This window comes from Herpetosiphon sp. NSE202, from assembly GCF_042688385.1.
Taxonomy (GTDB): Bacteria; Chloroflexota; Chloroflexia; order Chloroflexales; family Herpetosiphonaceae; genus Herpetosiphon.
In genome coordinates, this window is record NZ_JBHUPY010000010.1 from 1 (window position 1) to 57,671 (window position 57,671).

General features: G+C 52.0%; 43 protein-coding genes and 2 tRNA genes (1 of these 45 running past the window's edge). 23 read left to right on the forward strand and 22 right to left on the reverse strand.

Annotation, left to right across the window (positions count from 1 at the left end; all coding sequences use genetic code 11):
- The 6 genes from ACFMKP_RS12215 to ACFMKP_RS12240 all read right to left on the reverse strand — a co-directional run.
- Positions 1–281: GTP-binding protein (locus ACFMKP_RS12215; RefSeq protein WP_382292178.1), on the reverse strand; the 281-nt coding region annotated here is incomplete at its 3' end.
- A gap of 95 nt (positions 282–376) precedes the next feature.
- A tRNA-Thr gene (locus ACFMKP_RS12220) sits at positions 377–452 on the reverse strand.
- 26 nt (positions 453–478) lie between these two features.
- Positions 479–563, reverse strand: a tRNA-Tyr gene (locus ACFMKP_RS12225).
- A gap of 64 nt (positions 564–627) precedes the next feature.
- On the reverse strand, positions 628–1,761 hold the full coding sequence (locus tag ACFMKP_RS12230) for a pyridoxal phosphate-dependent aminotransferase (RefSeq protein ID WP_382292180.1): 1,134 nt from the start codon (positions 1,759–1,761) through the stop codon (positions 628–630).
- A gap of 11 nt (positions 1,762–1,772) precedes the next feature.
- Complete coding sequence (locus ACFMKP_RS12235; RefSeq protein WP_382292182.1) at positions 1,773–2,846, reverse strand: STAS domain-containing protein; 1,074 nt, start codon at positions 2,844–2,846, stop codon at positions 1,773–1,775.
- Positions 2,843–3,049: a hypothetical protein gene (locus ACFMKP_RS12240; RefSeq protein ID WP_054536720.1), complete on the reverse strand. Its 207-nt coding sequence runs from the start codon at positions 3,047–3,049 to the stop codon at positions 2,843–2,845. The genes ACFMKP_RS12235 and ACFMKP_RS12240 overlap by 4 nt, the downstream gene beginning before the upstream one ends.
- 575 nt (positions 3,050–3,624) lie before the next feature.
- Here ACFMKP_RS12240 and ACFMKP_RS12245 point away from each other — a divergent pair.
- Positions 3,625–5,130 (forward strand): carboxypeptidase M32, encoded by a 1,506-nt coding sequence (locus ACFMKP_RS12245; protein ID WP_382292184.1) that lies wholly within the window; start codon positions 3,625–3,627, stop codon positions 5,128–5,130.
- Between the two features lie 83 nt (positions 5,131–5,213).
- Complete coding sequence (locus ACFMKP_RS12250; RefSeq protein WP_382292186.1) at positions 5,214–6,275, forward strand: TRM11 family SAM-dependent methyltransferase; 1,062 nt, start codon at positions 5,214–5,216, stop codon at positions 6,273–6,275.
- Positions 6,276–6,428: 153 nt separating this feature from the next.
- Here the strand turns inward: ACFMKP_RS12250 and ACFMKP_RS12255 are convergent, their stop codons facing one another.
- The gene (locus ACFMKP_RS12255) at positions 6,429–7,721 is read right to left on the reverse strand and encodes a metalloregulator ArsR/SmtB family transcription factor (protein WP_382292188.1); all 1,293 of its coding nucleotides are present in this window, start codon (positions 7,719–7,721) and stop codon (positions 6,429–6,431) included.
- Between the two features lie 346 nt (positions 7,722–8,067).
- Between ACFMKP_RS12255 and ACFMKP_RS12260 the strand changes: the two genes are divergently transcribed.
- The 3 genes from ACFMKP_RS12260 to ACFMKP_RS12270 are packed head-to-tail and all read left to right on the forward strand — an operon-like array spanning position 8,068 to position 9,547.
- Entirely contained in the window at positions 8,068–8,652 is a 585-nt protein-coding gene (locus ACFMKP_RS12260) for an SUKH-3 domain-containing protein (RefSeq protein ID WP_382292190.1), read from the forward strand.
- Positions 8,653–8,710: 58 nt separating this feature from the next.
- A complete protein-coding gene (locus ACFMKP_RS12265) occupies positions 8,711–9,070 on the forward strand; it encodes an ArsR/SmtB family transcription factor (protein WP_382292192.1) in 360 nt (119 codons plus the stop codon).
- A gap of 54 nt (positions 9,071–9,124) precedes the next feature.
- Complete coding sequence (locus ACFMKP_RS12270) at positions 9,125–9,547, forward strand: GNAT family N-acetyltransferase (protein WP_382292194.1); 423 nt, start codon at positions 9,125–9,127, stop codon at positions 9,545–9,547.
- 72 nt (positions 9,548–9,619) lie between these two features.
- Here ACFMKP_RS12270 and ACFMKP_RS12275 read toward each other — a convergent pair whose 3' ends face one another.
- The 5 genes from ACFMKP_RS12275 to coxB are packed head-to-tail and all read right to left on the reverse strand — an operon-like array spanning position 9,620 to position 14,417.
- Positions 9,620–10,432: a cytochrome c oxidase assembly protein gene (locus ACFMKP_RS12275; protein ID WP_382292196.1), complete on the reverse strand. Its 813-nt coding sequence runs from the start codon at positions 10,430–10,432 to the stop codon at positions 9,620–9,622.
- A gap of 4 nt (positions 10,433–10,436) precedes the next feature.
- Positions 10,437–10,769, reverse strand: a complete 333-nt coding sequence (locus ACFMKP_RS12280; RefSeq protein ID WP_382292198.1) for a cytochrome C oxidase subunit IV family protein — start codon at positions 10,767–10,769, stop codon at positions 10,437–10,439.
- Between the two features lie 25 nt (positions 10,770–10,794).
- The gene (locus tag ACFMKP_RS12285) at positions 10,795–11,421 is read right to left on the reverse strand and encodes a heme-copper oxidase subunit III (RefSeq protein WP_382292200.1); all 627 of its coding nucleotides are present in this window, start codon (positions 11,419–11,421) and stop codon (positions 10,795–10,797) included.
- Positions 11,422–11,480: 59 nt separating this feature from the next.
- Positions 11,481–13,328 carry a cytochrome c oxidase subunit I gene (gene ctaD / locus ACFMKP_RS12290; RefSeq protein WP_382292202.1) on the reverse strand — a complete coding sequence of 616 codons (1,848 nt, stop codon included), beginning with the start codon at positions 13,326–13,328 and terminating at the stop codon, positions 11,481–11,483.
- Positions 13,329–13,337: 9 nt separating this feature from the next.
- A complete protein-coding gene (coxB, locus tag ACFMKP_RS12295) occupies positions 13,338–14,417 on the reverse strand; it encodes a cytochrome c oxidase subunit II (RefSeq protein ID WP_110515792.1) in 1,080 nt (359 codons plus the stop codon).
- A 1,154-nt stretch (positions 14,418–15,571) separates the two neighbouring features.
- Here coxB and ACFMKP_RS12300 point away from each other — a divergent pair.
- The 7 genes from ACFMKP_RS12300 (at position 15,572) to gatB (ending at position 26,331) form a co-directional block, all read left to right on the forward strand.
- Positions 15,572–19,201: an NB-ARC domain-containing protein gene (locus ACFMKP_RS12300; RefSeq protein WP_382292205.1), complete on the forward strand. Its 3,630-nt coding sequence runs from the start codon at positions 15,572–15,574 to the stop codon at positions 19,199–19,201.
- A gap of 350 nt (positions 19,202–19,551) precedes the next feature.
- Positions 19,552–19,788 carry a hypothetical protein gene (locus ACFMKP_RS12305; protein ID WP_382292207.1) on the forward strand — a complete coding sequence of 79 codons (237 nt, stop codon included), beginning with the start codon at positions 19,552–19,554 and terminating at the stop codon, positions 19,786–19,788.
- A 170-nt stretch (positions 19,789–19,958) separates the two neighbouring features.
- Positions 19,959–20,504 carry a helix-hairpin-helix domain-containing protein gene (locus ACFMKP_RS12310; protein ID WP_382292209.1) on the forward strand — a complete coding sequence of 182 codons (546 nt, stop codon included), beginning with the start codon at positions 19,959–19,961 and terminating at the stop codon, positions 20,502–20,504.
- An 8-nt stretch (positions 20,505–20,512) separates the two neighbouring features.
- Positions 20,513–21,838 (forward strand): DEAD/DEAH box helicase, encoded by a 1,326-nt coding sequence (locus ACFMKP_RS12315; protein WP_204753712.1) that lies wholly within the window; start codon positions 20,513–20,515, stop codon positions 21,836–21,838.
- A gap of 319 nt (positions 21,839–22,157) precedes the next feature.
- Positions 22,158–23,660, forward strand: a complete 1,503-nt coding sequence (locus tag ACFMKP_RS12320) for a DUF790 family protein (protein WP_382292211.1) — start codon at positions 22,158–22,160, stop codon at positions 23,658–23,660.
- A gap of 180 nt (positions 23,661–23,840) precedes the next feature.
- The gene (locus tag ACFMKP_RS12325; protein ID WP_382292213.1) at positions 23,841–24,812 is read left to right on the forward strand and encodes a BtrH N-terminal domain-containing protein; all 972 of its coding nucleotides are present in this window, start codon (positions 23,841–23,843) and stop codon (positions 24,810–24,812) included.
- 67 nt (positions 24,813–24,879) lie between these two features.
- Entirely contained in the window at positions 24,880–26,331 is a 1,452-nt protein-coding gene (gatB, locus tag ACFMKP_RS12330) for an Asp-tRNA(Asn)/Glu-tRNA(Gln) amidotransferase subunit GatB (protein WP_382292215.1), read from the forward strand.
- 69 nt (positions 26,332–26,400) lie between these two features.
- On the opposite strand, the gene pulA is transcribed toward gatB, so the two are convergent.
- Both pulA and ACFMKP_RS12340 read right to left on the reverse strand, forming a co-directional pair.
- A complete protein-coding gene (gene pulA, locus ACFMKP_RS12335; RefSeq protein ID WP_382292217.1) occupies positions 26,401–29,076 on the reverse strand; it encodes a pullulanase-type alpha-1,6-glucosidase in 2,676 nt (891 codons plus the stop codon).
- A gap of 73 nt (positions 29,077–29,149) precedes the next feature.
- Positions 29,150–29,896 (reverse strand): response regulator, encoded by a 747-nt coding sequence (locus tag ACFMKP_RS12340; RefSeq protein ID WP_382292219.1) that lies wholly within the window; start codon positions 29,894–29,896, stop codon positions 29,150–29,152.
- Between the two features lie 245 nt (positions 29,897–30,141).
- Between ACFMKP_RS12340 and ACFMKP_RS12345 the strand changes: the two genes are divergently transcribed.
- Positions 30,142–31,170, forward strand: a complete 1,029-nt coding sequence (locus ACFMKP_RS12345; protein ID WP_382292221.1) for an N-acetylmuramoyl-L-alanine amidase — start codon at positions 30,142–30,144, stop codon at positions 31,168–31,170.
- Between the two features lie 153 nt (positions 31,171–31,323).
- Here the strand turns inward: ACFMKP_RS12345 and ACFMKP_RS12350 are convergent, their stop codons facing one another.
- From ACFMKP_RS12350 to ACFMKP_RS12365, 4 genes are all read right to left on the reverse strand, one after another.
- The gene (locus tag ACFMKP_RS12350) at positions 31,324–31,878 is read right to left on the reverse strand and encodes a hypothetical protein (protein ID WP_382292223.1); all 555 of its coding nucleotides are present in this window, start codon (positions 31,876–31,878) and stop codon (positions 31,324–31,326) included.
- Positions 31,879–31,934: 56 nt separating this feature from the next.
- Positions 31,935–32,576, reverse strand: coding sequence for a cyclase family protein (locus ACFMKP_RS12355; RefSeq protein WP_382292225.1), 642 nt, complete (start codon positions 32,574–32,576; stop codon positions 31,935–31,937).
- 132 nt (positions 32,577–32,708) lie between these two features.
- Complete coding sequence (gene carB, locus ACFMKP_RS12360) at positions 32,709–35,906, reverse strand: carbamoyl-phosphate synthase large subunit (protein ID WP_382292227.1); 3,198 nt, start codon at positions 35,904–35,906, stop codon at positions 32,709–32,711.
- Positions 35,907–36,223: 317 nt separating this feature from the next.
- On the reverse strand, positions 36,224–37,972 hold the full coding sequence (locus ACFMKP_RS12365) for a hypothetical protein (RefSeq protein WP_382292229.1): 1,749 nt from the start codon (positions 37,970–37,972) through the stop codon (positions 36,224–36,226).
- 257 nt (positions 37,973–38,229) lie between these two features.
- Between ACFMKP_RS12365 and ACFMKP_RS12370 the strand changes: the two genes are divergently transcribed.
- The 8 genes from ACFMKP_RS12370 to ACFMKP_RS12405 all read left to right on the forward strand — a co-directional run bounded on the left by ACFMKP_RS12370 (position 38,230) and on the right by ACFMKP_RS12405 (position 49,873).
- Positions 38,230–38,895 carry a VOC family protein gene (locus ACFMKP_RS12370; RefSeq protein ID WP_382292231.1) on the forward strand — a complete coding sequence of 222 codons (666 nt, stop codon included), beginning with the start codon at positions 38,230–38,232 and terminating at the stop codon, positions 38,893–38,895.
- A gap of 557 nt (positions 38,896–39,452) precedes the next feature.
- Positions 39,453–42,314 carry a DNA polymerase I gene (polA, locus tag ACFMKP_RS12375; protein ID WP_382292233.1) on the forward strand — a complete coding sequence of 954 codons (2,862 nt, stop codon included), beginning with the start codon at positions 39,453–39,455 and terminating at the stop codon, positions 42,312–42,314.
- Positions 42,315–42,331: 17 nt separating this feature from the next.
- Positions 42,332–44,440, forward strand: coding sequence for a response regulator (locus tag ACFMKP_RS12380; RefSeq protein ID WP_382292235.1), 2,109 nt, complete (start codon positions 42,332–42,334; stop codon positions 44,438–44,440).
- Between the two features lie 102 nt (positions 44,441–44,542).
- Entirely contained in the window at positions 44,543–45,457 is a 915-nt protein-coding gene (locus tag ACFMKP_RS12385; RefSeq protein WP_204753699.1) for a hypothetical protein, read from the forward strand.
- Positions 45,458–45,488: 31 nt separating this feature from the next.
- Complete coding sequence (locus tag ACFMKP_RS12390; RefSeq protein WP_382292237.1) at positions 45,489–46,382, forward strand: DUF4129 domain-containing protein; 894 nt, start codon at positions 45,489–45,491, stop codon at positions 46,380–46,382.
- Between the two features lies 1 nt (position 46,383).
- Positions 46,384–47,550: a DUF4350 domain-containing protein gene (locus tag ACFMKP_RS12395; RefSeq protein ID WP_382292239.1), complete on the forward strand. Its 1,167-nt coding sequence runs from the start codon at positions 46,384–46,386 to the stop codon at positions 47,548–47,550.
- 65 nt (positions 47,551–47,615) lie between these two features.
- Positions 47,616–48,563 carry an AAA family ATPase gene (locus ACFMKP_RS12400; RefSeq protein WP_382292241.1) on the forward strand — a complete coding sequence of 316 codons (948 nt, stop codon included), beginning with the start codon at positions 47,616–47,618 and terminating at the stop codon, positions 48,561–48,563.
- Positions 48,563–49,873: a DUF58 domain-containing protein gene (locus ACFMKP_RS12405; RefSeq protein WP_382292243.1), complete on the forward strand. Its 1,311-nt coding sequence runs from the start codon at positions 48,563–48,565 to the stop codon at positions 49,871–49,873. The genes ACFMKP_RS12400 and ACFMKP_RS12405 overlap by 1 nt, the downstream gene beginning before the upstream one ends.
- Before the next feature lie 251 nt (positions 49,874–50,124).
- Here the strand turns inward: ACFMKP_RS12405 and ACFMKP_RS12410 are convergent, their stop codons facing one another.
- From ACFMKP_RS12410 to ACFMKP_RS12425, 4 genes are all read right to left on the reverse strand, one after another.
- Complete coding sequence (locus ACFMKP_RS12410; protein WP_382292245.1) at positions 50,125–51,018, reverse strand: metallophosphoesterase; 894 nt, start codon at positions 51,016–51,018, stop codon at positions 50,125–50,127.
- 434 nt (positions 51,019–51,452) lie between these two features.
- Entirely contained in the window at positions 51,453–52,631 is a 1,179-nt protein-coding gene (locus ACFMKP_RS12415; protein ID WP_382292247.1) for an SAM-dependent methyltransferase, read from the reverse strand.
- A complete protein-coding gene (locus tag ACFMKP_RS12420) occupies positions 52,631–53,623 on the reverse strand; it encodes a YpdA family putative bacillithiol disulfide reductase (protein ID WP_382292249.1) in 993 nt (330 codons plus the stop codon). The genes ACFMKP_RS12415 and ACFMKP_RS12420 overlap by 1 nt, the downstream gene beginning before the upstream one ends.
- A 72-nt stretch (positions 53,624–53,695) precedes the next feature.
- Entirely contained in the window at positions 53,696–55,537 is a 1,842-nt protein-coding gene (locus tag ACFMKP_RS12425; protein WP_382292251.1) for a hypothetical protein, read from the reverse strand.
- Between the two features lie 245 nt (positions 55,538–55,782).
- Here ACFMKP_RS12425 and ACFMKP_RS12430 point away from each other — a divergent pair, with 245 nt between their 5' ends.
- Together ACFMKP_RS12430 and ACFMKP_RS12435 are read left to right on the forward strand one after the other, a co-directional pair.
- On the forward strand, positions 55,783–56,922 hold the full coding sequence (locus tag ACFMKP_RS12430) for a polysaccharide deacetylase family protein (protein WP_382292253.1): 1,140 nt from the start codon (positions 55,783–55,785) through the stop codon (positions 56,920–56,922).
- 309 nt (positions 56,923–57,231) lie between these two features.
- Positions 57,232–57,671, forward strand: partial view of a HEAT repeat domain-containing protein gene (locus ACFMKP_RS12435; RefSeq protein ID WP_382292255.1) — the beginning only. The gene runs 568 nt beyond the window's last position; only the first 440 of its 1,008 coding nucleotides appear in the window; the start codon lies at positions 57,232–57,234; its stop codon lies off the right edge, out of view.

A 57,671-nucleotide genomic window follows, 5' to 3' on the forward strand; every position in this document is an offset into this window, starting at 1 on the left:
GTAATCATGTTTTTGATATAGTCGGCGTGGCCTGGGCAGTCGACGTGGGCATAGTGGCGATTTTCGGTTTCGTACTCGACGTGCGAAATCGAAATCGTAATCCCACGTGCGCGTTCTTCTGGAGCGTTATCGATTTGATCGAAAGCGCGGAATTCAGCGCGACCACGAAGTGCCATGGTTTTGGTGATGGCAGCGGTCAAGGTGGTCTTGCCGTGGTCAACGTGGCCGATCGTCCCAATGTTGATGTGGGGCTTGTTCCGCTCGAACTTTTGCTTAGCCATTGAGTGTTTGTCCTCCTACAATCCCAAAAAGGGGTTTTGTAAGTTTCAATGAAAACGACCCGCACAAAGTGTCGGATCGTTTTCCAGCATAGGTATGGAGCCCTTGACGGAACTCGAATCCGTGACCTCACCCTTACCAAGGGTGTGCTCTACCAACTGAGCTACAAGGGCATTTGTCTTTGACATGGAAAACAAGTTGGTGGGCAGGGAGGGATTCGAACCCCCGTAGGCGAAGCCAGCGGATTTACAGTCCGCCCCATTTGACCGCTCTGGTACCTACCCACTTTTTTGTAAACCTGCCATTTTCTGGCAGCGCGGGTGATTATAGCTGAAGATTGATTACTTGTCAAATTGTAAGGTTCTGGGCAAGTTTTTGAATCCCAGCGCGCCATTGGCTTGGCTCAGTCAAGGCCGAAAGCATAATCCGACAATCATCATTCCAATCGAAAAAGAAGCCAGGATGCACCAACACACCTTGCTCGATTAAGCGCACAACCAAGGCTTCATCGTCATATTCATCGCGCACTTGGAGAAACAGATAGTAGCCGCCTGCTGGCTCGCTCCAGATCAAACGTGGGTGCTCCGCCAAGTGCGCTCGCGCATAATCAATATTGCTGCGCACACGCTCCAGCATCTGAGCAATAAACTCCGGCGCTGTCTGCAATAGATCGGGCAACATGCTCTGAATCAGCGTGCTACAACTCAGAAAGGTGTCGTTGATCAATTCTAAGCGTTCTGCATAAGGCTGCGCCGCGTGGTTCAGCGCAATCCAGCCCAACTTGAGGTCAGGCAAGGCTAAGAGCTTCGAAATCCCATTCAGGTGAAATACAGGCACTTCTGGGTGCAGCACGCCCAAGGGTGGTACGGCTGGCTTGGCAAGCGCAAATGGCGCAAATACTTCATCGCAGATCAACGCAATCCCAAGCTGTTGCAAGGCCGCAATTGGCTCGCTAATAATCGCGCCAGTTGGATTGTGCGGCGAGATCAGCAAAATTGCACGCGTGCGCTCATCTGCTGCCGCTAACAACGAAGCCTGATCAAGCGCCCAATCGTTGGCAGGATCAAGCTCGTAGGTGCGCAACTCAACGTGATGCAAATCGGCCAGATATTCAAACAACGGGTAGGTTACATTCGGGCCAAGAATATTATCGCCTGGCGCGGTCAGCAGCGAAAATAGCAAGCTATAGGCTTCGCTGGTGCTGGCAGTAATAAAAATATCATCAAGCGTCAGCGCCAAGGCTGGGGTGCGTTGCTGATAATAATTGATAATTGCTTGGCGCGCTGGCTCCAAACCTCGTGGATTTGGCTCGTAACGCCGTTGCCGCCAATAGTTGCTGGCTGCATGCTCAAGCACCTCAGGCGGAAAAAGCAAACCTTGCTGGGTTGGATTGCTACTGGTCAGATCAATAAAATGACCCGCCGCAGCGCGGCGAGCCATTTCAATCTGGTTGGGGGTTAAATCTGTATCGTCAAAAACCACAAGCTACATTCCTAAATTGCAATATTCTTTTCGGCGATAATTTTAGCAATGCCATCGCGCAACGAGCCAGCGGTGCGCAGGCCTTCCCACGTGATGCCAAGCGCGACTAAGGTGCTCGCAACATGAGCGCGAATCCCAGTAATCACACATTCAGCGCCAAGCAAACGAATTGCCCGCGCCAACTGAATCAGGTGTTGAGCAGTAGCAGTATCAACCACCGAAACGGCAGTAATATCGAGCAAGACTGTATGCGCTCGCTCTTGCGCTACCCGATTCAACAACAAATCGGTGAGATTTTCGAGGCGTTTGCTTTCGAGGTGGCCAACGATTGGCAGCACCAAAACCCCATCGAGCACAGGAATAACCGGCGTTTCGAGGTCGCGTACCAATTCCAGCAAGCGGGCTTGCTCGGCTGCTTGGCGCTCAACCTGAGCTAAGGTTTTAGCCTGGGCTGCTTGCGATTCCTCAGCAATCCGGCGACGCTCATTGGCCTCATTCAACGATTGACGCAAGGTATTGCTCAAACCAAGCAACAACAGCGCAATCATCACAATCCCGCCACCAATAAAGGCTGGCACCAGCACTTTGGAAATAACCAAATTCAGGTGCAAGTTATTGAGCCATTCTGGCGGAGTTTGTTGCACGCCATTCAAAATCGCAAAAATAATCGTAAAGACCACGCCAATGACTGCTGACCAGGTAATTAATTCGTGGCGATCAGCGGTAACTGCATAAATACTCACCACACTGGTGACCGAAATTGCAATCAAATAGCCATTTTGGAAGAAGAGCGCAATTTCAATTAAGGCAACCATCGAGCTAACCAAGGCAGCCCACAAACGCCATTGCACTGGCTTGTGATTGGTATACCACAAAATCCCGGTCGAACCAATCGATGAGATCGAGAGGATTAGCATTTGAATCCAAGCGTCGTTGCCACTAAAGAAATTGAACAGAAACAGGAAGAAGAGGCTCAGTGCGGTCGAACCATTAACAAAGATCCAAACCAAATGAATCCGATCAAGCAGGGATTTGCGCGCAGGCGATAACTCATTGTCGTCAATGGCGGCGGGAAGTAAACTCATTCTGAACGCCCTTTCTTTAGAATGGTATCTTCTATGTCGTGGGCGGTGAGGGATACCATTGCCACAATTGATAGCACGACAAAACTGAGCAAAGCTAATGGTGCAATGGTTAAGGCTCCTGCATACAGCAAGCCGATTCCTAAAATCAACGTTGCCAAGGCAGCCAAACCAAGCTGTTTCGCAGATGGTAATGATCGTTGCATAGTGAAAAACCCGTTGGGAAAAATGGTTATTCGTGAGTATGACATACTCAGTCAGTTCGTGCAACTAGAAATAACAGGACTATAGGACTTTATTTATGGGTTACCTAGGGATATATGCCACTCAAAGGGGTTGGATTTGCTCCCCCAGATAGTACCAGAGCTACTCATACATTTGGCCCATCAGCATGTTTGGCCTTGCTACCCAAACAAAGGCGGTTTGCTCGCGCACCAGTGCTTTTGCCACGTAGCTATTTGTAATGGTACATTGGATTGGCAATCATGTTCCCTCACCCCCCACCCCCCTCGCCCACTGAACGCGGGCGAGGGGGAGCCGTCGTTTTGTATCACGCATCGCAATAGAACCGCACGATTAAAGCCCCTCGCCCGCGCACGGGAGCGAGGTTGCGGTGAGGGGATCAAGCCGTGGTTAACCGCATGTACCAGTACAGCTATTGGCTAGCATTCTACACCATCAGAATACATATTCTGGCTCGCCGATTGGCCATGAATTGAATTATAATGACAAGGCGGGTGTGCATCGTTGCACAAGCGTGCCACATGTGTAGGAGAACCGAATGCAAGAACAATTAGCTGATTTGAAGGAAAAAATTGGGGTTGCGCAAGATTTATCGTATGCTGGCGCTGTCTTAAATTGGGATCAAAGCACCTATATGCCCAATGGGGGAGCCGAAGCTCGCGGTCGCCAAATGGCAACGCTGAGCCGCTTGGCCCACGAACACGCCACCTCAGCCGAGGTTGGGCGCTTGCTCGATAAGCTCGTGCCTTGGGCCGAGCAGCAAGATCCCGAGTCGGATGATGCAGCTTTAGTGCTCGTCACCAAGCGCGATTACGACCAAGCGGTGCGTGTGCCAAGCGAGTTTATCGCCGAATTGTATTCGCACATCGCCAAAACCTATACCGCTTGGACCCAAGCTCGCCCCAACAACGACTTCGCAGCAGTTGCACCGTTGCTCGAAAAAACCTTGGATCTCAGCCGCCGCTATGCCGAGTTCTTCGGCCCAAGCGAGCACATCGCCGATCCATTAATCGATTTGGCCGACCAAGGCATGACGGTCGCCAAGATTCGGGAGATTTTTGGCCCTTTGCGCGAACAACTCGTGCCCTTGGTCAAAACCATCACCGAGCAACCAGCCGCCGACGATAGCTGCTTGTTGCAACACTATCCAGAAGCCGAGCAATTGGCCTTTGGCGAGAGCTTGATCCGCGAAATTGGCTACGATTTCGAACGCGGTCGCCAAGATAAAACCCATCACCCATTTATGACCAAGTTCTCGATTGGCGACGTGCGGATTACCACCCGTTTCCGTGACAACGACCTGAGCGATGGCTTGTTCAGCACGATTCACGAAACTGGCCACGCGGTCTATGAGTTGGGCGTAAACCCAGCCTATGAAAACACGCCATTAGCCAGCGGCGCATCGGCGGGCACGCACGAATCGCAATCGCGCTTGTGGGAAAATGTGGTTGGTCGCAGCCGCGCCTTCTGGCAATACGCCTATCCCAAGGCCCAAGCTGCCTTCCCAAGCCAACTTGGCAACGTCGATCTCGAAACTTTCTATCGCGCAATCAACAAAGTGCAACGCTCGTTGGTGCGCACCGATTCCGATGAAGTGACCTATAACTTGCACGTCATGATTCGCTTCGATTTGGAATTGGCCTTGCTCGAAGGCAAATTAGCAATTCGCGATTTGCCCGAAGCCTGGCACGAACGCTATCGCAGCGATTTGGGCATTACTGCGCCAGATGATCGTGATGGCGTGCTGCAAGATGTACACTGGTATGGTGGGATTATTGGTGGCTCGTTCCAAGGCTACACCTTGGGCAACATTCTCAGTGCGCAAATTTTCGATGCCGCTGTAAAGGCCAACCCCAGTATTCCAACCGAAATTAGCCAAGGCCAATTTGCCAATCTACACAACTGGTTGAAAGCCAACATGTATGTGTATGGCCGCAAATACAGCGTTCCAACCTTGATCCGCAAAGTAACTGGCCAAGACCTCAGCATCGAGCCATACATCCGCTATCTGCGCACCAAATACGGCGAGCTTTATTCGTTGTAAAATAGCTTTCCACACAGGAAACCGTTGTCGGGGTTGGTTTGTAGAAGACCAACCCCGTTTGTGAATTGTTCATGGGTGATTGCATGGATCGGTTGCTTTGGTTTCGCAAACCGCGTTTGCTCAATCTTTTGGCTGGTTGGCGTGATCTCACAGCCCTCGTCGCACTCCGCGCTAGTATTCTTGCCACCACGACCCACCTTGCTGATTATGCTGATGGTGTTGCTGATCAGGCCGAAAGTGTGGCCTATGAGTATGATTATTTGCTGGGTGAATTGCAGCAAATTAGCGATGCCCAGACGCTCGAACGCGCCCATTACTACATCGATCGCTTGAGCCGCAGCATTGCCACAGTTCGCACCACCGCCATCAACGATATTAATCTCAATCGGTGGAAGGAATACGACGATATTAACACCGATAGCTTGTGGATGATCGATCGCCGCGATGGCTCAGGCGTGCATTCGGCAGGCTATTGGGGCAATTTTGTGCCGCAAATTCCCAATCAGTTGATGCGGCGTTATACCAAACAAGGCGATTGGGTGCTTGATACCTTTGCTGGCTCGGGCACGACGCTGATCGAAGGCCAGCGACTTGGGCGCAATGTGCTTGGGGTCGAATTGCAAGAACATATGGTTGAATACGCCAACCAAGCAGTTGATCGCGAGCCAAATCCAGCGGCAATTATTGCGCGTTCGGTGCATGGCGATTGCACCACAATCAATTGGCAAGCACTTTTAGCTGATTATGGTCAGCGCCATGTGCAGCTGGCAATTATGCACCCGCCCTATTTCGATATTATTAATTTCAGCGATGACGAGCGCGATTTATCCAACGCGCCCTCGGTCGATGATTTTCTGGCCCAAATGGCGGCGGCGGTTGCGCGAGTCGTGCCTGTGTTGCAACGGGGTCGGCATCTGGCGGTGATTATCGGCGATAAATATATGCATGGCGAGTGGGTTGCGCTCGGTTTTCGCACCATGGAAGTAGTGCAGCAACAAGGCTTTCAACTCAAAAGCATCATCGTCAAAAACTTTGAAGAAACGACCGGCAAGCGCCACCAGAAAGAGCTGTGGCGCTACCGAGCCTTGGTTGGCGGCTTCTACATCTTCAAGCACGAGTATATTTTTCTGTTTCGTAAAAAGTAAGCGCAGGATCAAAAGAGCATAGAGCATAGAACATAGAGCATAAAGCACAAGGATCAAATCCAAATTATTGTTAACCACGAAGAACACGAAGAGCACGAAGGATATAGATATTGACATTGCTTAGCGTTCTTCGCGCTCTTCGCGGTTAAAATTCTACTCCTCACCTTTGCGCCAATAGCGGGAGCCAGTACCATCGCGCTCAAACAGTTTCACATCGATCAAATAACGGCGTAGGTTGGCCACATCGCTGCCAGTGTGCTGCTTGAGCAGTTCGTTAACTTCACGCTCACTATATTCACGCCCAAGCTCAAATTGCCCAGCCAAATACTCCAACACGGGAATCCGATCGCTATGTTTGCTTGGCCAAGTAACCATACGCCCCTCGCGATTGAAAAAGCGTTGAATGCTGCTGGGCACAGCTGATTCTGCTTGATCTGGGCTGGTTTGGGCTTGGCTGGACTGAGCGAGTGCTTGCTCAAACGCCGCAAAAGTGGCCCCAAGTTGGCTCGTAACCAAGCGATAGCTTTTGGTTGCGCCACCTGATCGCCGTTCGTGCACAAAGCCAGCGTTACGCAGAATGTTCAAATGGCGCGAAACGCTCGATTGGGGCAATTGAGTTTGGCTAATAATCGCTTGAGCTGGCAATTCGCCCTGCGCCAATAGCTCCATAATTTGAATCCGGGCTGCATCGGCCAAGGCTTGTAGCCGAAACAAAAGCTCGTTGCGGCTCACCACCCGAGGCTGAAGCTCGTTGCTGCTGCCAAAACCAATGCCAACCCACAAACAATTTGAATCAACCAAAAAGGTCGTGAGGCTAGCATTTTGGGTTGCAGCAAACAGCCGAATTTGGCGTTGCCCTTGTAATTGCTGCCAAGCTTGATTGACTGCATAGCCCAAGTTTTGGCGAAACCCATTGAGCGCAGCTTGGTCGGGAATTTGGCTTTGAAGCTGATGTTTGAGCTGGCTGATTGCAGTTTGGGCTTGTTGCCATTCGCTTTGCAGCCAAGTTTGCCACATATGCGCAAGATGCTGAAAAACCCGCGCCAACAATTCGGCGGGCTGTTGCATCGCCGCTAACAAGGCTTGTTGGGTTGCCAACTCGCTATAAATACCAGCATTGCGCAAGCCCTGCCACAGCCGTTCGCTGCTGAGCGAGCCTTGATTGCCAGCAAGTTCGAGAATCTGGTGTTGCAGCTGCGCAACCCATGCAGCAGGCTCGGCGTTGTGTAATTCGCTCAAATAAGCATCCATCGTTTGGCTCGGATCTGCGGGCAATAAGCCAAAACTGAGGCTGGCGACCAACTGATTATCGGCCAATTCTTGGGCGCTGAGGGCTTGGGCTGTGCGTTGAACCCACGCCGTCGCACCGCGCAAACTGCTTGTTTGATTAAGCAATTGCAGCGTGTTAAGGCTATCGGCAACTGCCGATATTTGAAATTGCATCATATTCTCACTTATTTATTCAATAATTGGATAATTGAATAATAAAATAATCCAGCGAGCAGCAAATCAGCCTTCGGAGGGATGTTGTTGCACAGCCAAGCGTGCTACTACTTGTACTGGTACATCAGGTTAACCACCGCCTGATCCCCTCACCCCAACCCCTCTCCCACGGAGCGGGAGAGGGGCTTTAAACTCGTGGTTCTCCCGCACTGCGTGGTGAAAAGGGATGCTCCCCCTCGCCCGCGTTTTCGTGGGAGAGGGAGCTGGGGGGTGAGGGGACACGGTTGCTAATTCCAATGAACCAGTACAACTACTTGATAGCAAAGATTCAGCATGCGAGGTAGTTACAATGGGACTAGACCCTATCATTCAATCATTTCTGCGTGATCCACGGGTTTATCAAGCGTTTCTCGACGCAGGTTGGTATCCTGAACGCGAGTTTGATCTTACCCAGTGGCAACAGCAATACCTTGAATATGGCTATGTTTGGCATCCAATTGTTGAAACTGTGCTACGTTCATTCGGTGGTTTAACCGTTCATCCACCAACCATAACACCTCGCGTTTATGCGCCTTCAGCGATTCTGTTTGACCCTGGTTTTGTTGATTTTGACATTAGCCACGAACACTTGCAGCCCTATGAGGACTTGCTTCAGAAGGCGCTTTGGATCATTGGCGACGTAGGCGAAATGAGCGCACTATGTATTGATGAGGATGCTGGAATCTACACGCTGAATGCAATACATTTTCTTTACGAAGGTTCCATGTACACCGATGCTGCTGACGCATTAATCTTGGCAATTCGTTATCCAAAACTGTTGCGTGGACGGGTATGGTGGCAGCCAAATGGCGTTGATGGCGCAATGGCACCTGGAGCGATTGAACAAGCAGCAATCGTAGCTGCTCATAATGGTACACAAAACTCAACTCACTAATAAACTATGATATTGAATCAATTCGATAGGCGTGCTATAGTGCTCGTGGAGGCCAATTATGACTGGAATAATTGAATTAATTGCCCAAACTACTGGCTGTTGCACGCCTGCCAGCGCTGGAATAAACGAAAGTGAAGCAGAGGCTATCAGTGCCGATTTTCAGGTGTTTGCGCATCCGGTGCGGGTACAATTGCTGACCTTGCTCACCAGATCAAGTGAGGATGTCTGTGTTTGCGATCTTGAGGCAGCGGTTGCGGTCAAGCAGCCAACTGTCTCGTATCATCTCAAGTTGTTGCGTGAAGCTGGCTTGGTGAGCTATGAACGGCGTGGCCCGTGGGCCTATTATCGAGTTGAACGCGAACACCTCGCTAGCCTCAAAGCCCGCATCAACAGCCACTTGGATGGCTGGAATCGCTAGCTGCGGCTAGCTTTTTTATATCTTTTGGATTGAAATTTTTCAATAGGATACGGTATGCAGCTTGTAGCGATCAGCAACGAGGATTATCCAACGCTGGAAGCGTTATTACGCGCAGTTGATTTAGGCAACGAAGGCTTGGCCATGGCTCAAGCGTATGGTTGCTGGCAAAATGGCAATTTGCTGGCTTGTGGAGCATTAGAGGTCTATGGCGAAGTTGGCTTGTTGCGCTCAGTCGCAGTTACGCCAGATCACCAAAACCAAGGCTTAGGTGCGGTATTGCTCGTAGCCTTGGAGCAACAGGCCCAACAGCAAGGCTTGCAAACCCTCTATCTGCTTACAACTAGCGCTGCCAAGTTTTTTGCCGCCCACGGCTACCAGCCAATCGAACGCAGCGAGGCTGATGAGCGCTTGCATGCTTCAGTCCAGTGGGGCGCGATCTGTAGCAGTGCCAGCTTGATGGTCAAGCAGTTCGTGTAGCAGCTTCATGGAGAGCACTTGGGGAATTGGAACGGAATAAGGCGCATTGGCAAACAACGCGCCTTGATTGATTTACTGGCGGGCTGCCGCTTTTTGGTCGGCAATGCTTGGCAGGCTTTGTTCTTCGTCCTCGCGGTTCATCCACTTGAAAAAGGCGATGGTAATCGCAAGAATAAAGATTGAGCCGCCTGGAATCCACATAATTAAGGCCCCAATTTGCTGATCAGCGATGGCGCTGATGCCCCAAATCCGTGGCGCTAGCTCGTAGGTTGGGTACAATACACTATCTGCAAAGGTGATCAACGCGCCCAAAATCGTTGGGATAATTGAATTCACAAAGTAGTAGAGCATTTGCACCGGATACGATGAGCGTAATTCTGGCAAGGGAATCAGCGATGGTGCCCAGAGCAAAATTGCGCTGCCCATCATCATTTGGTGTTCGAGAATGTGGACTAACTCGTTGCGCAGAGCCAAATCGTAAAATTGGGGAAAGTGCCAGCCATTGAAGGAAATGTTGAAAGCGCTAAATGCGACGATTGGATTCACCGCAAAGCGCACAATGCTATAAACCCATGGCAACTGCACCAAAGGCCGTAGCAACCACTCAGGAATGCCAATTAACAGCATGGGAGCGCAAAACATGGTCAAAATCATATGTTGAACCATGTGCATCGTAAACAGATAGCGATCTGCCCACAGCCCAATTGGCGACATAATCGATAAACCTAAGGCCAACAAGCCGCTTAAGAAGGCAACAGCCTTCCCAACTGGGAAAGCTGCTGGCCCACCGAGGCGCTTGCGACCTGGGCCAACGGCCCAGAGATAGCCAACCGTTGCGGCGATTAAGCCCAAAAGCAGCGGCCAATCAAGCGTCCATTCGTTCATTTGTTTACCATAACTCTGGCTGGAACAGGGCAAAGAAGCCAAGCATCATCAACAACACACACACAATTGGGAAGACAAATAGCGTCCCAAACATGCGGCGATCGCCTTTAAGGTGCATATAGAACATCATCACAATTGCACCCTTGATCGTCATCAAACCAAGCAATAGCGCGACTTCGACTTGCTTAACCACAATTTCAGCTTTATTGATGATTGGAATCGCAATTTCAATCCCAGTCATTACCAACAAGACAAAGAAGATAATCACATACAACTTAGCGTGGCTGTGATGCGCTTCGTGTTCGATTGAGGCGTGTTCATCATGACCGTGGGCCATTATGTACTCCTTGGATAAATAATGGTTAGATCAGATAGATTACGGTAAAGATCAAGACCCACACCAAGTCGACAAAGTGCCAATACAAACCGCCAAGCTCGACGGCCATATAATTGCCAGCATTGTAGCGCTCAGGGTGGCGAATTGCTGAGACCAGTAATGATACTAGCCAAACAACCCCAACCGCAACGTGGGTTCCGTGGAAGCCCGTTACAAAGAAGAAGGTCGAGCCAAACATCATATTTTTGATCGTCACACCTTCGTGGACAATGTGATAGAACTCGTACACCTGACCACCCAAGAAGATCACACCACATGCGATGGTGGCCCCCAACCAGAAGCGGAAACGCTTTTGATTGTTGGTTTTAACTCCATCAAGTGCTAACACCATGGTCAAGCTACTGGTCAACAAAATGAAGGCCAGAATCGAGGTCAGGACATTATCGCCAAACAAAGCCCGAACGCCAGTAACATCAAGGTTGGCTTTGCTTGATGATGGTGCAACGACCCCACGCATTGAGAGGTGGGTTACGACCAAGGCTCCGAAGAAAAATACTTCCGAGCCAAGGAACGTCCACATGCCAAGCTTGCGTAAATCGAGGCCGCGCCCAGGATCATTTTTATCAATATCGCGCACGACTGCCTGTGCCATAGGTTCTCCCAGATAACTAAGCCCTGCGCCAATGGAACATCGGCGCAGGGCAATTTAGCTTACAGCACCGGATCTTGGGCAATTTCGCCGACCCAGCGATTCATGCCGACAAAGGCAATTGCCAAGGCCACCAAGATAATTGGAATCCCAATCAATGGGGCAGAGGCGAGATTGAGCATGCCATAGGCGAGCACAAACAAGCCAAACGAGAAGATGATTGGGGCATATGACGGTGGTGGCAAGTGGGGATGAAAATCGTAATTGATCGTCATGCCACGGCCTTCGCCGCTATATTTGTTGTCCCACAAGGGGCGACGGCTATGCACAATGTATTCCACATCGAAGTTGTGGGCTGGAGGTGGCGAGGTCGTCGCCCATTCCAGAGTTGCTGCATCCCATGGGTCGTTGCCCGCAGGAGCGCCCTTGCGCAAGCTGATGATAAAGTTGACGATAAAGACCAAGGTTGCAAGGGCAATACAAAATGACCCAATCGTTGAGAGCAAGTTGTAGAAATCCCAACCTTGGTTTTGTTGATACGTCCAGACCCGGCGCGGCATACCTTGCAACCCAAGCATATGCTGTGGGAAGAAGGTCAAGTTAAAGCCGAGCAGCAGAATCCAGAAGTGCCATTTGCCAATCCGTTCACTCATCATCTTGCCTGTGATTTTGGGGAACCAATAATAAGCAGCCCCAAACAAGGCAAAGACAGCGCCACCGAACAGCACATAGTGGAAGTGTGCAACCACAAAGTAGCTATCGGTCACTTGCAAGTCGAATGGAGCGGCTGCCAACGAAACCCCGGAAATCCCGCCGATCACAAACATGGCGATAAAGCCAAGACTGAACAGCATCGGAGTTTTGAAGCGCAACTCACCGCGCCACAAGGTTGCCAGCCAGTTGAAGATTTTGACCCCGGTCGGAACCGAAATCAGCATCGACGCGGCGGCAAAGAAGGTGTCGGCAATTACGCCCAAGTTGGTGGCAAACATGTGGTGTGCCCACACAGTAAAGCCCAAGACACCGATTGCAACGCCTGAGTAGGCCACAAACTCGTAGCCGAAAATTGGCTTACGTGAGAAGACTGGCAACATTTCTGAAACCACGCCGAAGGCGGGCAGAATCATAATGTACACTTCAGGGTGACCGAAGAACCAGAACAAGTGTTGCCACAAGAGTGGGTCGCCACCAGCAGCAGGCAAGAAGAAGTTGGTGCCAAAGTTGCGATCGAAGAACAGCAACGTGATCCCAACCGTGATGCTAGGCAGGGCGAAAATCAATAAGAATGAAGTAACGAAGCTCATCCAGACGAACAATGGCATCCGATTAAAGCGCATGCCTGGTGCTCGTAGCCTGATGATTGTTACGATGATATTGACCGAGCCAGCTAGCGAGGAAACCCCCAACAGCTGCAAGCCCAAGACCCAATAATCCATCCCTCGGGTGACCGAGTAGGTGGTTGAGGTCAATGGAGCATAGGCAAACCAGCCAGCATCGGGAGCGCCGCCACCGAAGACAAAGCTGGAATACATGACGATCCCGCCGAACAGCAAGAGCCAATAGCTCATGGCGTTCATGCGCGGGTAGGCCATATCGCCTGCGCCAATCATCAGCGGCACGAAGTAGTTCATAAACCCAGCGTTAACTGGCATAATCGCCATAAACACCATGGTTGTGCCGTGCATCGTAAAGACTTGGTTATAGGCTTCTGGAGTCAGAATCGCATTTTGCGATGAACCAAGTTGCAAACGAATGAGCAATGCCTCAAGCCCGCCGATTACAAAGAACAAAAAGGCAGTCACTGCATACATGATGCCAATTTTTTTGTGGTCGACGGTGGTGATCCATTCCAACCAACCCCGCCGTTGTTTGGCTGGGGCGTGGTGGAGGGTACTTACGTCAGTAGCCATGCGGCCCTCCTACTGCTGACCTTTAACACTGGTGCCTGGATTGAGGCTTTCCAGATAATCGACCAACTCATTAATTTCGGCTTCGGTCAGGGTATCGGCCTTGATGGCGGTGGTCATAATGTTGCCACGCTTGACTGCATCAGGGTCGTCTAACCATGCATAAAGATGTTCGCGGGTATTATCGACGGTGCCAGCGGCAATCGTCATCCGGCCACCAAAGTGGGTTAAATCGGGGCCGGTAATCCCAGCGGAGTTGGTGCCACGTACCACGTGACAACCAATACAATTTTTGGTAAACGATTCAGGCAAGGTGGTGTTAACCGCCACTTGGCTTTGCTCGGTTGACCATTTTTGGAAGTCGGCAGGGCTGGCCACAACGACCCGCATTTTCATGTAGGCATGTTGGCCGCCACAGTATTCGGCGCATTGGCCCCAGAATACGCCAGGCGCACCATCGGCCACATCATCGGCCTTGAACCACAAGCCGCTTTCGCGATTGGGCATCACGTCGCGCTTACCTGCAAGCCCAGGAATCCAGAAGTCGTGGATTACGTCAACTGAGGTCATTTTAACGTCGATATAGCTTCCTGAAGGAATCCATAACTCGTTAGCAGTAACCAACGGCTTACCGCTCGCATCCTTAATATCAGGATACTGGAATTCCCACCACCACTGATGGCCAATAACCTTGACATTCAAGGTATTACCGGCAGCTTCGTCTGGCATAAACTCGATTTTGCGAATCGTGTCGAAGGTAAAGACGAAAATAACAATCGCGATAATTGCTGGCACGATTGTCCAAGCAATTTCAACCTTCGTATTGCCATGAATCTGTGTGGGAACCTGCGAACTATCCTTTTGTCGATACTTGATGATCGAAACGATCAACCAGGTTTGTACGATCAAAAAGACCACAACGCCCAACCAAAACAACAATTCCGAGAGATTGTAAATTGCGCGGGTGCTCTCGCTTGCTGGGTTCAGGGTCGTTTGAGGGGTCTTTTGACCGCACGCTGCCAGTACAACGCTTCCAAGCAACAGGGTTGCCGTAGGGCGCAGCAGAGCCTTGGCAGGCGAACGATTGGGCATCCATGCCTCCTTGCTAAGACCGTGTTCTCCAAATCGTGGTTGGCACCGCGAACATCCGCCACCAAGCCGAACGATTGGCCTTTCCACTACTACTAAATCAGAGTCAACTCCACTCAAACCGCCCACGCGCAATCTCGTGGTGGCATGAACTTGGAGTTGGGGGAGTTACTGGTTCGCTATCACCCCAATTGTACACTGTTATCAAAAAGTCTCAAGTTGACATATGGATAGGTACAGGGCTGCGATTTGGTCGCTAACTGGGATAGTATCAAATCTTGCTAGCGCTGTCTAAATATTTTGCGCGCAATTTTTGGCCCAATTGTGGCCACTAGCACCCATAACCACGAGATGTGGCTATAGGCTATGGGCTTTTGGCTATTGATTTTTGCTCTTTCATCCCTCATCTCTCATCCTTCATCCTTTTCGTTGGCCACAGATTCACACAGATTTTTAGGATTATGTTCGTGCCAGCCCAAAACCAATAGCCCATAACCCTCCTTTTCTCTGCGCCTCTGCGTTAAAAATGTCATCCACGAAGCATACAAAGCACAATGTTTCGCCACGAATTCCACGAATTCCATGAATTAAGTTCCGATAGCCCATAGCCTTATAATTTTTGATTTTTGATTTTTGATTTTTGCCTTTTGCCTTTTGGCTTCATCCTTCATCCTTCATCCTTCGGTTCCTCTGCGCCTCTGCGTTAAAAATGCCATCCTCATCCCTATTTTGACTTTTGATTTTTGCCTTCTGCCTTTTGTCTTTTGCCTTCTGCCTTTTGTCTTTTGCCTTCTGACTTTTGCCTTTCTCCTCCCTTCCGTCCCTCCGCTGGAGGGAAACGCCGGGGGTTTTCATCCCCCAGCACCCCCTAATATTTATCTGCTGGATTGTGAGTATGGTTCTATTCCCCCTTCGCGATCTTCGTGCCCTTCGCGGTTCCGTCCCCAACCCTTGTTCTACAAATACCGATTGGTTAGCCACTGGTGTTTTTGACTTTTGACTTTTGACTTCTGCCTTAACCCGTTAAACTACGGTTAAAAATAGTACCTTGGCACTAGCTTACTAGCTCTTGAAGTTCTACGAGCTTGCATCTATCATTCAGGCATAATTCGTTACTACCGAGCTTGATATTTTTCCAGCGCAGAATGAGGTTTGTCATGACAAACGCTGTTTTATCGTTGCCTGTTTTTCATGCAACCGAAGGGCTTGGCGCATTTCTGGGCGATTTGCGTTCATGGGTTTTTCGCTCAAAAAATCGGGCTGCCCGCCATTTTGGGCTGGCGCATACCACGATCATGCGCTATGAAAATGATCAAATTTTGTGCCCACTGGGCTATATCGCCGCTCTCGCGCAACTGGTGATCGATCAGTTGGATTTACCGCCCTACCAGCGTGGCTTGGCTGAACAGCAGTTGTTGGCAACGATTCAGTTTGCCCTCAACGAATATGCAATTGATTTCACACCGCTGGCAACGTGGCAGGCTTTACAACAGCTGGCCAACGCCTATCTGGCCGAGGTGCAGCAGCAAAAGCAGGAGCAAGCCAAAACTGGGCCGTTAATGGGGGTTTTGCACGATTGGGGCGATGCGCCCGATGTGCAGAATTTTGTTGGGCGCGAGGATGAAACTGCAACCTTGGTGAAGTGGCTGCAACTTGATCGCTGCCGCTTGGTGGCAATTATTGGGCTGGGCGGCATGGGCAAAACCAGCCTTGCAACCAAGGTTGCCCAACAAGCCCAAGATGATTTTAAAGTGATTGTTTGGCGTTCGCTGCAGCAAGGCCAACAGGCGAATGATTTTCTGTTGGAATGCTTACATCGGATTATTCCTAGCCCCAATTCGGCCTATCCGGTGCAATTTGAGCAGCGATTAAGTGTCTTGATTGATTATTTGCGCACCACTCGCTGCCTGTTGATTCTCGATAATATTGAGGCAATTTTGCAGCCCAATTATCCTGCTGGGCGCTATCGCGAGGGCTACGAGCAATATGCCCAACTGTTTCAAGCAATCAGCGAGCGCGCTCACGAAAGCTGTTTGATTGTGACCAGCCGCGAAAAACCCTATGAGTTCAATCGGCTCGAAGGTGTACACACCCGCTCAATGGTGCTCACTGGCTTGATCCGCGATGATGCCCAAATGTTGCTCGACAATCAGGATTTGTATGGCACGCCGCAACTTTGGCAAGAACTAATCAAGCATTACACGGGCAATCCGCTGGCCTTAAAATTGGTTGCCCAAGTGATCAAAACCATGTTTTTTGGCCAAATTGCCGAGTTTTTGCAGCACGAAGAGCTGATTTTTGGCGATGTGCGCACAATCTTAGCCCAGCAGTTCGAGCGTTTATCCGACCAAGAACAGGAATTATTGTATTGGCTAGCAATCGAACGCCACACCGTCAAATTGGCTGAACTCAAGCACGATTTGGTGCGCTCGAAATATCAACATATGCTGCTCGAAACCCTTGAATCGTTGCTGCGCCGCTCGCTGGTGGAGCGCCACCAAGATGGCTTTATGCTACACAATGTGGTGCTCGAATACACCACCGACCGCTTGATCGACCAGATTGCCCAAGAATTGCTTGATGGAACCCAAGGTTTGCTCTATCGCCACGCGCTGATTAAAGCCAATAGCCTCGATAGCATTCGCGAGCATCAAAGTCGGGCCATTTTGCGGCCCTTGCTGCACCGAATTTTTGTTGAGCTTGGCCAAGAACGCTTGTTGACAACGCTGCGCCAATTGCTGCAAACCATGCAAGCCTTGAGTGCCTTGGAAATGGGCTACGCGCCAGGCAATATTTTTAATTTATTGGTTGAACTCAAGGCCGATCTTAGCCAATTTGATTTTCGGCATAAACCGCTGTGGCACGCCAATCTGCGCGGCCTCACTCCCAAACAGCTCGATTTGAGCTATAGCGACCTTTCGCGCACGGTGTTTAGCGAGCAATTTGGCCCATTGATCGCCCTCGCCCGCGATCCTGCTGATCGGTTTTTGGCCGTTGCTACCGCCGATGATGAGTTAATCGTTTGGCACAGCTTGGATCTGCGCAAGCTTTGGCACCTACCAAGCAACCACGATGGCGTGCGCACGCTGAGTTTTAGCAGCGATAGCCGCTTTCTCATTAGCGCTGGCAACGATGGCATAATTCGCTTGTGGGAAGCGAGCCAAGGCCACAATCCACGCATGTTCGTTGGCCACACCCAGCCAGTGATTGGCGTGGTGGTTGCGCCGCGATCGCAACGGCTGATGAGCGCCAGCAGCGATGGTGAGTTGCGGGTGTGGGATCGGCTGAGTGGCAAATGTTTGCAAACGATCAATGCGCATAGTGGCGGCATCAGCAGCATTCAATTGAGCGCCGATGACCAACTTTTGGCAACCGCAGGGCTTGATCGCCAAATCAAGCTTTGGCATGGCCAGCATTTGCGCTATCAAAGCACGTTAACGACTCATCACGAGCCAATTCAGCTGTTGGCCTTCAGCCCTGATACTACAATTTTAGCGGGCACTGGGCTTGATGGCGATGTGTATCTGTGGGATCTGCAGGATAATCAGTTAATCACCAGCCTCGCCAACGAAGATCGCGTCTTCGATTTGCAATTTAGCCCTGATGGAGCCAATTTGGCCACTGCTGGCATCGATCAATGTATTCGAGTTTGGCAAGTCCAAACCGCCCATTTGACCCATATGTTGTATGGGCATCAGCATTGGGTACGGGCGTTGCGCTACAGTCGCGATGGTTCGCGGCTCTATTCGGTGAGCAGCGATCAAAGCCTGCGCATTTGGGAGCAAGCTAGCGGACGCTTAATTCATACGCTACAAGGCTATCGCGGCGGTGTTCGTAGCCTCGCATTAAGCCCAAATAACGATTTATTGTTTAGTTCCAGCGAAGCGCAAGCTGTCGCATTATGGCAACTAGCGGAGCCATATTATCGGCTCAATTTACCACCAGAAACCATTAATGGGCGTGAATTAGCCTATCATCAAGCCAGCCACAGCCTAGCGCTGAGCAAAGAGCAGCTGATTCAAATTTGGGATTGTCAACGTCTGCAATTGACCACAATCTTAACTGGCCATCACGGTTTAATTCGGGCGCTTAGTTTTCGGCCTGACGGCAGTATGCTCGCCAGTTGTAGCGAAGATCATACGGTGCATATTTGGTCACTACCCCATGGCCACATTAGCCATGTTTTTGATTGCCACGATGATTTGGTAACAACCCTTGAGTGGAGCCACAATGGCAATTTGTTGGCGACCGGCAGCGCCGACCATACCATTCGCATTTGGGGCGTTAACGAACATAGTTGTGTTGGCTTGTTGGCAGGCCATAGCGCCAGCATCATCAGCCTGAGCTTTAGCCCCGACCAACGCCAGCTTGTCAGTGCGGCAGCAGACCAACAGGTACGAATTTGGGATCTCAGCACAGAACAGTATGGGATTCTGGCCTTGCATAAACTAGGTATGATCAAGAAAGTACAGTGGTCGGCAGATGGACGCTGGATTGTGATTACAGCTGGTTCGTTGGCCTTGATTTGGGATTGGCAGAAGCGCCAAATAGTCCAGCGTTTTGAGCATCTGGCAGCCTTGGATAGTGCGTATCTGAGCGCCGATAGTCACCTGTTAATCACTGGCGATCAGCAAGGCACAATTACCATTTGGGATTTGGCCACCGGCAAGTTGCGCAAACGGCTGCATGGCGATCATCCGTATCAAGGCCTCAGCATCAAGCAAGCAACTGGCCTCAATCCAGCAGAGCAAGCGAGTTTGCTCAATTTAGGCGCGGCGATTAAGTAGTTGTCCCCTCACCCCCCAGCCCCCTCTCCCACTGGACGCGGGAGAGGGGGAGTACCCGTTTTTACCAAGGAATTGCCGCAGAACCACAGGATTATAGCCCCTCGCCCGCCGCGTGGGCGAGGGGTTGGGGTGAGGGGTTCTTACAACCTACCCTTGTACGCTCTCCCACTGGACGCGGGAGAGGGGGAGCACCCGTTTTTACCGCAGAGTGAAGCATAACCACGGCATGAAAGCCCCTCGCCCGCCGCGTGGGAGAGGGGTTGGGGTGAGGGGTTCTTACAACCAGGGCATGTTCTGGTACAATCGGCGACGTTGCAAAAAATGAATCTGATTCATGAAAGGAACGGTCAATGCCGAATTATCTCTATGATCTCGAAGCCCAAGAGCTAGCCAACGGCGATTGGGCTTTGCTGATTCATTGCGAGGCGGCGTATGCCCAGCTTGTGAACATTGCGACCCCAAACTTCACTATCGAACGGCGCTTTGATGCGACTGGCTATGCGTCGGTGACGATTCCGCGCCAGCTTTTTCATGGCATCAAGGCTTGCGATTTAGAGATTCAGATTCAGCCGAAAAGCCAGTTGTGACGGTTTTTGTCACATGCTCAGGCTATACTTGGCTTACGTTAACGACCTCTATGAATCGATCAGATCAACATAATAACGCTTGCGATTAAGCTTAAATGTAGTATAATTAGCACAGATGTTTCATCACAGACACAGTACGTTTGAACGAGTAGAAAGCTTTGGTGATAGCCATGAATAATCGCGCAATTGCCCAAATTCTGTTTAATATTGCCACGCTGCTGAAGCGCCAAAACGCCAATCCCTATCGAGTGCGGCGCTATGGCGAAGTTGCGCGGGCAATTCTCCGCCTGCGGCATTCACTCTCCGAACGCGCCTTAGCAGGCAAGCCGTTAGGTCTCAACAAACTTGGGGCCAGCCTCACCCGCAAGATCACCGTGCTTGCAGCCCAAGGCCAACTAGATTTCTACGAAGATCTGTGTGCCTTGCTGCCACCCAGCCAACAACGCTTGCTCAAAATTGCTGGCATTGGGCCAATTTTGGCCGAACGCATCAGCCAAGAACTGGGCGAGATTGAGCTTTCGGCCTTGTTGCGCGAAGCAGCCTACCAACGTCTAACGGCAATTTGGGGCGTAGGCCCGCAACGCGCCGACCTGATTGTTTCGAACATGTTTCCCGACGATCCACCACCACCAGCCAATGCAGCTCACAGCGCTCGCAGCAGCAACATCATCTATACCCAACCAACCTTATGGGAGTATGGGCAAAAAGCCGCCTAGGAGGATGCATGACCCGAACTGCCACCCAAGCCGAACAGCCAGCCCAAGAAGAATGGCTGCTCGACGAGGCAAGTTTGCTTGATGCAAGCCTGCTTGACGAACCAGATGAGGATTTGCCCGAAGTTGATGCCAGTTTGCAGGGCGGGTTCAAAGCTAAATTGCAATTCGCCCCGCGACCCTATCAAACCGAGGCTGTCGCTGCTTGGACGGCTAACGAAGGGCGTGGGGTGATTGTGCTACCAACTGGCGCAGGCAAGACAATCACCGCGATGTTGGCAATTGCCAAGTTAGGCCTACGCACCCTGATTGTCGTACCAACAATTGAATTGCTCTATCAATGGCGCGACACCGTGATCCAAACCTTGGCGCTCGATCCCAAATTTGTGGGTGTAGTTGGCGATGGCCAGCGCGAATGGCGGCCAATCACCGTCATCACCTATGCTTCGGCGGCCATGCCCGATGCGCCGCTTGAGAATTTGGGCTTGCTGATTTGTGATGAAGTGCATCATTTGCCTTCACCTGCCTATAGCACGATTGCCTTGCGCAGCCGCACACCCTATCGCTTGGGCTTAACTGCCACGCCCGAACGCAGCGATGGCTCACATTCAGCACTCGACCGCTTGGTCGGCAAGGTCGTCTATCGGCGTGCACCAAACGACTTGGCCGAAGAAGGCCATATTGCCAAGTTCCGCGAAAAACGCATTTTGGTCGATCTGACTGCCGATGAATTGGTGCGCTACGAAACATTGATGACCACATGGCGCTGGTTTTTAGCCAAACATCGGCATAAATTGGCCAGCGGCGGCGATTTCTTTGGCGAATTGATTCGGCGCTCTGGTAGCGATCCGCAAGCGCGGAATGCACTGCAAGCGCAGCATCAAGCGCGTATGATTGCGCTCAACGCCGAGAAAAAGCTTGAGCATGTTGGCCAATTGCTCAGCCAGCATCCCAACGATAAAGTCATTATCTTTTCTGAATACAACGCCTTGGTCAACACCATCAGCCGTCAGTTTGCCATCCCCAGCATTACCTATCGCACGGCAGCCGACGAACGTAAGGCAATTTTGGATGGCTTTCGCTCAGGCCGATACTCCAAATTGGTCACTGGACGCGTGCTCAACGAGGGCGTTGATGTACCCGATGCTAACGTGGCGATTGTGGTCAGCGGCTCAGCCACTGCCCGCGAATATATTCAGCGTTTGGGGCGGGTATTGCGCAAAAAGCCCGATGAAGCCTTGCTCTACGAGTTGGTTACCCGCAACACCAGCGAAGTTCAAACCGCGCGCCGCCGCAAAAAAGCCGTGGCCGCGCATAATCAGCAGAGCAATAGTTAAGGATGAAGGATGAATTATGAGGGATGAAGGCTCACGATAAGGGATTAGGATTTAACGCAGAGGCGCAGAGTAGCGAAGGATGAGGGATGAGGGATGAAGCGTAAGGCTTTGGAAAGAGAAACCTTCGCGATCTTCGCGTCCTTCGCGGTTATAGCCCTTCGTGTTCTTTGTGTCCTTCGTGGATTAAATGTTTAGTGCAGAGAGACGATTGGCGTTTGGCTAGCACAAGATTTTTGGTATTGGTAAGGATAGTTGGGATAGCACGATTCACCAATCCCCAACCCCCGACAACCGATCCCAATCTAGTTTGGTAATACATATGTCATTTACACCAGCCGATTTCAAATATACCAGTCGCAATGGCGAGCTTGGCCGCCAACTCTACCCGCACCAATTGCGTGATGATCGCTATTTGGCGGCGATTGAGTATGCGATTGGCTACTACGAGCAGATGCTTGGGCGGGCACGGCGCGAATTTGAAGCCGCCACCTTGCTGGAGTTTTTCGGCGATCCCAAGTTGGCGCGCGGCTTGGTGGCATGTTTAAGTCAAACTTACCGTTGGCATCAGCCCCAAATCGCCGAAGTGCTCGATCAAGCCACTTCCCAACAATTAGCTGAACGCGGCTTGCGTAATCCTGCTGATTTTCGGGCCTTGCTGTATGCGCACGCCAATCAAAGCACTGGCTTCATTCTCCCCAGCGAGCGTTGGCCTGCGATAAACCAACTGGCCAGCGAGGTTGGGCTAACCACCAGCCAATTTGAGCGCGTGCTCTACCTTGATGATGAGCAAGAAGCCTTGTTGGTACGCAGCGCCGAACGCCCCGAGCCAAGCGCGATTGTGGCGTTATATAATTTTCATTCGCTCGAAACGGGCTTGCGCAATTGCCGCTCGCTGCAATTACGGCTTGATGGCGATATTAATGCCTTGGCAGTTTCGGCACATAATTTGGCTCAGCGCTATAATCTGCGCTATGAATTAAGCGAGCCAGAAGATTGCATGGCCACCTTTGTGATGCTCACCTTGCATGGAGCCAAAGATGCGCTTGGCAATTGGACGCGCACTGGGCGGCGGATTGCGCGCTGCGCGTTGCGCTTGCTGGCAGCCCATCCCAACACCGCCAGCGAAGGCTTGATTCAGGTGCATATGCAGGGCAAAAATAGCCTAGTTAAGCTTGCGAAGCGCGAGTTGACCGTGCTTGGTGGCACAGCTCGCTATCAAGCTGATAGCAATGGCGATAGCTGGGAAACCACGCTCGAACAACAATTTAGCCAAGCCTGGAGCCGCTTCGTGAGCAAAGGCCAGAATGCAGGCTGGCGGATTCGCCGTGATCCAGTGCCATTTAGCTTGGCTCATCGTTTGTTAGTGCCCGATTTTATTGCCCAACGTGGCAGCGAGCGGATTCCGATCTTTGTGCCTGCCACCGAAGCCATGGCGGCGAGTTTGGCACAACGTTTGGTCGGCCAGCCCAAAGTTTTGGTTGTGGTGGCGAAAAGCTATCAAAGCCTGTTGCGCAATTGCCAAGTTGCCAAAGTGGTCTATCAAACTACGCCCGATATGCAGGCAGTTTTGGCGCAACTCGAACAGCTTGCCCCAGCCCAGCAGCCAGCCGATCGCTGGAGCCGTTTGGCAGTACGCTTCGATCAAGCGGGCTTTGTGGCCGAAGCCGAGCTTTTGGCAATTTTGGAGTGTCGCAATGCAGTAGAAATTGGCTTGGCGCTGCGTGGTTGGCGCGAAGGCACAGCCCAGTATGTGCCAAATCTTGGCCTATTTACACCACAAAAATTACGTGAATTGGGCAGTATGCTGGGCAAAGCCGCCTAAACAGTTCCCTCACCCCCCAAGCGCCCTCTCTCACTGGATGCGGGCGAGGGGGAGCAGTCATTGTTCACCGCAGAATTTGCGCAAGAACCACGATTATAAAGCCCCTCGCCCGCTCCGTGGGAGAGGGGTTGGGGTGAGGGGCTTTATAATCAATAAATCCCAATCTGTGATGAGGATTGTATGCTGGCGATTAAACCGTTTATCGGCCAACACTGTGAGACAACCACCAATGGCACGTTGCTGTATCAGCAAGGGATTGAGCTTTCAGAGCCGCTGCTATTTGGGCTTGGCGAAGGGCTTGGTTTTATTTTTTGGCATATGAAATCGATGCCAATGCCCTTCATCGGCGGGCGAGTCAAGCCCGATCAACTGACCGATAACCTCGTTAAACATCTCAACCTAAGCATTGAGCGCCAAGAAACCAGCTCGCCAAGCAAAGCATGGGCAATCGTCCAAGGCTGGCTTGATCAAGGCCAAGCGGTTGGCTTGAAGCTCGATTGTTTTTACCTCGAATATTTCAGCAATCCAATTCATTTTGCTGGCCACTACGCCGCAATCTATGGCTACGATCAGCACAACGCCTACTTGGTCGATACCCAACAACAAGGCAGTGAAGTTCAAACATCATTGGCAAGTTTGGCTCAAGCCCGCAATGCCAAAGGCTCGATGGCCTCGAAAAATCTGGCCTATACGCTCAAGCGCGGCGCTGAGTATGATTTGGCCCAAGCAGTGAGCCAAGCAATTCGCAATAATGCCCAAGCCTATCTCAACCCGCCAATTACCAATGTAAACTACAAAGGGATTCGCAAGGCCAGCGCTGCTTTGCAGTCGTGGTTTGAATCGTCGACTGATGTTGAGTACGATTTTTGTACTACAGCAATGCTGATGGAACGGGCTGGCACTGGCGGCTCGCTGTTTCGCAAACTCTACCGCGATTTTCTGGCCGAGGCGGCAATGATGATCGACTCCGATCAATTACGTCAAGCTGAATCCAGCTTCGGCACAATTGCCGCAAACTGGACGGAAGTAGCTCAATTACTTGATCAAGCAGGCAAACAGCACGAGCTAAAGCCAATTCAAGCGGCAAGCACGCTGATGAACCAAATTGCCGAGCAGGAATATCAAGCAATGCAGCAACTGGCTAGCCTCTAACAGCTTGCATAATCAGCCATGATCGGGCACAATCAGCGGGAGATTGTGCTGTTGCCTCGGAGTTGCTATGAAATATACTGCCACGATTGGGCTGGAAGTTCATGCCCAAATTCTTACCAAATCGAAAATGTTCAGCGGTTGTAACGCGGCCTATGCCAGCGCTCCCGCCAATAGCTGTATCGATGAAGTCAGCATTGGCCTACCTGGCACCTTGCCAGTCGTCAATCAGGAAGCGATTCGCAAAGCAGCCTTGCTTGGTTTAGCGCTCAATTGCGAAATTCCTGAGTATTGCGAGTTTTCGCGCAAATCGTATACCTACCCCGATTTGCCCAAAGCATGGCAAATTACGATGTACGATAAGCCAATTTGTATCAATGGTGAGCTAGAAATTACCCTTGGCAATGGCGAAACCAAACGTGTCGGCATCACCCGTGCCCACCTCGAAGAAGATACGGGGATGTTGCAACACGGCGATGAAACTCACTCGCTGGTTGATTACAATCGCTCTGGCGTGCCTTTGCTCGAAATTGTCAGCGAGCCAGATATGACCACGCCCGAAGAAGCCCGTTTGTACGCGATCAAATTGCGCCAAATTTTGGTCTTTTTGGGGGTCAACAGCGGCAACCTCGAAGAAGGAGCCTTGCGGGTCGATGCCAATGTTTCAATTCGCCCAGAAGGCCAAAAAGAATTGGGTACCAAGGTCGAGATCAAAAACATGAACTCGTTCCGCAACCTTGAGCGCGCCTTGGTCTATGAATTGGAACGTCAAGAGAAAATCGCCCGCGAAGGTGGCACGATTGTGCAAGAAACCCGTGGTTGGGACGATGCAGCAGGCATCACGCTTAGCCAACGCTCCAAAGAGCACGCCCACGACTATCGCTACTTCCCAGAGCCAGATTTGCCGCCGCTGGAGTTGAGCCGCGAGTGGGTTGCTGAGCGCCGCGCCGAGTTGCCCGAATTGCCCGATGCCAAATTTGCCCGCTACATCAGAGAGTTTGGCTTGTCGAAGCAAGATGCAGCCTTGTTGAGCGGCGAACGCGAAACCGCCGATTATTTCGAAACCATCGTGGCCACTGCTGGCGCAAGCAATGCCAAGCCCGTCGCCAACTGGATTACCGGCGAGTTGTTCCGTTTGATCAAAGATGGCGCAGAAACCCTCGCCGAAGTTGCCAAACGGGTCACGCCAGCCAACCTCACCAGCTTGATTCAGGTTGTAGCCAAGGGTGAAATTGGCAGCACGGTTGCCAAACAAGTTTTCGAGGAAATGTACCGCTCTGGCGAGTCTCCAGTCGAAATCATCAACGCCAAAGGCTTGCGCCAAATTAGCGATAGCAGCGTGTTGAGCCAAGCTGCCCGCGATGCGATTGCCGCCAATCCCAAGGTCGTTGCCGATTACAAGAGCGGCAAATTGCCAGCGATTAAGTTCTTGGTCGGCCAAGTGATGCGCGCAACCAAAGGCCAAGCCAATCCCCAAGTGGTCGAGGAAGCGCTCAAAACTGAGCTTGATGCACTAAACTAAGTTTGGTTAAATAATCAAGGGCGGCGTACATGATCAAATCTCATGTACGCCGCCCTTGTGTTTTTTCAATTAGCGTTGTTCAACCCAAACCACACAGCTAAATCCAGGCACGCTGATGCTGCCATGGCTGCGATCAAAGCTCGCTTGCTCCAACACGGGATCATAGCCATTGACCAACAGCGGGTGTAACTGCAAATCGTAATGGCCAAAACTGGCATCGCTGTAGCTCAACGGCTGGTGCGAGCCATTAAAGGCCACCACAATTCGGCAGAATGGCGAATCGCTTGGCTTGCCAACCTCATCATCAAGCACCATTACCACCAAGCCAACCACTTGCTCCGGCCCAGTGTTGAGAAACCAGAGTTTTTGTTTGATTAGCTCAGCACTGCTTAGGCGAAATAGCTCCGAGCTACGCCGAATTTGCAGCATAGTTTGAAAATGCGCATAACTAAACGCCATATCCTCTGGTGTTGGTTTAAGCGCAGGGTCGGCCAACAACGGAGCGACGGTTGACCAATGTTCGTGGTTATCCGCCGAGGGCGGCAAGCCCGAACCCCAAGTATTTTGCTGGCCTGTCCAATCGATCCGGTTAAACCAATCGCTAGAATTGTAGCTATTGCGATCCATCGATTTCGAGCGTAACAGCTCGTCGCCAGCGTGGAAAAATGGAATGCCTTGGGCCAAAGCAACCAAGCTCAAAGCCAAATTGTGCATGCGCACGCGCTCGGCCATTGGCGTTTCGATTGGTGCTTTAACTTGCACACCATCAAACAGGGTTTCGTTATCGTGCGCCGAAACATAGGCAATATGATCATCTGGGCGCAACCCATAGGCTGCTGGCTTGCCATTAACATACAAATGGCCGCCAAGGGTTTGTTGGCCTTCGCAACTGAGAATTGGATAATCGGCTAAGTTGCCAGCCAAACTCAAGCGCACTACATCGCTGATGACTGCAACCTGATAATTGCGCTCGACCAAGGCCCGCTGTTCAAAGTGATTGGGCCGATCAAGCAAGCCCGTTGCAAAGCCTTGCACTTGGAAGCCAACAAATGGCCCGCCACCGCGCGCCGCGTCGCGCAAACGGTCGCTAAACGTACCAATACCCGTGCCAGCCAGCGCATGTTGGGTCGCGTTCTCGCCACGCGCACCATCGGCAACCTCGCCAAAATTCCAGCCCTCGCCATACAAATAGATCGCTTTACCATCAACGCCATGCTCAGCGAGGGTCAAGCCATCAAGCATTTCGCGAATCGCCAACATATTCCGTTTGAGATGATGGCCCATCAAATCGAAGCGAAAGCCATCAATTTTATACTCAACCGCCCACGTACGCAGCGAATCGAGCATCAATTTTTCCATCATATGATGTTCGCTGGCGGTGTTGGCGCAGCAGGTGCTGTTGCAGACATTGCCATCAGCATCCAAACGATGGTAATAGCCTGGCACAACCCGATCGAGCACGGCGCAACTGGCTTGGCCGCTCGAATGGGTGTGATTGTAGACCACATCCATCACCACCCGCAGCCCAAGTTGATTCAGCGCCTGCACCATCTCGCGAAACTCAAGAATTCTGGTTGATCCATCAGGATCGGTGCTATACGAACCTTCGGGCGTGGTGTAGTGGCGCGGGTCATAGCCCCAGTTGAAGCCATCACGGTCGCGAATTGGAAAAAGATAGGCTTGCTGCTCAGGCGAATCGGCGGGCAAACTAGCCAAATATTCAAAATCGATTCGCTTGCGATCTGGCCGATGCTCCTCAATTGTGGCAATATCGAACACTGGCAACAAATGTACATGGCTCAGCCCAGCCTTGGCTAGCCGCTGAAGATGCTGCATGCCGTTCGATTCCAATTGAGTGAAGGCTTTGTAGGTGCCACGTAATTCTGCTGGCACGCTGTGGTCGGTAATCGAAAAATCGCGCACATGCAACTCGTAGAGCACAATATCGGTTGGCTTGGCTAAGCTAGGCTTGGCTATTTTGCTCCAGCCTTTGGGCTTCAAGCGCTGGCTTTGCAAATCGACAATCTGCGAGTGTTGGCTGTTGGTCGATAAGCTCAGCGAATAAGGATCGGTCACGCTATTGCGCTCGAATTGGCCAGTGCTAGGCACAAAAACATCAATCTCATAACGATAAAATAGATCTTCCCAACTTGGTTCGCCAACGATGCTCCAAACCCCAGAGCGTTCATCGAACTGCATTGGCTGGCGCTGCGGTTCAGTGGTTTTGGTCGAATCTGCATATAGCAACAGTTCGACATTGCGCGCGGTTGGTGCCCACAAGCGCAAAATTGGCTGTTTCTGCGCATCAAAGCTCACGCCAAGCTCGCCAGTGTAATGATACAAATCATCAAGCACCCCGGGAATTTGCAAGGCCGTTGCATCGATCAAGCTCTGATCGTCGCTGTGATAGGCTTGGACTGCGACTTGGCCGCGCAGGATTTTCGTAACCAAGCCATGGTGCTCAGCGGCCAGCCGAAAAACCGGCAAGCCCTGCAAATGCGGAAACGCCGCCACCAAATCGGCATCGAGGCCTTGCAAATGGCGTTCGAGCGGCAAAACCTGACCATGCTGAATGCCTTTGGCGGTAAGTTCCAACGAACCATCAAGCGAATAATGCAACTCATAGCGAGCATTGGGGAGCGCATGAATATTCCATACAATCGTATCGCGACGCACCCAATACGCCCGCAGCCGATCAAGCTGCCCGACGCTGGGCTGCTCTTCAACAACAGATTGATCTAACATCTTAAACTATCCCCCATAAACTGGGAAAACTCGTATGTATAGCACATTATATGCAACAAATTGCTAAATCGGCCTAATCGTTCCAACGAGTTTGCCACTGGCCATCGGGCATGAATACCCGCCCACGGCCTTCTTCATCCCAAACGATCAACTGACGCTCGTGAAAAATAATTGTTGCGCGGGTGCGGGCCACTTTTTCATCGGTGGTATTTTCGTTCAAGCCCCAAGCGGTATAAATTTGGCCGTTGATGCGGCTAACCGCTCGCGCATCGCGAAAACCCAAGCGATGGGCAATTTGATCGTTGGTGAAGCCATGGGCCACCAAGGTCATTACCTCGCGCTCGGCAGGCTCCAGCAAATCGAGCGCTGATTGTTCATCAAGGTGGCGAACTTCTTGCACACGGCTAGCAATATCGGGGTCAATAAAGGCGCGGCCTTGAAAAGCATCGCGCAGCAGCGGAGAAACCATCGCTGGTAGGAGATAGTTGCTTTTGCGCACATAGGCATAGTGGCTTAAAATTCCCGAACGCTGGAAATCGCGATAATACGCATCATCATCTTGGATCGAATAGAACACAACTGGAATCCGCGGGTGTTCGCGGCGAATAATGACTGCTGCTTGAATGCCATTTAATTCGCCAGCCAAGGCCACATCCATCAAAATTGCTTGCGGAATATGCTGAGCACACCATTCAATTGCGTCTTCGCCGCTACCAGCCTCGCCAATCACGCTAATTTCTTTGGTAGCATGTAAACCAGCGACCATCGCCGCCCGCAAGGTCGGGTGATCTTCAACCACAAGGGTTTGGATTGTCTGCATCGGATAATCCTTAGCCAATTATCATCAAATATATGTCCAACCTTAATCTTTGTGTCAAGCAATTAAGTGCAAAAGCATGTTAATGTTTTAATTATTGGGGCAAGGGGCCAGGGTTTAGGATTCAGAGGCCAGAAGATAATCGCGTTAAGAATCATGTTAGTTACTCATAAATCTTCTTGCTAATTCCAGACCCCTTGCCCCTAGTCCCTGATCCCTCGCCACCATCCCATACAAGGAACCACCCGATGAAACGCTGGTCTTTGATTATTGGCACCTTGTTCGTCGTTGGCTGTAGCGATGCTGCTATACTTGTTGAAGCGCCCAAACCTGCTGCGGTGCAGCAAATTGCGATTGCTACCACGGCTCCCACCCAGGTTGTGCCAACGGCTACGCCAGCGCCCAGCGCTACGCCAGCCCCGCCAACCCAAACCCCAGTGCCAGAACCGCCACGGGTCGGGATTCAAGTGGGCCATTGGCAAACCGAAGATCTCCCCGAAGATCTGGCCAAATTCCGCACATCAACTGGAGCGTTTGTTAATGGCATCTCCGAGGTTGAGGTCAATTTGCCCGTTGCCGAGCAAGTCAAAGCCTTACTCGAAGCCGAGGGGATTACGGTTGATCTGCTGCCTGCAACCGTGCCAGTTGCCTACAAAGCCGATGCCTTTATCACGATTCATGCCGATGGCTCAACCAGCAGCAACAGTCGTGGGTTTAAGATGGCAACGCCATGGCGGGCCTCAGAAGCCAGTTTATTGTTGCTCGATAGCTTGATCGCTGAATATGCAGCGGGCACAGATATGCCCCAAGATTCAGCAATCACGGCCAATATGCGCGGCTACTATGCCTTCAGTTGGCGACGACACCGCAACGCGATTGCCCCAACCACCCCAGCAGTCATCGTCGAGATGGGCTTTTTGACCAACCCAACCGATCGGGCGTTTATGCTCAACCAATCAGATGTGGTGGCTCAGAGCATTGCCAATGGCGTGTTGCGCTATCTCGCAGCCCACGACCGCAACGATCTTGAAGCCTTAAAAGTGATTGAGTATGCGATTCAGCGCCCAAAAACTGATGCTGTGCAGGTGCATTCAGCGCCTGATAGTGGAGCACGGGTGTTGTATACGATGGAAGCTGATCAGCGCTTTATGCCATTTCGCCAGCGCGATGGTTGGTACGAGGGTTTTGTACGCGGCAGTTCAAATGTTGTAGGTTGGGTGCCGGTCAGCGATATGCAAGGCACAAGCGACCAACTGCCACCACCAACCGATCGCTAGCAACAATCCCTCACCCCCCAACCCCCTCTCCCACGAAAACGCGGGCGAGGGGGAGCCGACCATTTTTCGCCAAGGAATTGCGCTAGAACCACCATAATTAAAAGCCCCTCTCCCGCTGGGCGGGAGAGGGGTTGGGGTGAGGGATTTCTCCATTTAGCTTGCTTGATTGGTATCGGTCAAACAAAGCAACGTCCAGCGGCGCTGGCCATGATTGAAGGTGGCAAAGCTGCGATCCCATGGGTTGGCATTGAACCACGGTGCCCATGCGCCTTCAATCCGACAAACCGTGGTTGTGGTAATTTCGCCGCCAAGCATGGCCTCAACACAAACTTTGCTCATCGTCCGGGCATCGCCATCGCTAAATGGCGAGCTGGTGAAGGCTCCGCCGCTGACCAAGGCGTGGGTCAAGGCACCCTCATATTCATAGCCACTATAAAAGGTTAGCGGCAGCGCGCTAGGAACATCGGTGGGCAATCCCAATTCGGGCAATTCGCGATTCAGCGTGGGATGGCTGAGAAACCGATAGATCTGGAGGCTGACATCGCTGGGGTTGCTGGCAAATACTGCATCATAGGCTGAAGCATCGCTTGGCCGCACACTGCGAAAAATCACACCCCCATTCAGATACATACCACGCAAGGCTTGCAAAACAAGCGTAATCCGTGGATCGGTTACTGGTTCAACCACAAGATCAATGGTATGCAACATGGCAAAACTCCCGATATTGCCACAAACTGGCTGTAGCAAGCTTGATTTGTCAACGATTAGCGTGGTTGAAGCACTGCCCGCGCCGGAGCGCCATCGCTACCCAAAATTTTCAAGGGCAAACAAATCAGATTGTATGGGCCTGGCTCGACATCATTGAGGTTGATGCCCTCTAAGATGCCAACCCGCCCGCCAAGCAAAATGCAGTGGGTTGGATTACCAGATTCAGCTTCGAATGGCTCGATTGAAAGATAATCAATCGCAATCAAGCACAAATCGCGTTCAATCACCCAGCGCGCAGCACTGCTATCGAGCGCCCGAAATTCGCGGTGAAAGCGCAATGGCTCTTCTTGCCAGAAGGCCGAATTGCTGGTTTTGAGTAACAAGCGGCTGCAATCGCTGGGCACATTGGCGGCGGCTAATTCCTCGCCAGTAATTGGGCCAGTGCCGGTTAATTCCACCACATAACAATCACCAATAAAGCGATCAAGCTCCAAGCTTTCAACTGCCAAATCGTTGTTGATAAAGTGTAGCGGAGCATCAACGTGGGTTCCGATATGAACCCCAGTGTTGAGCCGTGTTACATTACAAATATCGCCTTTGTTCATATCGGCGGCGCGTTTTTGTTCAATTGGCGGGTCGCCTTCCCACACTGGCAAGGCTGGTGAAATTGGCACGCTAATATCGATCAAATTTGCCATGATTGGCTCCTTTAACAGCGAGGTATTCGCCATACCTCTACGCTAACTAGTGTCTATTGTCTCACAAAATGCGACTAAAACAGCAGGCAGCCAGCAGGTTTTGACCCACTGGCTGCAAGCAACATGCGAAACTTAATCTTGCAAGGCCCGCACGCCTAAGCCACCTTCGCGTAAGGCTTGAATCGCATCGGCGACCGCCGCCGCACTGGCCACGGTAGTGATCGAAATCACACCTTGGCGCAAGGCAGTTTGGCGAATCGCTTGTTCATCAAACAGTGAAGCGCGGCCTAGCGGCGTATTCACAATAATATCAACTTGGCCGTTGATAATATAGTCGGCAGCGTTGGGTCGGCCTTCGTTAACTTTATAAATGCTTTCAACTTTGAGGCCCTGTTCACGCAGATATTGGGCCGTGCCAGCGGTTGCAATCACGTTGAAGCCAAGCTCGCTATATTGCTTGGCAACCGGAACTAACGCTGGTTTATCGTGGTCGTTGACGCTGACAAAAATCGCGCCGCTAGTTGGCAAGCTACGGCCACAGCCCGCTTGGGCCTTGGCAAACGCGGCCCCAAAACTATCGCCACTGCCCATGGCCTCGCCAGTTGAGCGCATTTCTGGGCCTAAAGCAATTGTTGCGCCAGGGAAGCGCCGCCAAGGCAACACAACTTCTTTGACGTGGAAGCCGCGCAACTCAGGCGCACTGCTGATGCCTTGTTGCTTGAGCGTCACGCCAGCCATCACTTTGGCAGCCAACGCGGCCCAGGCCACACCACTGGCTTTGGCAACATAGGGAATTGAGCGCGAAGCTCGTGGATTGACTTCGAGCACGTAAATCTCGTCATTTTTGACCGCAAATTGCACGTTCATCAAGCCAACCACGCCCAAGGCACGAGCCAGTTTATCGGTTGCAAGTTTGAGTTGCTCAACAACTTCGGGCTTGATGCCGACGGTTGGCATTACACAGGCCGAATCGCCGGAGTGGATGCCAGCGCGTTCGATTTGCTCCATCATACCTGCAATCACCACCGTTTCGCCATCGGCAACTGCATCAACATCAAGCTCGGTCGCATCTTCAAGAAAGCGGTCGAGCAACACAGGGTGCTCTGGCGAGGCCTCGGTGATATGGCGCAGGTAATCGTCAAGCCCAGCTTGATCGTGGATAATCGCCATGCCTTGGCCGCCAAGCACATACGATGGCCGTACCATAGTTGGGTAGCCGATGCGCTCAGCGATGGCTCGCGCTTCATCCCACGAGGTTGCCGAGCCATAGGGCGTTGCTCGCAAGCCACATTCAGCCAGCACTGCGCCAAATTGGCCGCGATCTTCGGCGCGATCGATTGCTGCTGGCGAGGTTCCCCACAATGGCACGCCTGCCGCTTCCAAGCCTTTGGCTAATTTGAGTGGGGTTTGGCCACCAAACTGCAACAGCACGCCCGCTGGCTGCTCGACATCGACAATATTCAGCACATCTTCTAAGGTCAATGGCTCGAAATACAGCCGATCAGCGGTGTCATAGTCGGTTGAAACAGTTTCAGGGTTGCAGTTGACCATGATCGTTTCATAGCCAAGCTCGCGCAGCGCAAACACTGCGTGGCAACAGCAATAATCAAATTCTAGCCCTTGGCCGATGCGATTTGGCCCGCCACCCAAGATCATCACTTTGCGCCGATCGCTGGGATTGGCTTCGCTCTCGGTTTCATACGATGAATAAAGGTATGGCGTTTGCGCTGGAAATTCCGCCGCGCAGGTATCAACATGATGATAGGTTGGCGTGATGCCATGGCCAAGCCGTTGTTGGCGCACCTCGGCGGCGTTGGCATTCAGCAAATAGGCCAATTGCGGGTCGCTGTAGCCGTTGCGTTTGGCTTGCAGCAATAATTCGGCAGGAATCGTGGCCAAATCATATTGGCGCAGCTCTTTTTCGAGCGCAATCAAACTAGCCAATTGATCAAGGAACCAATAATCGATTTTGGTCAATTCGTGAATCTGATCAACCGTCCAGCCAAGGTCAAAGGCGGTACGCATGGCGAAAATTCGTTGCGGCGTTGGCGTAATCAAAAGCTCGCGCAAACGCTCTTGGGGAACAGGTTGGCTGCCATCAGAGCCCCAACCCATGCGGCCATTTTCCAGCGAGCGTAGGGCTTTTTGCAAGGCTTCGGTAAAAGTACGGCCCATCGCCATGGCTTCGCCAACTGATTTCATAGCTGTGCCAAGCACTGGCTGCGAGCCAGGAAATTTCTCGAAGTTCCAGCGCGGAATTTTGACCACCACATAATCGAGGGCAGGCTCGAATGAGGCTGGAGTTGATTTGGTGATGTCGTTGGGCAATTCGGGCAGCGTATAGCCAACCGCCAATTTAGCGGCAATTTTGGCAATCGGGAAGCCCGTGGCTTTGGATGCCAGCGCCGATGAACGCGAAACCCGTGGATTCATCTCAATCACGATCACCCGCCCATCGTGGGGATTGATTGCGAATTGGACATTCGATCCGCCAGTTGCCACGCCCACAACGTCCATCACCGCCAAGCCCATATCGCGCAAGCGTTGATATTCGCGGTCGGAGAGCGTCATGGCAGGCGCAACGGTAATTGAATCGCCAGTGTGCACACCCATCGGGTCGAAGTTTTCAATCGAACAAACGACAACCCCATTGCCAGCGCTGTCGCGCATCAACTCAAGCTCATATTCCTTCCAGCCCAGCAAACTTTCTTCGATCAGCAATTCGCCGATTGGTGAAAGTTTCAAGCCCTCTTCAACGATGCGTCGAAAATCTTCTGCGTTGTAGGCGATGCCGCCGCCAGCGCCGCCAAGGGTAAACGAAGGCCTAATAATCGAGGGAAAGCCCGTTGCTTTGACCAATTCGAGCGCTTCTTCGAGTGAGCGCGCGATGCCAGAACGCGCCGATTGCAAGCCAATCCGATCCATGGCCTGCTTGAACAACTCGCGATCTTCGGCGGTGGCAATCGCATCGACATTTGCGCCGAGCATTTGCACATTGTATTGCTCCAATACGCCAGCGCGGTGCAAATCCATGGCCAAATTGAGCGCAGTTTGGCCGCCGACCGTTGGCAACAAAGCATCGGGGCGTTCGCGGGCAATAATTTCGCTAACTGTTGGCACATCCAACGGCTCAATATAGGTACGATCAGCCAACGAAGGATCAGTCATAATCGTGGCTGGGTTCGAATTGACTAAAATAATGCGGTAGCCCTCTTCGCGCAGGGCTTTGATTGCCTGAGTCCCGCTATAATCAAACTCACATGCTTGCCCGATCACGATTGGGCCTGCGCCAAGCACCAGAATCGAGTGAATGTCGCTGCGTTTTGGCATCGGTTTCTCCATAGTGGGGGATGTACGCCCGCAAGGCACGCCGTTGGCTTGCCGCGCCCCATCCTAGCCAAGTTCGTGTGTCGGGCTAGCATTATACGATGAAATCGCATGCGATAATTCAATTGGCCGTTGTGCCCTCACCCCCCAACCCCCTCTCCCACTGCACGCGGGCGAGGGGGAGCACCCGTTTTTACTGACGAAGTGCTGAAGAACCATGCAGTTAAAGCCCCTCTCCCGCTGGGCGGGAGAGGGGTTGGGGTGAGGGGATCTCCTCTCGCTGAGCGGGCGAGGGGTTGGGCTGAGGCGACATCAAAACTTTAAGGCTGTTGAATGACTAAGGCATCGAGCGAGGTGGCTTGCGCACTAGGTGGGAATTCACCAGTGTTGCCAGCCCAGTCACGTGCACGCGCTCGAAAACCGTAGGTAGTGTTTTCGGCATCAGCAGCGTTCACATCGATAATAAAGGTATCTTGTAATTCGGTCGTAGTTACCAGCCAATCGACCCATTCGCCGCCGTTGCGTTGCACTTGAACATCGAAACTCGCCACGCCGGTGCTATCGTCTTGGCCGTTCCAATGCACTTCGTAGCGGCCCGCGCCAAGATCTTTAACATCGATGATGGTGGCGTTGGGTGCAGTGTTGTCGGAGCGTGGCAACCAAGCCATCGCATCGTAACGCACGCTTAATCCCTCTTCGCCAGTCACATCGTCGAGCAAAATTTCGTTGCCACCCTTGAAGTAATACACGCCCAGCGAATACCATTTATTCTGATTGGCCTCTTGATCGACGCGCACTTTGGTATTGCTGCCGTCGTGGGCAATCACATAGGTGGCATTCTTGGTTGCTGGCTCACCACAAGCAGGAATATAGGCCATCACCTCGTAGAAACCAGGGTTGGTAATTGGCGCTTTCCACACCCCAAGGTTATCAACTTGGCTTTGATTAGCGACGCTCTTGGTCCAGCGGTGGGCACCGTTGAAGCCACAGCGCGCATCAAACCACACACCTTGCATTTCGCGGAAGCTATTGTCGCGATTATCGACCAACAGCGAGCCAGCTGGTGGCAAGGTCACGGGCAATGGCGTGGCGGTAACATTCGGGGTTGGCGTTGCCGCAGGGCTGCTAGCCCCAGGATCGTAGCCTTCCCACAAGAAGGTTACTTCGACCCAAGCATTATCGGGAATCCCCAAATCCCAAAATGTGCCGTCGGCAATGTCGATACCGTTGGGCAAGTTTGGGCGGCGGCCACGTTCGTCACGTCCGCCATTGTAGCCATCGTAATAGGCTGCTTGGGCTTCGGGCAAGCCACGCGGCAAATCCTTCCACGATTGACGATTGGTTGACCAATAATCATCGCGGGTGTTCCACGGCCCCACATCCCACACTGGCACAACTTTGGAGCGACCTTTGTAGGTTACCCGCACTTGATATTCATAGCCGCGATACGATGAGAGTGAGCGCCACGAAGGCAAGGCCACAAACTGATCGTATGGGCGAATAATATGGCCGTTGGCGGTGCGATGGCCAACCAAGCCCTCGCGGGTCGCATAAATCCGATAGGTTGGCGCTGGTGATTCGGCCATAATTGCCGCGCCATCCGACCATTCGGCAACCATGGTGACTGAGCGCGCGCGTGGTGATTCACCATTGGCCAATAGCCACATGCGATATTGAATCACGCTGGTTGGGCGTTCGAGTGCCACCCGACCACCGCGTGGAGCCTCTTGCCACATTTGCCACGTGCCACTGGGATTTTTGCCGCGCACATCAAAACGCACAGCGCCACCAGTGGTCAGCGTTGTATCGGTATCAATCACAACCGCAGCAACGACTTCTTCAAATTGATGCTCGGAAGAAAGATAACTTCCTGCTTGAGGAAAATCACCAACGAATGCAGGAGCGGGAGGAGCGTTGGGAGCGAGGGTGATAGTGCCACTGCCGACCAACCCATCAAAGCTGCCAGCCGTTAAATCATCAACCCAAACTTGCTCTGGACCAGCATTAATCGTCAATACTGGCATAATCAAGAGGGCAATGGCGACGGCGGCGAGCAAATAACGCCGCATAATCGACAACCTCCTACGAGTGTGCGTTCCGCCCACGAACCACAACAAGGCAATACACGGCCATCAACAACAGGGTTTCTCTGCGTTCATGGCAACAAACATCTCAACAGGGAGATGGGGCTTGGAGGCCAATCATAGCGGGTCGATCCCTTAAAGTCAATAATAATTTTCAGCTAATTATCAGCTAGTTCTCAGTTTGGCTGCTTTTTTGACCACATATATGCTAAAAATTGAACATCTATAAAGGAGCAAAACCCATGATGCCGTTAGCAACCTGGATCGATCATTTGGTCATAACCGCGCCCACGCTCGCGGTTGGCGTAACCTATGTTGAGGATTTGCTCGGTGTGCCGATGCAAGCTGGCGGCCAACATCACGCCATGGCAACCCATAATCGTTTGCTTAACCTTGGCAATTGCTACCTCGAAGTGATCGCGCCCGACCCAAGCTTGCCTGCCCCTAAGCGCCCGCGTTGGTTTGAATTGGATGCGTTGCAACCAAACAGTGCTCCGCGCTTGGCAGCCTGGGTGGCGCGTACGATCCTCATTCAGCCTGCCAGCGAGTCGCTTCAGCATCAATTTGGCAGCGTCACGCCGATGAGTCGCGGCGATCTGCATTGGCAAATCACAATTCCCGCCGATGGTAGTTTGCCCTTTGCTGGCGTTGGGCCAATGCTGATCGAATGGCCCCAAGGTCAACATCCAATCCAACGTTTAACTGATCAAGGGTGTCGTTTGTTGAATTTTGAATTGCAGCACCCTCACGCACGCCAAATCGAAACCATGCTGAGCCAAATTGGAATGAAAGATCAGATTAAGTGGCACACGGCAGCCACGCCACAGCTAAGCGCCACCATTGAAACCCCAAGCGGAATTAAGAGCATAGAACTTAGAACCTTTGAAAGGATGAAGGATGAAGGATGAGGGATGAAGCCCAAATCAAAGAGCAAAAGCAGAAGTCAAAATGTAAGCAGAACATAGAACATAGAACATAGGGTTAAGGATTCAGAGGCTAGGGGTCAGAGACGAGGCTCTAGATTATGGGCTATCGGATAATTGTTCGTGGAATTCGTGGCGAAAAACTTAACTTCGCGCTCTTCGCGTGCTTTGCGGTTTCCGTCCTTCGTGCGCTTCGTGTCCTTCGTGGATCAAATAACGTAACGCAGAGGCGCAGAGGAACCATGGCTATTGGCTGTGGGCTATTGGCTGGCGAGAAATCAATCTGAGTAAATCTGTGCCAATCCAATCTGTGGCTAAAATGGAATTCGTGCAATTCGTGGCTAAAACTTAGCCTTCGCGCTCTTCGCGTGCTTTGCGGTTTCCGTCCTTTATGCCCTTCGTGTTCTTCGTGGATCAAAGGCTTATCATGGCCTCGTTTCTATGTTAAAATGAACAAATGTTCGATTACGCTCGCCTAGGTATTGCAGCAAAATACTGCTACAATGCAGGGTGGATGTTGTGTTTCAGGAGGTTTGGATCATATGCAGCAGCGACCCACGCTCGTCTTGGTTGATGGCCATGCGCTGGCGTTTCGCGCCTTTTTTGCGCTTCGCGACACGGGCATGTCGGTTCGGGCAACTGGCGAACCAACCTACGCAGTCCAAGGCTTTTTATCAATTTTGCTCAACTTGTTACGCGAACGCCAACCAGAGTATGTGGCGGTTTCGTTTGATATTGGTCGCACCTTCCGCGATGATATTTACCCAGAATACAAGGCTGGCCGCGCTGAAACACCCGCCGATTTTCACCCCCAACTTGAGCGCATCAAGCAAATTATCAATGCCCTGAATATTCCAATTTACACTGCCGAGAACTACGAGGCCGACGATGTGATTGGCACATTATGTCGTCAAGCAGAAGCTCAGGGTGTCGATACCTTGATCATCACTGGCGATACCGATACCTTGCAATTGGTCAACGACTATACCAAGGTGCTGTTGGCCAATCCGTATGGCAAGGGCAATGTCTCGCTCTACGACGAAGCTCAAGTGCGCGAACGCTACAAAGGCCTGAACCCAAACCAACTTGCCGATTTGCGCGGCCTCAAAGGCGATACCTCCGACAACATTCCTGGGGTCAAGGGCATTGGCGAAGCTGGCGCAATTAGTATGCTCAACGAATGGGGCAGCGTCGAAAATATCTACGCCAACCTCGATAAAGTTGCCAATCGCTATCGCTCAAAACTCGATGGTCAACACGAAGCCGCCCGCTTCAGCACCCACTTGGCCACAATCGTCACCGATGCGCCAGTAACATTGGATCTCGAAGCCACCAAAGTGCACGATTACGATCGCGATACGGTGCTGGCCTTATTCAGCCAACTCGAATTTCGCAAGTTGGTCGATAAACTGCCACTTTCGAGCAATGTCAGTGCGGTGCAAGTCGTTGCCGTGCCGCAAACCACCAATCCCAGCCAATTAACGATGTTCGATGATGCAACGCCGCCAAGCGCCGAACCAATTGCGCAATCAGGCGATTACCAAGCAGTCACTACCAGCGAACAATTGGCCGAATTGGTAAGAATTTTGGCTGAGTCCGAACGTTTAATCTTCGACGTGGAAACCAACAGCCTGAATTTGTTCTCGCCAGTGCCTGCCAGCGTGGTCGGGATTGCCTTAACTCACACTGCTGGCTGTGGTTGGTACATTCCCTTGGCGCATCGCAGCGGCCAGCAATTGCCCGTCGCTGAGGTTGTCGCGGCCTTGCAACCATTATTTAGCGATCCCAAAAAAGCTGTGGTGGCCCACAATGGCAAGTTCGATATGAGCGCACTCAGCCTGATTGGGCTTGATGTGCCGCATTTGAGCTTTGATACCGCCATCGCCGCCGCCTTGTTGGGCAAACGTCAGAGCCTCAAGGATTTGGCATTTGCTGAATTGCGCGACGCTGATGATCGCCCAATTGAGATGACCAGAATCGAAACCTTGATTGGCACTGGCAAAAAGCAAACGACCATGGATCATGTTTCAATTGAACAAGTAACGCCCTATGCCAGCGCCGATGTTGATATGACTGCGCGTTTGTTGGCGCTGTTTATGCCGCAACTTGGGGCAATTCCAGCGGTACGTGAAGTTTTCGAGCAAATCGAAATGCCGCTTAGCCCAGTGCTGATGCGCATGGAAGCTTGTGGCATTGGGCTTGATCGAGCGCAACTTGTGCAGCAAGGCCAAGTATTAGGCCAAAGTTTGCGCGAAATCGAGCAACACATTGCCGATTTTGTGGGCGAACCATTAAATATCAATTCACGCTTTGATTTAAACGATCTGCTGTTTATTCGGCTCAAACTGCCAACCGCCAATCTCAAACGCTTGGCTGGCACAACTCGCAGCGGCGGCGCGGTTTATTCGGTCAATGCCGAAACCTTGGAAGATTTGCAAAACCACGATCAAAGCGGCATTGTCGCCATGATTTTGCGCTATCGCCGTTTGTCGAAGCTTAAATCGACCTACGTTGATGCCTTGATTGAATTGATTAACCAAAAAACTGGCCGCGTGCATACCCAATATCGCCAAATTGGCGCAGAAACTGGGCGGCTTAGCTCCGATTCGCCCAACTTGCAAAATATTCCGGTGCGCAGCGAAGAAGGCCGCGAAATTCGCCGCGCCTTTGTTGCTCGCCCAGGCCATGTGCTGATGACCGCCGACTATTCGCAGATTGAATTGCGGGTTTTGGCTCATATCACCGCCGATCCAGCCTTGGTTGAAGTTTTTCAAACTGGTCAGGACATTCACGCAGCCACGGCAGCGCGCTTGTTCGACATTCCGATGGATGAAGTTAGCAAAAACCAACGCCGGATTGCCAAAATGACGGTGTTTGGGATTATTTACGGCATCAGCAGCTTTGGGTTAGCCGCTCGCACAGCCCTTTCACGCGGCGAAGCCCAGCAAATGATCAGCGGCTTGTTTGCCCAATATCCAGGCCTGAAAAGCTATATCGACCGTACCTTGGAGCGGGTCAAGGCCGTAGGCTATGTTGAAACCTTGTTTGGCCGCCGCCGCTACTTCCGCGAGTTACAAGAGGGCGGCGTAACCGGGCCACGCCGCAGCGCCTTCGAGCGCGAAGCAACCAATGCAGGCATTCAAGGCACAGCCGCCGATTTGATCAAATTGGCCATGATTCGCTTGGAAAAAGCCTTGCTTGATGGTGGTTATCAGGCCAAAATGTTGCTGCAAGTGCATGACGAATTGGTGTTGGAAGTGCCTGAGGCCGAGCGCGATGCAGTCGCCCAATTAGTTTGTGATACGATGACCCAAGTCTATCCCGATTTGGCCGTGCCATTGGAAGTCAACGTCGAAACAGGGCTGAATTGGGACCAACTTCAGCGCTGGCACGCCCCAGCTTAGTAATTTAGGAACCCTGCATGACTGAAATGCACGAATTTAGTCAACAGCCATTAGTCTTGATCGTCGATGATCAATCTTCAAATCGGTCAATTGTGCGGCGCTATGTTGAAGCGGCGGGCTACCTCGCTGCTGAGGCTGAGCATGGAATGGCGGCGTTGGAGTTTGTGCGCCAAACGCCGCCCGATGCCATTTTGCTCGATATTTTTATGCCTGGCATTGATGGGATTGAAGTGCTGAAGACGATTCGTGCCCAACGTGACCATCATTATATTCCGGTGATCGTGGTGACGGCAGCGGCAGAGTTGGCGGTGCGCCAACAAGCCTATTTCGAGGGCGCAGACGATTTTCTGCTCAAGCCCGTTGATTCGGCAACCTTGCGCGCGCGTTTACGGGCGGCAATTCGGCTTAAACATGTGCTTTCGCGGGTCGAGGCCGAGCGCGAACGTTTTGCCTTGATTGCCGATATAACTCGCGATATAACCCGCAGCGAGTCGATTTCGGGCATGTTGGCCCATGTGGTCGAGGTGAGCAGCAAAGCCTTGCACGCCGACCATGGCAATCTATTTTTATTGCACGATGTTGCTGATGTAGAAATTCTGACCACCGATGATGGCGTTGCGCACAACCTTGAGCGGGTCAAGCGGGTTGTCAAAGAAGGTGCGGCAGGCTATGCCTTGCGTAGCCGCGAAACAGTGCGCATTGCTGATGTGCGCGAAGATTCACGTTGGCTAGCGCTTGATCAATCGGCGGCCAACGTGCGTTCGGCCTTGATTGTGCCAATTGGCGATGCGAGTGGGCCGTTGGGTGTTTTGGCGGTCTATCATAGCATCATTGATCATTTTAGTGCCGATGATCAGGTTTTGCTTGAACTGATAGCACATCAAATTATTGGGCCAATTCGCCAAGCTCAAATGCGCGAACAACTAGCCCGCCAAACCCGCCAACTACAATTGGTCAATAATTTGGCTCAATCGCTAAGCGCCAATTTGGATCTCGATTCGCTCTATCGCAGCATCGAGCAAGAGTTGCAGCAAATTATGGGGCCGGTTGCCATCGCTTGGTATTCGTATCGCAACGCGGTTATTGATTTGGCCTATACCTCGCAACGCGATGCCTTCTGTATGCCCAACGATCAGCCAAGCCTGCATGTGCTGACCGAACTTGGTACAATTACCAAAGCGTATGCCTGCGTTTTAGGCACCGATAGCTTAGTGCCAATCACCCAGCAATTGCTTGATTCTGGTTATCAAGGCTGCGCCGCAGTGCCGTTGCATCATCAGGCTCGCTTGTTGGGGGTGCTCATTATTGCAATCAAAGATCGCCACATTACCAATGAAGAAGTGGCCTTATTAGAAATGGCTCGCCCGCATTTTGCTGTAGCATTGGCCAATGCCCAAACCGTTGCCGACCAAGCAGCCCGCCAAACCGAGCAAGCAGAATTGGGCTACTTGCGTAATATGGCGCAGCTGGCAGGCCAAATGGCGCATCACTTCAACAATCTCTTGGCAGTGATTTTGGGCAATACCCAATTGGCCGAGCTTGATGCGGTTGATGAAGCCCAGCGTGAATTATTATCTGAGGTGGTCAAACATGTGCGTGGCGGCAAAGATATGGTTCAGCGCATTCATCTGCTCAAAGGAGCCAGCCGCAGCAATCCCGCGCCGTTCCCAATCGATCTGAGCGAAGCGTTGCCAAGCCTGATCGACCAAGCCTTGCAAGTTCATCACTCGGTTGAGGATTTGCGGCTAGAAATTCAGCCCAACTTGTATGTTCTGTTGCAAGAACGCGACTTGCTGACCCTGTGTATTGAGCTGATCAATAATGCCTTGGAATCTGGCTCAAGCCACGCAGGCATCGTGATTAAGGCCTATCAAACTGAGCATGCAACGGTGTTGGCCTTCCGTGATGCTGGCCAAGGGATTCCTGCTGATGCCTTTGGCGATATTTGGCAGCCCTTCTGGACGACCCACGGCCCACAACGCTTGGGCTTGGGCTTGCCAATTTGTGCAGCGGTAATGTGGCGCGCTTCCGGCTCGATCAGCTTGATTCCAAATGACCCTGAGCCTGGAGTCACCGCCCTGCTTCAGTTTCCTCTCTTGCCAAGCGAAGCCATGAATTTGACCTAACTTAGCATCATTTTGCACTATCAGAACCTTGGGGGCTGCGGTATAATACATCCTAGCGGTAGCATTTTCGCCGCTCCCATGGTGTTTAAGCAGAGGGTTCTTGTGCAGCAGTCTCCATCATCAACTCCCACACCAATGCCATTATTTACGTTAATTCGCGGAGCACTCAACCTGCTTCGGCGCTATTCGAGCTTATTTATGGGCTTGGCCGCGCTCCAAGTCGTGCCCTTACTGATTGGAACGCTCTGGATGCAAGCCAACGGGGTAGAAGCTCGGGCTACATCACAGTTGAACGTTATTATGGGCGAAATGACGCGGCGGGTTGAAAATAACCAAATGGGCGATGGCACGTGGGTATTAGAGTATCCACGGGCTGATATTGCGCCCTATATTTGGGGTTTGTTAGGGGTTGGCTTTTTTTCAATTTTCATTATGCGCAACGTGGCGATGGCGGCGAGTGTGATCGCAGTTGGCGAACATTATCGCCAAGCCAAGCCCCGTTGGCTCAACGTCGTGTTAGGCAGTTTACGCCACTTGCCTTCGCTGTTTGCATGGGGCTGTCTGTGCGTTTTAGCCCTCTTTATCTTGCTGTTTTTTGCTCTTGCTCAGCTGCCTGGCCTCGTTTTAGGCTTGGGCTTGCTGTGGTTTTTTGGGGTTCGCCTGAGCCTTGTGCCACAAATTATTGTGGCTGAGCGGATTAATGTGTTTCGAGCCATCCATCACTCGTGGGTTTTAACGCGGGGCGCGTTTGGCCGCATTAGTAATATTTGGATCACCTTGGTGGTGCTTTTAGGCGTTCTCGCCAGCTATGTGACCACAATTATCAGTGCGATTGCGATGGCGCTCTTTGGCGAAACCAGTGCGCTGGCGATTGCGCTGACCCAAGGCTTATCAACAGTTACTTCGATTATGACCTTACCGATGGCCTATATTGGCTTTACCTTGCTGTATTATGATCAAATCCGCTTGGCGTATGCTGGAGTGCCAAGCAACCCAAGCCTGAATGTGCAACAATAAATAGCCTAATTGAGAGGTTGAGATGTATCGAATGTGGCGAATGTTAGCTTGTTTGTTGCTCGTGAGCGGGGTTTTGGCCCAGCCCTTGATTGCCCAAGCCCAAGCGCCTGAGGTTGTTAGCGTCAACGAATATACCCAATTGCTGCGCGAAGCCTTTACCGCAGCCCAACGCACTGATGAAATTGGGCTGCGCGAAGCTAGCGACAAAATCGTTGCGCTGAAGCATATTCGCACGCGCAGCGAAGATTTGATTGAAGTTAATCATCAATGGCTCAAGGATGCTTTGGCGAGCACAACGCCAAATTTGTCAATTATCCGCGATCGCTTAGCAGCGATGCTCGAAGCCTTGACCGCTGGGCGCGAATCTGTCCCCCAAGACCTCGAAACCTTACAAGTTATTTTGAATACCGACCCATTTAATAAACTCAAGCCCCAAGACGCAGCAACACCACCTGATTTTAGCTTTCTGCGCTGGCTGTTTAGTGAAGGCCTAACCTCGTGCTTTACCGTGATTGCAGTGGTGTTTGTGCTGGGGCTAATTCTGTATATTGCCAGAACCGTCCAACGCAGTAATGTCAAGATTGCCCGCCGCAAAGCCCCAGCTGAAGAGCAAAAATTAACCAGTGTCCAGGCCATTGAACGCGCCGATAAAGTCGCCGCCGAAGAAGCCAATTTTCGCGATGCAGTGCGCTATTTGTATCTTTCAACCTTGTTATGGCTGGAGGAACGCGGCATGTTGCGCTACGACCGTACCTTGACCAACCGCGAAGTTTTGGCAGCAGTGCCCAGCAACACGCCGTTGCATCAGCGCCTAGCCCCCGTGATTCAGACCTTCGATCGGGTCTGGTATGGGATTGCCGAGGTTGATCAAACAACCTTTGATCACTATCGCCAACAAGTGACAAGCCTGCGCGAGGTACGCTAAGATGAGTAGTAAAGTTAAAACCATTGCAATTGTTGTTGCCATTATCGCGCTGGTGTTTTTTTTGGTCAGCTCGCTCGATTTGCAAACCAATAATAGCGAAGCTGGCTCGATTTACAATGAAAGTGCCCTTGGCGCGGCGGCCCTGCCACTCTGGTTTGGCAAAATTGGCTATCAAACTGAGTCCTACGAATATCGCCGTTTTGATGACCTTGATCAAGAAATCAATGTTATGATCTCGCTGCCGTCGAAAAACTTCAATGGTTGGCAAGTTGCTGAGATTGATGCAGTTTTGCGTTGGGTCGAAGAAACGGGCGCGACGTTGATTATCGTCGATGATAAAGAAAATGGCATCTTCACGCGCTTAGACTTGACCGTTAAACCTAATGAGGACCTGAATCCAGTTACAACTGCCAAACCCAGCCACGGCTTGGTCAATCCTGATGTTACCAGCCTCGAAGAGTATCACACAATGACCTACTTTGAGCGAACCCGCCAAAATAGCCAAGTGATTGTCGGCACGGAGCAGCAGCCAACTTTGCTCGGTATTAGCCGTGGCAGCGGCATGATTTACGCTTCAACCAATGTTGATATTTTTACCAATATTGGCTTGTTTCGTGAAAGCAATGCGCGCCTGATTTTGAATATGGTTAATCGCACACCAGCAGGTGGCATGATTGCCTTCGATGAAGTGCATCATGGCCGCGCTTTGCCGCCAAAAGCTGCGCCAGTTCCCGCCAAACCCTACTCGCCATTAGTTGCAGCAATGCTGTATAGTGCGATTGTTGTGGGGCTGTGGGCGTTATTATCAGGCCGTCGCTTTGGCCAAATTGTGCCCAGCAAAATCGATTTGATGCAGCGCAATAGCAGCGAATATGTGCAATCGATGGCCAATCTGTTTCAACGGGGCCGCCAAGCTGAACATATGCAGGCTCACTATAAAACCTACCTCAAACGCCGAATTGCCAAGCCCTATGGAATTAATCCAAAGCTTGATGATCAACAGTTTATTAACGAAGTTCAACGCTATTCCGAGACAATTGATCGCAATCACCTTGCCAATTTGCTCAACCATCTAAGCCAACCTAAACCGAGCGAAGCCAATATCTTGGCCTTGGTCAGCGATATTGATCGCTTTATTCAAACATGGGAACAACAAGGTCGGGTTTAAGCACGCTCTTTTTGCCTAGGCTACGGGCATCGTGCGGTGCTCGTGAGAACGATATTGGAGGATCAATGCTGGTTAAACAAGTTGCCGAATATATGCGCCACGAGGCGAGTAAAGTTATTGTTGGCCAAGAGGAAACCTGGACGCAACTCGTGGTTGCCTTGCTAAGCGGCGGCCACGTTTTGCTCGAAGGTGTGCCTGGCACCGCCAAAACCTTGATGGCCAAAACCTTGGCCCATTTGGTGCAAGCCGAGTTTAAGCGGGTGCAATTTACCCCCGACTTGATGCCCTCGGATGTGATGGGCACCAGCGTCTATGAGATGCAAACCAGCCAGTTTCGCTTGCGCAAAGGCCCAATTTTTACCCAAATTTTGTTGGGCGACGAAATTAACCGCGCTCCTGCCAAAACCCAAGCTGCCCTGCTCGAAGCCATGGAAGAGCAACAAGTCACAATCGATGGCGAGACGATGCCCTTGCCACAGCCATTTTTCGTGATTGCCACCCAAAACCCAATGGAATACGAAGGCACCTACCCTTTGCCCGAAGCCCAACTCGACCGCTTTTTGTTCAAGGTCTTAGTTGGCTATAGCCCACCAGAGGTTGAGTTTGAGGTGCTGCGCCGCTATAACCAAGGCTTTAATGCCCGCAATTTGAGCAACGTCAATTTGCAACAAACTGTCACGCCCGAAACGATTATGCGCTGTCGCGATGAAATTGGGCGCTTGCGAGTTGAAGATGGCGTGATCAACTATATCAATGCAATTGCCCAAGAATCGCGCCGCTCGCCAGATTTGGTGCTGGGCGGCTCGCCACGCGCCTCGATTGCCTTGCTCCTGACCGCCAAAACCTATGCGGCAATGCAAGGCCGCGAGTATGTTGTGCCCGATGATGTGAAGTTCTTGGCGCGTCCAGTCTATCGCCATCGAATTATTCTCAAACCAGAGGCAGAGATTGAAGGGTTAACCCCAGATACCGCCATGACCCGGATTTTGGGGCGTATTGAGGTTCCTCGCTGATGATTCCATCGCGCCGTTTATTAGGAATTCTGCTCGCAGGCCTAGTTCCGGTGGTCATCGGGGCCGAAAACCCCGATTTCCGCTGGACAATCTGGGTCTATGTGCTGTTACTGATTGGCTTTGTGGCCGTCGATTGGTTTATCACGCCCAAGCCAACATTATTGGAAGTGGCGCGCATCAACGAACCAAAGCTTTCGATTGGCGAACAAAACCTGATTACACTGGCCGTGCATAACCAAAGCCAACGCACCCTCGATTTGCAAATTCGCGATGAATTTCCGGTGGAGTTTCCCAGCGATGCGCTGATTCTCAAAACCAAGGTCGAGCCAGAGAGCGTCCAAGAAGTCAGCTATCATGTGCGGCCACTGCGGCGCGGCGATTATCGCTTTGGCAATATCAACCTGCGCTACACCAGCACCCTGGGCACGTTTTTGCGCCAATCAAAAATCGCCTTCGACGAATTGGTGAAGGTCTATCCAAACGTGCTTGATGTGCGCAAATACGATATGCTGGCCCGCAAAGGTATGTTGTTTGAGCTTGGCTTGCGCACAGCGCGGGTTTTTGGCTCGGGCACCGAGTTTGAGCGGCTACGCGAATACACGCCCGATGATGAATTTCGCTCGATTAACTGGAAGGCCAGCGCCCGTCGCAATAAGTTGATTGCCGCCGAATACGAAACTGAGCGCTCGCAATATGTGGTTTCGGTCATCGATACCGGTCGCTTGATGCGCCCAACGATCAACGATATTGCCAAGCTGGATTATGCGATTAACGCCGCCTTGATGCTCGGCTATGTGGCGATGCTCAAGGGCGATCATATTGGCATGCTTTCGTTTGCCGACCATGTGGGGCGTTTTTTGCAGCCACGACGGGGCAAGGCCCAGTTTTATCAAATGTTGGAGATGCTGTATAACTTGCCATCACAGCCAGTCGAGGCCGATTATGGCCGCGCTATCTCCTACTTGGGTTTGAAGAACAAGCGGCGTTCGCTGGTGGTCATTTTTACCGACCTCAGCACGATGGATACAGCCAAGCCCTTGATTCAACATATGGCGCGCTTGGCCAAAACCCACTTGGCCTTGTGTGTGGTGATGAGCGACCCCAACTTAGTTGGCTATGTTGGTAAATCAACCCAAAATTCGACCGATGTCTATGAGCGAGCGGTGGCCGAAATGGTGCTCGATGAACGCCGCGTCGTGCTCGACACGCTGAACCAAGCTGGTGTACACACCATCGATGTGCCAGCGAATAAACTCACAGTTTCGGTCATTAATAAATATCTGGAGTTCAAAGGTCGGGGATTAATTTAACCGCCAATCACGGGGCTACTTTGCCCCGTGATGTTTATTATTTTAGATCAGAATCAGCACCAAAATAAACATGCTGATTACGCCTCCGAGGGCAATGCCGAGCGCGATGCCTGCTGCAATACTCATGACACGGCGTAGTGGTGTGGTTGTGGCTTTCACCTGCAATCCTCCTAATTGGTTATGCCCTATGGCCCTAGGATACCACAGTTTGGCCGCTGGCTTGCTCAAAATCGGCTGATACTCATCTGAGGTTAAGCACATGCTAAGCTGAGCATCACAATCTCTGGCCGACAGCCAAAGCGCACTTGCGGCCAGCTACAGCCCAAGCCCCACGAGGTAAATTGCACTAGCGAACCAACATTATAACGATGGTCGGGGTAGCGCATGCCCAAATAGGGCAGCAGCAGCGCGCCTTTGACTGGCACCCGCACTTGACCACCATGGGCATGGCCAGAGAGCTGCAAATCGAAGCGATTGTAGCTAGCAGTGAAATCGGCGGTATCAGGCTCATGCACCAAGATAATTGCCGCATCGTTGCTTGGCAACTTACTTACCAAGCGATCAAGCACTGGCTTCATGGTGCGTGGGTCGTTGGGGCCAAGCGGGTTGGGCCAAAGATCGTCGTGGCCCGCCAGGTGTAATTTGCTGCTGCCACGGTTTAGGCTAATCGCCCGATTGGTCAGATCGTGAATGCCAGTTGAGCGCAGCACTTGGCGCACGGTTTCGCCATTGCCATCGCTCCAATAATCGTGGTTGCCCAACACGCCCACAACCCCGTCGGGCGCTTCGAGCAGCGCCAAGCCAACCGCCAAATCCTCTGCATAGCGGCTAGCATCATTAGTAATAAAATCACCCGAGATCGCAATCAAATCTGGTTTTTGGGCGTTGACCATGCGCACTGTGGTCAGCCAATGCTCACGAGTCATCAGCACATCGTCAATGTGAATATCGCTTAAATGGGCAATGCGATAGCCATCGTAGGCGCTGGCCAAGCGCGGCAAAACAATCGTTTCCTCATGGACACTCAGCCATTCAGCTTCGACATTGAAGCCATAGGCTGCTGCGCCCAGCGTGCCAGCGGTTGTGGCCAAGGTCGAATAGGCCATTATTTTCAGAAAACTGCGACGTGAAAGTGCTGCTGCCATACAAACCTCCTACTTCTGTTTAGTTCTACGACGTAGTTGTACTGATTCATAGATCCCCTCACCCCCCAGCCTTTCAAGGGTAGGTTTTGAGCGATTGGTCGGTGGTGGAGCGTTCCCTCACCCCCCAGCCCCCTCTCCCACGAAAACGCGGGCGAGGGGGAGCACCCGTTTTTAACCACGCAGTGTGGCAGAACCACGGCGTTAAAGCCCCTCGCCCGCGTCATAGGAGCGAGCGAGCCATCGTTTTACTATGAATCACCAAGAAACCACAGAATTTAAGCCCCTCGCCCGCCACGTGGGAGAGGGGTTGGGGTGAGGGAGTGCTGCTGCCATACAAACCTCCTACTTCTGTTTAGTTCTACGACGTAGTTTATAGCGGTTTTGGCAACAAATGTAGCTGATATGCTGCTGATATGCAGCAGATAGCGTGCAACTTAGCGCAGTTTGACCAATAGCACAATCGGCTGGCCTTGCAGTTTGGTCAGCACCACAGTTTGCTCATTGCGGCCTTTCAAGCGCAGTTGTTTGCTCAGTTCTTCTGGCGTAATTGGCGAGCCACGCTTTTTCACCGTCACACGCCCAATCTCGCGCTCCTGCAACGCATGGCGCAAAGCCTTGAGGTTAAACGGTAGCCATTGCTCTATCTGCCAAACTCTGAGCAATGGCGATTGCACCAAGCTGTCGCTGGTGAGATAGGCAATGCTGGCATCAAATTGAGCTAAATTATGTTGCGCTGCAAGATCAGCCACCGCATGCGCCCGAATTACCGCCGGATCAGGCTCGTACAAATAGGCGCATGGCTCGCTCAGCGCCGCCGCTGCTTGCTCAGGATTGGCAATGATGCTGAATTCATTGCCAGCGCTGGTGAGCACCACGGCCTTGCGTTGGCCGCCGCTTTGGCCAGCATGCCACCACAAACTCGCCTCGCGCAAATCGCCATCAAGCGAAACAAATTCGAGATCATAGCCAACAGGCACGACATCGTCGGGAATACCCGGCGCAACCTTGGCCCCATGAATTGGCACTTGGCTGCGCCAACGCTCAAGCGTCGAAAGCGGCGGCTGATACTGCTCAACATCCCAAATTCGTTTGCCATTGCTGCGCCGCGCCGGATCGATAAACAAGCCATCGTAGCCAGCAAATTCCAAGCTGGTAAAATCGGCCTCTTGGATGGCAATGTTATTGCTCAAGCCGAGGGCTTCAGCATTGGCCGCCAGCATTGCCAAGCGCAATGGATCGCGATCGAGCGCCAAAACTTGGCAACTTTGGGCCAGCGCCAAGGCATCGCCCCCAACCGAACAGCCCAAATCGGCCACACGCGAGCCAGCAGCAAAATGGCGTTGGCGATAGTTGGCCACCAGCCAAGGCGTGGCCTGCTCCAAGGCTTCGCGCGTAAAATAGAGCTGGCTGGCTTGGGGAAATTTGGCTTGGGCTGCTCGCCGCAATAAGCTGGTTTCCAACGCTGCCGTGACCGCTGCTGCTGGGTAGATTTTGCGCAACTTGGTGGTATAACGCAAGAAATTTGCTTCGTTCAACTCAGGATCGGCGCTCAACTCGGCCAGCAATTGTTGGCCTGTAGCGCTCAATAACCAACGAAAACCTTCAATCTCCATTAGGCTTTGCCCGCCCAGCGTTGGCGCAAGGCCGCAATAATCGCTGGGCCATGCTCGCGGCCATTTTCAATGAAGATTTTGCTTGGATGCGCACCAGCCGCTAAAACCCCAGCAATAAACAGATTTGGCACATTGGTTTCAAACGTCGCTGGATCATGGCTTGGCACAGCATCGGCATCAACCTGTACCCCAACCGCTTCGAGCATGCTGGTATTTGGGCGATAGCCAATCAGGGCAAAAACCCAATCGTTGGGCTGTTCGTGCTGCGAGCCGTCGGCCTTGGTTATTTGAATGCTGGTTGGGCTAATTGCCGTAACATTGGCTTCCCAGAAGGGCTGAATCTTGCCTGCGTCGATCCATGCCTGCAAATCGGCGGCGATCCACGGTTTGATCCGTTGATCTAAGCTGGCAAATTGATGAATGATCGTCACGTTTGCGCCGTGATAATACAGATCGAGCGCAGCTTCGGCAGCAGAATTGCCCCCGCCAATCACCGCGACGTTTTGGCGATAGTAGGGGTGGCCTTCACGATAATAATGCAGCACGTTGCTTAATTCAGCGCCAGCAATAGCCAATTGATTCGGCGTATCATACGAGCCACTGGCTACAATCACTGCTTGGCATTGATAGCTGGCGCTGGTTTGATCATGGCGGGTGGTTTGCAGCTGAAATCTGCCATCTGCTAAACGCTCCAGCGCTTGCACTGGCTCGTACATATGAATATTTAAGCCAAAATGCTCAACCACACCGCGATAATAGGCCAACGCTTCGCTGCGGGTTGGATGGGGATGAATGCTGCTCCATGGCACATTGCCAATGGTCAAATTGGGTGCTGTACTAAAAAACGCTGTTTGCAGCGGATAATTGATAATCGTGTTGGTAATTGCGCCGCGTTCGAGCACCAGATAGCTGAAGCCTGCCTCTTGGGCGGCAATTGCGGCGCTCAGGCCACTTGGCCCAGCCCCAATAATAATCAGATCGTAGGTTTGCATACTGCTCCTCGCAAATAAAAAAACCGCAGAGAGCGCCAAGCTTGAGCGCCCTCTGCGGTGCTAGACAATTGATTAACTCATCGAAGCCCACATCATCAGCGCGATCACCTGAATAATTGCAGGAATTGCGCCAATCCCTAATAATTTACCACCACTCCAGCCATATAGCCCTTCCCACAAACCAGAAGTCAGCAGGAATGACCAAATTGCTGCGCCAATCCAGAGCAAAATTGGCAGCAATGGTACATTTAAGACCAGTAGCAACAATGCACCCAACATGACGACAATGCGTGGCAATTGGGCGGTTGGGTAGAGGTAGAATGGGCGAGCCAAGTGGGCATCGCCATCCATATTGCGTTCGCTGAAGCGAGCAACAGCTGCGGCAATTGGGTATTCTAACAAACAGAAACCAGCAAAAATTAAGACATTGATAATTGAGCCAACGGTTGGATAGTGCACGCCGTTGATATGGCGCTCGACTAAAAGCATTAATGTAGGAATTGCTGCCAGCCAAAGCATTGGCCGCCCAAGTGCGATCATCGTATCAAACTTAATTTTGTCGCTATCTTCGCGACGCAAAATATTGGAAACCATACGATCGATCGCCTCGCTCGGTTTGAACATCAAGCGCAACAACCAGGCTGGCGCGTCTTCGGTCAAGATGCCTTCATCTTGCTCGTTTGGTCGTTGGCGGCGCGAAACTTCGAGCACAATTTGCTGCACCAAGGGATCGTAAACGCTCAAGGCTGAGGTTAATAAAACCCCGCGGGCATTCGAGCCATCGAACAGCAACGACGAAAGATGATGCATCAACTTCAAACTTTGGTTGGTGGTTTGGATGAGCACCACATGATTATCTTCCGAGAGGCTGGCGGTTTTGACGGCGATAATTTCTTCCCAGCGCACCAGCAGCCAGCGATTGAAATAGCGCACCATCAAACCTTCTTGGCGCGATTCAATATCAGGCAGAATGTTGCGCACCACCACCAACATGGGAATTAAGACGACCAGCAAAAGCACTGCGGCAACTGGCAGCCACCAAACACTTTGATCGAGCGGCAAGGGAGCGCTGCTAAAAATACCGCCCAAGCCAAAGCTCAGGCCGATCCATTGGCGCAGCATGTCGAGCACGCGCAGCAGCCCAAGAATAGCCATAATTGCCGTGCCCCCAACTAGCAAAGTGCTAATGCGCTTGGGATAGGTGGCCATAATGCTGGCGACGCGGCCAGGTTGGGCGGTTAGCCCTGCTTGAGTGGCGTATTCCACATAGTCTTTATCGCTCTTGGAGCGGCGGCTGAAAAAGCCAGCTGGGCTGAGCAAGAGTTGAAACAACGGCGAGGAAGCCTTTTCATCAAGCTTAACCGCAGGTTGTTTGGTTTGGCGCGCCACCTGTTCTAGCTCGCTGGTGAGCATGCGCACCAACGGCAGAAAATCGGAGATACCCGAGGTAATCAGCACGCCACGGCGCAAGCTAAACCGATAGAGCAAGCTATAAAAGCGATGCCAACTGGTCAAGGCTTTATTGTTGGTTTGCAACAACAGCACAAAGCGTTCGCCTGAGAGATCCTCGGTAACCCGCAAACCGCTGACTTGCTCCCAACCAACGGGCAACCAACCATTGCCCCATTCAATTAAAATACCACGGCTACTCGTACGAATTGTGGGAAAGAAATTACGAACAAAGACAACCACGAGCAAGGTTAAGCCCAACCAGCCAAACGAGGGCGCGAGATCGAGCAAGTCGCGGATGCGGGGGCGCGATTGACCAGTTTGGTTGAACCAGTTAACGAGTGGTTCGTAAAAGGTATCGCGAGCAATAAAGGCGGCGTTGATGTTGCGGCTATCCCAGAGATACTGCAAAACGGCACGTCCCCAGCGCACCACAGCAACGACGATGAGGACAGTACAAAGCACCTCAAAAATCCATTTGAACCGACGAGGGTAACGGTGCACCTGTTCTGGTGTGGCGAAGGCCATGGGCAGTCCTCCAGTTAACAAACCGCGCCTTAGCGGAACTGTCTCAGGAATTTGTCAGCTTCTCACGCTTCTCTCGCGCTACGGTGGGTCGGCAAGATCGAGTATGATGATTAACATAGAATCGCGCACGATAATAGCACAAGATCGTGGTGCTGATCGCAAAGATAAGGAGTACTGTAGGCATGATTCGACGTTGGATTCGTGGACTGTGGGGTTTGACGGTTTGTGGAGTGTTGCTTAGCTGCGGTCAAGGTACTGCCACTGAAGCGCCCCAAACTCAAGCTCCAACAGCAACCACAACTGTTGCTGCTAGCCCAACCACTGCCGCCTCGCCAACGACGGCTGCTTCGCCAACGCCCGCCGCAACAGCAACCCCCGCTGCCTCGCCAACTCCCGCTGGCTTGAGCGATGCGGATCTCGCTAAATATGCGCCCAACGAGATTGGCTGGGTCTTGGTCTTAGAATATCACTTAATTGAATCGCCCGATGCAGAGTATAGCCGCTCGCCCGAGAAGCTGCGCGAGGATTTAGAGTGGTTGTATGCCAATAATTTCTACCCAATGACCTTGCGCGATTTGGTTACAAATAATATCACTGTACCATTGGGCAAATCGCCAGTCGTGCTGACCTTCGATGATTCATCAGATGGTCAGTTCCGCTACCTCGAAGATGGCACAATCGACCCAACCTCGGCTATGGGCATTTTGCAGGCATTTGCTGCTGAACACCCAGATTTCCCAGCGATTGGCGTGTTCTTCCCATTGATCGATGTTGATGTCAAGGAACGAGTGTTGTTTGGTCAGCCAGAACTGGCAACCCAAAAGCTGCAAGAAATTGTGGCCTTGGGCGGCGAGGTTGGCACGCATACCTACACCCACCAACGCCTCGACGAAGCCGACGAAGAGCAAATCCAATGGCAATTAGCCTTCTCAATCAAAGAGCTTGAAGAGCGCATCGGCGATGGCTATAAAGTCACCAGCCTCAGCTATCCCTTGGGTATGTTCCCAGCCAACGAGGGCTTAGTCCGCGAAGGCGAATCGGAAGGCGAAAGCTACACCTTGAGCGCCGCCGTCGATGTGACTGGTGGAGCCAGCCCTTCGCCCTATTCGCAAACCTTCGATCCCTATCACATTCGGCGCACTCAAGCTGTCGATTCGCAATTGGAATATTGGTATCAGCTGTTTGAAGAACGGCCTGACCTTAAATTTATTTCCGATGGTGATCCCGATACCATTACCGTGCCCAGCGAAGCAACCCTTGGCGAAGAACAACAAGGCCGCTTGCAACCAGACCTCGAAGTTCGGCGCTACGAACGGAAGTAACGATCAGGGATCGGGGATCGGGGATGTAAGCCCTCACCCCCAGCCCCCTCTCCCACTGGACGCGGGCGAGGGGGAGCCGACCATTGTTCGCCAAGGAATTGCGCAAGAACCACAGCATCAAAAGCCCCTCGCCTGCTGGGCGGGAGAGGGGTTGGGGTGAGGGGATCTTCAGTATTCAAAAGCCCCTCGCCTGCTGGGTGGGAGAGGGATTGGGGTGAGGGGTTTTGCCAATCTACTACGATAACTTTAGCAAAAGTCGTTGATCTATCCGTGGTAGACTAAAACGCAATGCTATCACGAAGGTGAGATATGACCGAAGAACAAAATGAACGCGATATTGAAGCAGCAATCATCGAAATTGGCGACCATAATCGCCCAATCGTGCTGAGCGAACTCAAAGTTTTTAACGACCTTGACCAAGATGAAGCTGAAACTTTTGAATTTGAATGGACCCGCATCGAGCCAAGCCATCGCCGCAACTTGGCTCAAGCCATGCAAGAAGTCGCCGAAGCCAGCCTAGAGCTTGATTTTCGCGAAGTGTTTAGCATTTTGCTCACCGACCAAGATCCAGCGATTCGGATTGCCGCCGTCAAAGGCATGGCCGAGGATACCCGACGCTCTAGTTTGCGCCGTCTCAGCGAATTATTGGTTAACGATGCTGACGATGGCGTGCGAGCCAATGCAGCAATTACGCTTGGCGCATGGGCTTTGCGCGCCGGCGAAGGCAATCTCGATCAGCGCACCAGCAA

Bases quoted from the DNA above. Each gene is read 5' to 3' on its own strand.
- ACFMKP_RS12390 (WP_382292237.1), top strand. From the start codon at position 45,489: ATGTGGCGAATGTTAGCTTGTTTGTTGCTCGTGAGCGGGGTTTTGGCC.
- ACFMKP_RS12310 (WP_382292209.1), top strand. From the start codon at position 19,959: ATGAATAATCGCGCAATTGCCCAAATTCTGTTTAATATTGCCACGCTG.
- ACFMKP_RS12270 (WP_382292194.1), top strand. From the start codon at position 9,125: ATGCAGCTTGTAGCGATCAGCAACGAGGATTATCCAACGCTGGAAGCG.
- gatB (WP_382292215.1), top strand. From the start codon at position 24,880: ATGAAATATACTGCCACGATTGGGCTGGAAGTTCATGCCCAAATTCTT.
- ACFMKP_RS12235 (WP_382292182.1), bottom strand. From the start codon at position 2,846: ATGAGTTTACTTCCCGCCGCCATTGACGACAATGAGTTATCGCCTGCG.
- ACFMKP_RS12345 (WP_382292221.1), top strand. From the start codon at position 30,142: ATGAAACGCTGGTCTTTGATTATTGGCACCTTGTTCGTCGTTGGCTGT.
- ACFMKP_RS12380 (WP_382292235.1), top strand. From the start codon at position 42,332: ATGACTGAAATGCACGAATTTAGTCAACAGCCATTAGTCTTGATCGTC.
- ACFMKP_RS12395 (WP_382292239.1), top strand. From the start codon at position 46,384: ATGAGTAGTAAAGTTAAAACCATTGCAATTGTTGTTGCCATTATCGCG.
- ACFMKP_RS12260 (WP_382292190.1), top strand. From the start codon at position 8,068: ATGGGACTAGACCCTATCATTCAATCATTTCTGCGTGATCCACGGGTT.
- ACFMKP_RS12370 (WP_382292231.1), top strand. From the start codon at position 38,230: ATGATGCCGTTAGCAACCTGGATCGATCATTTGGTCATAACCGCGCCC.
- ACFMKP_RS12275 (WP_382292196.1), bottom strand. From the start codon at position 10,432: ATGAACGAATGGACGCTTGATTGGCCGCTGCTTTTGGGCTTAATCGCC.
- ctaD (WP_382292202.1), bottom strand. From the start codon at position 13,328: ATGGCTACTGACGTAAGTACCCTCCACCACGCCCCAGCCAAACAACGG.
- coxB (WP_110515792.1), bottom strand. From the start codon at position 14,417: ATGCCCAATCGTTCGCCTGCCAAGGCTCTGCTGCGCCCTACGGCAACC.
- ACFMKP_RS12420 (WP_382292249.1), bottom strand. From the start codon at position 53,623: ATGCAAACCTACGATCTGATTATTATTGGGGCTGGGCCAAGTGGCCTG.
- ACFMKP_RS12280 (WP_382292198.1), bottom strand. From the start codon at position 10,769: ATGGCCCACGGTCATGATGAACACGCCTCAATCGAACACGAAGCGCAT.
- ACFMKP_RS12350 (WP_382292223.1), bottom strand. From the start codon at position 31,878: ATGTTGCATACCATTGATCTTGTGGTTGAACCAGTAACCGATCCACGG.
- ACFMKP_RS12305 (WP_382292207.1), top strand. From the start codon at position 19,552: ATGCCGAATTATCTCTATGATCTCGAAGCCCAAGAGCTAGCCAACGGC.
- ACFMKP_RS12315 (WP_204753712.1), top strand. From the start codon at position 20,513: ATGACCCGAACTGCCACCCAAGCCGAACAGCCAGCCCAAGAAGAATGG.
- ACFMKP_RS12415 (WP_382292247.1), bottom strand. From the start codon at position 52,631: ATGGAGATTGAAGGTTTTCGTTGGTTATTGAGCGCTACAGGCCAACAA.
- ACFMKP_RS12245 (WP_382292184.1), top strand. From the start codon at position 3,625: ATGCAAGAACAATTAGCTGATTTGAAGGAAAAAATTGGGGTTGCGCAA.
- ACFMKP_RS12405 (WP_382292243.1), top strand. From the start codon at position 48,563: ATGATTCCATCGCGCCGTTTATTAGGAATTCTGCTCGCAGGCCTAGTT.
- carB (WP_382292227.1), bottom strand. From the start codon at position 35,906: ATGCCAAAACGCAGCGACATTCACTCGATTCTGGTGCTTGGCGCAGGC.
- ACFMKP_RS12355 (WP_382292225.1), bottom strand. From the start codon at position 32,576: ATGGCAAATTTGATCGATATTAGCGTGCCAATTTCACCAGCCTTGCCA.
- ACFMKP_RS12240 (WP_054536720.1), bottom strand. From the start codon at position 3,049: ATGCAACGATCATTACCATCTGCGAAACAGCTTGGTTTGGCTGCCTTG.
- ACFMKP_RS12430 (WP_382292253.1), top strand. From the start codon at position 55,783: ATGATTCGACGTTGGATTCGTGGACTGTGGGGTTTGACGGTTTGTGGA.
- pulA (WP_382292217.1), bottom strand. From the start codon at position 29,076: ATGTTAGATCAATCTGTTGTTGAAGAGCAGCCCAGCGTCGGGCAGCTT.
- ACFMKP_RS12325 (WP_382292213.1), top strand. From the start codon at position 23,841: ATGCTGGCGATTAAACCGTTTATCGGCCAACACTGTGAGACAACCACC.
- ACFMKP_RS12250 (WP_382292186.1), top strand. From the start codon at position 5,214: ATGGATCGGTTGCTTTGGTTTCGCAAACCGCGTTTGCTCAATCTTTTG.
- ACFMKP_RS12265 (WP_382292192.1), top strand. From the start codon at position 8,711: ATGACTGGAATAATTGAATTAATTGCCCAAACTACTGGCTGTTGCACG.
- ACFMKP_RS12285 (WP_382292200.1), bottom strand. From the start codon at position 11,421: ATGGCACAGGCAGTCGTGCGCGATATTGATAAAAATGATCCTGGGCGC.
- ACFMKP_RS12340 (WP_382292219.1), bottom strand. From the start codon at position 29,896: ATGCAGACAATCCAAACCCTTGTGGTTGAAGATCACCCGACCTTGCGG.
- polA (WP_382292233.1), top strand. From the start codon at position 39,453: ATGCAGCAGCGACCCACGCTCGTCTTGGTTGATGGCCATGCGCTGGCG.
- ACFMKP_RS12365 (WP_382292229.1), bottom strand. From the start codon at position 37,972: ATGCGGCGTTATTTGCTCGCCGCCGTCGCCATTGCCCTCTTGATTATG.
- ACFMKP_RS12300 (WP_382292205.1), top strand. From the start codon at position 15,572: ATGACAAACGCTGTTTTATCGTTGCCTGTTTTTCATGCAACCGAAGGG.
- ACFMKP_RS12255 (WP_382292188.1), bottom strand. From the start codon at position 7,721: ATGATGCAATTTCAAATATCGGCAGTTGCCGATAGCCTTAACACGCTG.
- ACFMKP_RS12400 (WP_382292241.1), top strand. From the start codon at position 47,616: ATGCTGGTTAAACAAGTTGCCGAATATATGCGCCACGAGGCGAGTAAA.
- ACFMKP_RS12410 (WP_382292245.1), bottom strand. From the start codon at position 51,018: ATGGCAGCAGCACTTTCACGTCGCAGTTTTCTGAAAATAATGGCCTAT.
- ACFMKP_RS12320 (WP_382292211.1), top strand. From the start codon at position 22,158: ATGTCATTTACACCAGCCGATTTCAAATATACCAGTCGCAATGGCGAG.